Origin of the sequence: Marinobacter salexigens, assembly GCF_018860765.1 — a bacterium.
GTDB lineage: Bacteria > Pseudomonadota > Gammaproteobacteria > Pseudomonadales > Oleiphilaceae > Marinobacter > Marinobacter salexigens_A.
The window spans coordinates 1-57,536 of record NZ_JAHKPV010000008.1 but is presented as its reverse complement, the minus strand read 5'-3'; the positions used below and the strand labels follow the sequence as shown (position 1 = coordinate 57,536).

The window sequence follows — 57,536 nt, the reverse complement described above, 5'->3', positions numbered from 1 at the left end:
TGTAAATCCTGATCGACCAAGCCTTCCCGCGCATCGATAACCAGTATCACAACATGGGCATCATCGATTGCCTTCAGCGTTTTGATAATGGAAAATTTTTCCACCGCCTCATTGACGTTCTTGCGACGTCTGACACCGGCAGTATCAATGAGCGTGTACTGCTTATCATGACGCTCATAAGGGATATAAACACTGTCTCGGGTCGTGCCCGGCATGTCATAAACGACGACTCGCTCTTCACCCAGCATCCGGTTAACCAGCGTAGATTTCCCCACGTTGGGGCGTCCGACAATACCAATGCGAATGCCCGGGTAGCGATCCGCACGGTCGGCTGCTTCACGATCTTCTTCGGAGGGGAGCAGCAACTCCAACATCGACCGAACGCCACGGTTGTGGGATGCAGCTATCATAAAAGTTGACGCGAAACCGAGACTGTGGAAATCAGCCGCAGCGACGTCCGGGTCCTGACCATCAGTCTTGTTTACTACCAAATGCGCGTGTTTACCCGACCGGCGTAGGTGATCGGCAATGATTTCATCGCCGGCGGTCAGACCTGCGCGACCATCAACCAAAAACAGCACTATGTCCGCTTCATCAACGGCTTGCATAGACTGTCGGGCCATCTCAAGATCCAGCCCTTCCTCCGTGCCCGTCAGGCCGCCAGTATCAATAACGATAAAGCGCTGGTCTTCGTATGTGCCCTCACCATACTTACGATCGCGGGTCAGGCCGGGAAAATCCGCAACCAGAGCATCGCGGGTACGCGTCATCTGGTTAAACAATGTCGATTTACCAACATTTGGCCGGCCGACAAGGGCAATTACTGGGGTCATAATGGTTCGCTATACAGTCGTTTTAGGCTCTGCATGCGGCAGAGCGTTGGAAGCGCGGATCAGTTCCGCGCCTCCAGTTTAAATACAGACAGTTTGCCGCCGTTTCCAAAAACCATCAGGTTTCCGTTGGCCATGCGCTGCAATGGAACCCGCAGGCCATCTCCGTCATAATCTTTTTGGCCCATAAGGCTTCCGTCCTCTCTTGAGAGCACGTGCAAATAACCTTCATAGTCGCCCAAAACCAAATAGTCATCGTACATCGCTGGCTGAGTCGGCTGACGCCAGGACAAAGCATCCTGAAGCCATAATTCCCTGCGATCGGAGCCGCGGTATGCGATGACATCACCGTTTGCGGAAGCAAGATAAATATTACCGCCGCCCACCATTGGGGCGTGCAAGCTCGACGCCTTACGACTCCAAATTTCCTGACCGGTACGAATATCCACCAGTGCAAGTTTACCCTGATAACCGGTAACCATCACCGCAGTATCTAGAACTAGCGGCTGGCCAGCTATGTCTACAAGCCTTTCAAGCTCAGTGCGCCCTTGCGGCTGCCCAACTTCGTACTGCCACAAAGGTTGGCCTGAATCGGCCGATAACGCCATGAGTTTGCCATTGGAAAACGATGCTATCACCATATCGCCCCCCACCAACGGAGCTGCAGCGGCACGCAGAGACAGCACGGGTACCACACCATCATACTGCCAGCGTTTCTCGCCCTTAGCAGCATCAAACGCAAGAACCCGCCCATCTGTGGTTTGAGTGACCACCAACGCGCCGTTCGATTGCGGGGCTGCCAAAGCTTCTGTGGGCAAAGCACTGCGCCATAACTCTTGCCCGTCTTCACGGGAAAGAGCCACTAAATCTGCCTCACGGGTAACCAGATAAAGCCGCTCTAAATCCCCGCCAACACCTGCGAAGATGCGATCTTCCAGTTGTCGCTTCCATTTGCGCTTTCCTGTCTCGGCATCCACGGCAACCAACTCACCGTCAGCAGACGCCGCATAAACAATGTCGCCAGTGTTCAGCGGTGCCAGATAAAGAAAGTCACCATCGTGTCCCTCGCCTACCGACCGGCTCCAGACAGTTTTGAAATCAACCGTTTCGTCCACTTCTGGGACCGGCACAGGCTGCTCAAAGGTATCCGTTGAGCTGCAACCGCTTATGCCCAGCGCTGCGACTAAAGCCGAGAAAACTCCAGCCCGAAACAGCCTGTTGCCCGCTAATAGCATTAGGCTTCCTCTCCAACACCAAGATCAGACAGCTTGAGCTCCAGAATGCCACTGCGACCTTGCAGGCTTTGCTCGCGGGCGGCCAGATAAGCATCTCGAGCCCCTTTCTTGTCGCCCTGCACCAACAGAATGTCGCCACGTAATTCGGAGAAAATCGCGGCAAAAGCTCCGGTGTCACCTATGCTTCCGGCGCTATCTATGGTGGCCAGTGCATCGTCATAACGTTCTGCAGAGAACTGGGCGCGAGCAAGGCGATTTCGCACCACCAAAGACAATGCTTTGTGCTCACCTGCTTTCTCTAGTGCCCATTGCAATGAACCAATGGCCGCTTCCGCATCGCTGTCTTCAACCAATTGCTGGCGGGCCAGAATCAGGTTGCCGTAAACGGCGTAGGCGCTGTCGGTGTAATCCTCCCGCAGAGTATTCGCAACAAAAGCAACAGTCTCACCTGTAGTTTCATCTGCCTGATTACTAAAGGCATTCAATAGACTTGCAAACTGGTTAGCGGCTTCAGCACGCTGCTGATCCTGATGGTTTTGCCAAGCCTGCCAGCCGAATACAATCGCGAGAGCGGCACCGATACCAATGATCAGAGAACTACCATTTTTTTTCCACCAGTCTTTTATCGCCTGTACCTGTTCTTCTTCGGTGCGCAGTTCCGCCATGATGACTCCTGTAATAGTTTTTCACTTTTATAGTTGTGCGAATCAGTTCGCCAGAGCTTTCACAAGCACAGTTGCTAGGTCAGCCTGAGGCACACTGGTCTGTTCTTCATCTGAACGCAGCGGTTTAAGGCCTACTGTTGCGTTCTCTAATTCCTGATCGCCAAGAATGACTGCGTAACGGGCACCACTTTTGTCCGCCTTTTTCATCTGGCTTTTGAAACTGCCACCACCACAATGGCAGACAACGATTCGCCCTTGAAGCTGGTTACGCAAGTTTTCGGCAAGTGCCAACGCGGGTGCTACTGCCGTGTCACCCATAGCCGTCACATAAACATCGGCATTGCCGTTAGCTTCTTCAGGCACCAACCCTAAGGTATCCAGCAACAGAATAAGGCGCTCAAGCCCCATGGCAAAACCAACAGCCGTCGTCGGCTTCCCACCAAGTTGCTCTACCAAACCATCGTAACGACCACCTGCACAAATAGTGCCCTGAGCGCCAAGGCTGTCAGTTACCCATTCAAAAACCGTCTTGCCATAGTAATCGAGACCACGCACAAGGGCCGGGTTGACGGTATAGACAATGCCTGCCGCATCCAACAGGTCTTTCAACCGAGCAAAATGGTCCCGCGATTCGTCATCAAGATAGTCTTCCAGACGCGGCGCATCTGCTAACAACTTGCGAGTCCCGGGATCCTTGGTATCCAGAATACGGAGCGGATTGGTCTCCAACCGCCTCCGGCTGTCTTCATCAAGCTCCGCTTTGAAATGGCTCAAATAATCCACTAAAGCACTGCGAAACTCTTTGCGCGCAGCCGATGAACCAATAGAGTTAATCTCTAGGCGAGCATGATTGCCAAGCCCTAACTCTTGCCAAAGTCTAGCGGTAAGAATCAGTAGTTCCGCATCAATATCCGGGCCCTGAATACCAAAGCACTCAACGCCAATTTGATGGAACTGTCGATACCGCCCTTTTTGCGGACGCTCGTGCCGGAACATGGGCCCGGCATACCACAACCTGCGAGTCTGGTTGAATAATAAGCCGTGCTCTTCAGCCGCACGAACGCATCCGGCAGTGCCCTCGGGCCGTAGTGTTAAGCTGTCACCGTTGCGGTCCTCAAAGGTATACATCTCTTTTTCAACGATGTCTGTTACTTCACCTATGGAGCGCTTAAACAGATCGGTCTGCTCTACAACCGGCATTCGAATTTCTTGATAACCATATTGCCGCAACACTTTGCGCGCAGTGGACTCAACAAACTGCCAGACCGGTGTTTGCTCTGGCAGGATGTCGTTCATCCCACGTATTGCCTGAATCTTAGCCAATGTAAACCCTTTTTGCTTTCTGGATAGTCGTGCCTAACGGAGTTAACCGATCACTTGTCTGAGCGCGCGATAATGGACTCTTCCTGCTCTTTTTTACGGGCAATCTCTTCACGTATTAACCGCTCAAGATCATCCGTCAGGTTAGCATTATCAAGTTTTTGATTTGGCTTGCCGCCCCTGTAAAACAGGTTTTTAGGGCTCCCCCCGGTTAGGCCTATATCAGCTACTTTCGCTTCACCAGGACCATTCACAATGCAGCCGATGATCGCGACGTCCAGCGATTCGTTGACATCTTCCAAACGCACTTCAAGATCGTTCATGGTCTGAATAACATCGAAGTTCTGACGAGAGCAGCTCGGGCAGGCAATAAAGTTAATGCCTCGACTACGCAAACGTAGACTTTTGAGGATATCGAAGCCCACTTTGATTTCTTGAACCGGATCCGCTGCCAGAGACACTCGAATGGTGTCGCCGATGCCATCCATCAAAAGCATACCAAGGCCGATAGATGACTTAACTGTGCCTGATCGGAGCCCCCCGGCTTCGGTGATGCCAAGATGCAAGGGCTGATCAATTTGCGTCGCAATTTTGCGGTAGGCGTCCACTGTCATGAACACTTCGGACGCTTTCAGGCTAACTTTAAAGTTCTGAAAGTCATGCCGGTCAAGAATATCGATGTGGCGCATCGCTGATTCAACCAGCGCATCCGCTGTGGGTTCGCCATATTTTCGCTGCAGCTCTTTTTCAAGAGAACCGGCGTTTACCCCTATTCTCATAGGTATATTACCGTCGCGACAGGCGCTGATCACGGCACTTACGCGGTCTTCGCGGCCAATATTGCCGGGGTTGATACGTAGGCAGTCAACCCCAAGCTCCGCGACTCGTAACGCTATTTTATGATCGAAGTGAATGTCTGCAACCAACGGCAAGGACACCCGCTCTCTAATCTTCCCGAAGGCGTCGGCGGCCTCCATGGAAGGTACAGATACCCGGACAATATCGGCACCCGCATCTTGCAAAGCAGTGATCTGGCCCACCGTTGCATCAACATCACAGGTGTTGGTGTTGGTCATGCTCTGGACCGCAATTGGCGCATCGCCACCAACAGGTACGTTTCCGACCATGATTTGGCGGGATTTGCGTCTCTTGATCGGGGATTCGTGTTTCATGTGCTTACGACCGAAATAGGTGAGTGCAAAAAGTAATCAGATTGTCAGCGTGAACTCGGAGCGGTTGTTCACCACGGGAAAAACACCTATGTCCACAGGTTCGCCTTGAAAGCTAATGGTAGCGACCGTATCAACGGCACCGATGACCACTTTTAGCGGGGCTTCGCCTGAAACCTGAAGTTTGTCTCCTGCCCTTTGCAGCGAACTTGCAAGGCGATTTCCGCTTGCATCGCGCACCTGAATCCAACAATCCCCGGTAAACTCAATTTCCAACACTCCTGATGCCGGGCCTGCGGGTTCACTTACAGGCGGCTGCGCCAAAACAGGTTCAATGGCTTCAGCTACAACGGGCACCTGCTCGCCTACTTCGACTTCGGGTTGTGCAGGTTCAGAATCCGACACTGGTTGTTCATCGGCAGTGACATCAACCACAGGGTCAAGTTCAGGTGCAGGATCAACACTGGAATCGACGGTAGCTTCAGATACGCTGGCGTTTTGCTCGGGTTCCAGGATAGGCTCCGGCGCTTTTACTTCGGGTGCTGGGCCTGACATCGCAGACAGTTCCTCAGCCACATCTTCAGAGTTGAGCTTCGGCAAAACCACTCTGACAACTACGGCAGCGATAATCGCGACTACTAGGATCAGCAACAACAACTTAGCAATTCTACGCTTTCGGCGTCTGCGGCGTTCAATATTAACCAGCGGATTGGCTTCCAAGTCCCGTGCTTTTTGAAGGCGTGCAGGTTCCAACTCAATGTTGAGGTCTGCAATGATAGAATCGGCGTTGAGCCCCACCTGTTTGGCATAAGTACGGACATAGCCCTTGAGAAAGAGCTCACTATCTATTTGCTTGTAGTCGCCGCTTTCGATTGCTTGAATGACGCCGTTTCGTAAATGCTGTGCTTCAGCAATTTGGGAAACGCTCAAACCCTGCCTTTCCCTTGCCTTCTTCAGCTGCTTGCCAACGGATTCATTCTCTGGACTGTGTTGATTGTCATCACTTGTCATTAGAAATCAGCGCCTTGTATTGTTGGTACTCTACTGACTCCGGGTAATTGTTTTTCAGTTGCAGCCTCAGGCTGGCTTCCTGATTCCTGTCCCCTAAGTGCCGTGCAATACGAATACCTGTGAAGAGGCTCTCGGGCGAGTGCTTCAATTTCGGATTACGCTGCATGATTACTAGCAGGCGCTCGTAATAACGCGCAGCACCCGTTAAATCGCCTGACTCAACCATCACTCTGGAGAGCGAGAGCAAGGAACGTGGATCGCCACGGGTCAATTCCGAAGCTCGACGGTAGGAAGCAATTGCTTCTTTCTGTTGCCCGAGGCGCTCCTGCGTCATACCTAGATTGTAGAAAATGGAACCCCGATCTTTATAGTCTGTATCTTTGGAAGCCGCACTAAACTGGTCACGCGACTCCTCCAGCCGACCTTGAGCGTAAAGAAACGCACCATAATACACCCGCGCACGAGTGTATTCGGAGTCTTCGGAGATCGCTCTTTTAAAGTTCTTTTCGGCAAGCTCGGGTTCACCATCGCTATTGTAAATCAACCCTAAAGTTGCGAGCGCTTGGGGGCTGTCAGGCTCAAGCTCCAGCGCCCTGTCTAGATGGTGTCGCGCGCGCTCAATATTACCCTGACCAATATACGCAGAAGCGAGCTGAACGTAGTTTTCAACCGCTTTTTGGCGATCCGCCTCGCGTGAGAAACGGCTATCTGTTGTGGTAACACACCCAGTGACCAAAAGAGCGACCAGCAAGACTGTCAAGACAGCAAAGCGTTCATGTACCGATCTTATAATCACTGATTGCGTTCCTCGCTGGTTAAACGTGGCAGGTGCCCGTTCAGGTGTTCACCTGTTGAACATTAATGTACCGCTGGCTTCTGCGGGTTCGATCTTCCACCTGCCCCACCAGTTGGCCGCAAGCTGCATCTATATCATCACCACGGGTTGTTCTGATTGTAGCGACATAACCCGCTTCGTTAAGAACAGCCTGAAAGCGCCGGGTCGCATTCATGCTCGGTCGGCGGAAGTCGCTCTCGGGGAACGGGTTGAAGGGAATGAGATTGATCTTGCATGGAAGATCACGCAATAAACCCGCCAGCTCGTGAGCGTGCTCCGGCTTATCGTTCATTCCCTCGATAACCGTGTATTCTATCGTCGCTTTACGTTTCTCGGGAAGACGACTGAAATAACGTTTTGTAGCCGCCAGTAGCTCTGCGATCGGGTATTTTTTGTTGAGCGGTACCAGCTTGTTTCGTAGCTCATCATTGGGCGCATGTAGCGAAATGGCCAGTGAAACATCCGTAACTTCCGCAAGACGATCAATGCCCGGAACAACGCCGGAAGTACTGAGTGTTACCCGCCGTTTGGAGATGCCGTATGCGAGATCTTCCATCATCAGATTCATGGCATCTACCACGTTGTCAAAGTTCATTAGGGGCTCACCCATCCCCATCATCACAACGTTGGTAATTGGCCTATCCGGGCCTGGCTCAAACGGCATGAATGCTTTACGTGCAACCCATACCTGTCCAATGATTTCTGCAGCAGTCAGATTGCGGTTAAAACCGCGCTTACCTGTGGAACAAAACGTACAATCAAGGGTACAGCCAATTTGCGATGACACACACAAAGTGCCCCGCTCACCGTCTGGAATAAGCACGGTTTCAACACTGTTGCCGTTGTCCATACGCATGACCCACTTGCGGGTACCGTCTTTTGACGTTTCATCGTAAACAACTTCCGGGCCACGGATCACGGCGACTTGCTTGAGCTTATCCCGCAGAGATTTACTCACATTGGTCATTTGATCGAAGTCATCCACACCCCGCTGGTGCATCCATTGCAGCAACTGAGTAGCCCGAAAGCGTTTTTCCCCCAAGGTTTCAAAGAAAGCCTCAAGCTTGTCTCTCGGCATTCCCAAAAGGTTGGTTTTTTCAGCGGCCGCTGTCATTTTATAACCTCGATCAGATAACCAATGCGGGGCTGCCTTTGGCAGCCCCGACCAACAAAATCAACCGCGCGGGCAGATTTCGTTGTCATTGAAGAAATAGGCGATTTCACGCTCTGCAGACTCGGCAGAGTCAGAGCCATGTACCGCGTTAGCATCGATTGATGTAGCGAAATCGGCGCGAATGGTGCCAGCATCAGCTTCTTTCGGGTTGGTAGCACCCATCAAGTCACGGTTTTTAAGAATAGCGCCTTCGCCTTCCAAAACCTGAACAACAACCGGGCCAGATGTCATAAATGCAACCAGATCGTTAAAGAACGGACGCTCTTTGTGCTCTGCATAGAAGCCTTCAGCCTGTTCTTGAGTAAGGTGCATCATGCGCGATGCCACAATGCTCAGACCAGCCTTCTCGAAACGGCTGTAAATCTCACCGATTACATTTTTTGCAACTGCATCGGGCTTGATGATGGAAAGCGTACGTTCGTTAGCCATGGTATTTCTCCAGTAGGGTTGGGGTTAATGAGATTCAGGTAAATTTCAGGCCTGCGATTATACGCAGTCAAAGGCCCACTGCCTACCGCACTGCGCGAAGGCGGGTAACAACATCAACAATTTGCGCGCTAGCAAAAGCGATTTCGTCGGGTGTTGTGTAGCGACCGACAGAAAATCGCAGTGCCCTATGGGCCTGCTCATCGCTCAACCCAATCCCTCGAAGCACATAAGAGGGCTCAATAGTTGCTGAAGCACAGGCGGAGCCGGATGATACCGCCAAGTTTCGCAAGCCCAGCATGAGAGATTCCGCATCCACACCATCAAAGGACAGGTTAACAATACCGGGAACACGAGAGGCTTCAGATCCATTGAGCGTCACTCCCGAGAGCCCGCTCAACCCCTGCAAGAACAACGCGCGCAGGCTTTCCAACAGGCGGGCTTCATCGTCAAGGTTGTTCTGTGCGATAGCAAAGGCTTTACCCATTCCCACTATTTGATGCGTTGGTAAGGTGCCAGATCGCATACCACGCTCATGGCCTCCGCCGTGAATTTGCGCTTCTATGCGCACATCCGGAGAACGCCTTACATAAAGCGCCCCCACACCCTTGGGGCCGTATACTTTATGACCGGAAAGTGCCATTAGATCTACCGACAACTCCGTAACATCCACAGGAAGCTTGCCGGCAGCCTGAGCTGCATCTACATGGAACAGAACACCGCGATCGCGCAACTCTTTACCAATAGCGGCTATATCGTTCACAGACCCCAGCTCATTGTTTACAAGCATCAGGCTAACCAGCACGGTTTCCGGCCTGAGGGCTTCGAATACTTGCTCTGGCAATACCACGCCATCGCTCCCCGGCTCCAGCCAGGTAACCTCAACACCACGTGTTTCAAGCCATTGACAGGTATCAACAACCGCTTTGTGCTCGATTGCTGACGTGACAACGTGCGCTTTTTCGCGACCGATAACCGCACCTTTGATCGCAAGATTATCCGATTCGGTTGCGCCGGAGGTCCAAACAATTTCACGCGGATCTGCGTGGATGAGGCTTGCTACTTGACCTCTAGCTGCCTCAACGGCAGCTTCCGCTTGCCAGCCAAAGCCATGTGAACGCGAAGCTGGATTACCAAAAACACCATCCGGTGTGAGGTATTTAATCATTTCTTCTGCGACAGCGGGATCAACGGGCGTCGTTGCCGCGTAATCGAGGTATACGGGCTTTTTCATAAATTACAGGGACTTGATTCAGGCGGGCGCCTGATCTATCAGACGCTCGGTGTTAATCGTGTCGGAATCTCCATCGACCTGACGGCGATTCTGTCTGTCCGCTACTTGGCGGATTTCGTGTCTTTCCATCAAGTCTCCGAGACTAATCCCGCTGAGAAACTGATGAATCTGGTCGCTAAGATCAGACCACAAGTGGTGAGTCAGGCATTTTTCGCCATTCTGACAATCGCCTTTATTACCACATCTTGTGGTGTCGAGTGACTCACTAACTGCATCAACTACATCCGCAATGTAGATATCGGCCGCTCCACGACTCAAACGGTAACCACCGCCCGGCCCACGAATACTTGCCACCAACTGCTGGCGTCGAAGGCGTGAGAAGAGTTGCTCCAGATAGGAAAGCGAAATTTCCTGACGGGCCGAAATATCCGCTAGCGTTACCGGCCCCTGCCCTCCGTGGAGAGCAAGGTCCAACATAGCTGTAACAGCGTAGCGGCCTTTTGTAGTCAACTTCATGGCATCAGCCCCGTGATGGGATTGAATCTCAATATAGGAGCCTGAGTATGAATTGACCAAGTAATTCAGTCAAGTATTCAGCCCTGCCCTTCTTTCTCATCACGCACACAATCAAAATCGTCTTCGTCCAGAACGGGCAACTCTCCATTCTGGTACTCACTGTTCACTTTGCGCAGGGCTTTGCACATAATTTCGATGCGATCATCCACGGCATGCATATGGTCTAGCAAGGCCCGCATTGAGCGAGCCATTGGGTCCGGCATTTCTTCGGTTACGCCATAGGCGTCAAAGCCCATACGCTCTTCCATGATTTTGCGACGTGCGTCATCTTCGGATTTCTGCCTTACGATGACCCTGCCCGGAATGCCCACAACCGTCGCGCCTTCGGGAACACTTTTGGTAACAACGGAATTAGAACCAATCTTGGCTCCCGCTCCCACCTCAAAAGGCCCCAATATTTTCGCTCCTGCACCAACTACCACTCCGTCACCAATCGTCGGGTGGCGCTTGCCCTTATTCCAGCTAGTTCCGCCGAGAGTAACGCCCTGATACAGGGTTACGTCATCACCTATAACCGTGGTTTCACCTATTACCACGCCCATCCCATGATCGATGAAGAACCGTCGCCCGATTGTCGCACCCGGGTGAATCTCTATGCCCGTGAACCATCTAGCCAGCGTGGAAATAGTGCGTGCCAACCACTTCAGCCCAGCATTCCACAGCCAGTGGGAGAACCGGTGAATCAACAAGGCATGCAGGCCCGGATAGTTGGTGAGCACCTCAAAGGTATTTCTGGCGGCAGGATCCCGATGAAAAACGCTTTTTATATCTTCACGCAAATGCCTAAACATGGCCACTTTCCTGTCCGGTAGACGCTTTACCGGCCTGTGTTGATTTAGTGTTTCCGGAAACGCCTGCAGCTTTTTGCACCGCGCTCAGAATGCCCCGGAGAATATTGATTTCCATCTGATCAAGTTTTGCCCGCTGGAACAGTCTGCGCAGTCTGGACATTAACTGCCTTGGATTATCGCGGCGGTGAAAATCCACATCATGCAGGGTTTGTTCAAGGTGGGTAAAAAAGCCCTCAACATCGCCCACTTTAGCAAGAGGAACATCCCAGCCTGCATCGGCAGGAGACTCCATCGACTTTAAGTAAGGGCTACCCTCAGCTTCTTCAAGGCTGCGCAAATACAACATCCGCAACTCATAACACATGATTTGAACCGCCATAGAGAGGTTCAAGGAACTATAATCCGGGTTTGAGGGAATATGGATATGGTAATGGCAAAGATGCAGTTCATCATTGCTCAACCCATGATTTTCCCGCCCAAAAACCAAAGCGACGCAACCACGCTGACTATTCTCTGCAGCAATGGCAGCAGCTTCCGGCGGAGGCATAACCGGCCAAGGTATCTTTCGCCCTCTGGCACTGGTTCCCATAACCATCACGCAATCTTCCAGAGCCTTATCCAAAGTGGGCACTACCTGTGCCCTGTCGAGTATGTCGGAAGCTCCGGCCGCACGGGCGTAGGATGCTTCGTCCGGAAAAGAGTTCGGGTTAACCAGCCATAAATTGGCCAGCCCCATATTTTTCATTGCTCGGGCAACGGCCCCGATATTCCCCGAATGAGAGGTCTCGACAAGGACAATCCGGATTTTATCCTGAAACGCGTCCGGCCCTTCCAGAGGCGGAGATGGCTTATGCATTGGCGGCTGGCCCAAAGTTAAAATTTAAGGGCGTGCATGATACCAGAAAGCTCGCTCTTTCTGCGCCCCGGATATTCCCTGACTAGGTGTAATCCGTGCTTTTCCTAAGCCAAAAAACATACAAGGAGGGTGATCTTTTGCTATCATACCCGGCCTTCACACACCCGGATAACGAACACTCAGATGCAACCAGCTATCAAAATGGCCCTGCGCGTCGCGCGTCAGGGGTCGGATTACCTGAAAGCCCACTTCGAGCGCCAGGAGCCCATCGGTAAGGATGACGACGAACGTCGCCGCCAGTTGGACCGGGTCGAGCAATCCATTTATGACAACTTTGTAGAGCAACTCGAAAAGGCCTACAAAGATCATACCATCGCGCCTCTGAACGAATCAGATGCCGGTACAGCCGAACGAAGCTGGCATATTTTCCCAGTTTTGGGTCGCGAAAACTTCCTGCGAGGCATTCCCGAGTTCGCTCTGGCTTTGGCGCAGAAGAAGAACAACCGTACTGAGAATCTATTGATCGTAAACCCGGTTACCGGCGAAGAATACTCTGCCAGCCGTGGTCGCGGCGCTGCGCTCAACAGTCGCAGAGTAAGAGTTTCAGACGTTAAGCATGCTGAAAAGGCGGCCTTTGCAACCAACCTGCTTGATCAGGCCCGCCAAAGCGACAACCCGCTTCTTTGGGGTGAGATGGCCGCGGTGCTGGCGCAAAACTCAGCCATGTTCCGCACGTCTGGCTGCGTGGTACTGGATATTGCGCGAGTTTCAGCCGGCCTTCTGGATGCAGCGGTTATTTTCCGTCCAGACGCAGTGGATTTGGACTTGGGCGTAGTTCTGGCCATGGAATCAGGTGCACTGAGTGCGGACTTTTCAGGCAACCCATCAACAGACAAAGCACGTCAACTTGTGGTCGCCAACCCGAAGTTGTTCCGTGAAGTTCTGAAAGCTCTACACCCCTTCCGCGGCCGCATGCCCAGCTGAACTGAGTATTCGCGTTAACAGTCACAGGCCGATACCAGACACAAAAAAACCGCCAACTGAGTAAACCAGTGGCGGTTTTTTTGTGTCTGGACTTCAACATCAGTCCAGACGCAACATAACTACATGCGATTGAGCCATTCGGGTGGCTGCTCTTCCTCTTCGGAACCCTCGACACCTTCTTTGGCAGGAACCATGAGATCCTCACGGGACACACCCATAACCATCAACAGATTCGCGGAGACATAGATAGATGAGTAGGTACCCACTACAACACCGATTATCAACGCAAGAGCGAATTTATTAATCGCTTCGCCACCGAGAAAATACAGAGCCAACAGAACCACCAAAGTGGTACCGGATGTATTTATAGTCCGAGCAATGGTTTGGTGAATGGATTCATTGATAATATCCCAGGACTCCCCGACCCGCATCTTCCGAAAATTCTCCCGAATACGGTCCGCCACTACGATCGTATCGTTGAGTGAGTAACCAATAATAGCCAGCAACGCCGCGAGAACCGTTAGGTCGAAAGTCCATTGGAACAGCGCAAAGACGCCTAGGACGATAATAACGTCGTGAGCCAGAGGCACTACCGACGCAATTCCAAACTTGAACTGAAAGCGCATACCCACGTAGATGAGTACAACGACAAGCGCCAGTAAAAGCGCCAGCCCACTATCCTCTTTGAGCTCATCACCCACTTGAGACCCAACAAACTCCGAGCTTATCAGCTTCAGCTCGTTACCGGTCGCGGAAAGCGTATCCACAATCTCAGGCGCCAACTGGTCATTGCCGGATTCCGACAGGCGCACCAAAACAATTGTATCGGCGCCAAAATTCTGCACGACAAATTGATCATATCCAGCTTCTGTGAGTGTGGAACGAACCTCATCCAACTGCGGCGCTTGAGCATACTCCAGCTCAACCGAGGTGCCGCCGGTAAAGTCCATACCGAAGTTTAGGCCTCGCATTCCCAACAGCGCGATGGACGCAACTACCAAGATAATGGAGATCGCGGAAGCGATCTTCCGGAAACCCATAAAATCAAATGCTTGCTTTTGATCATCAGACATTGGCGAGCTTTCCTCCGATCGACAATTTCTCGACCCTGCGGCCGCCGTATACCATGTTAACGATGCTCCGGCTAACCATCAGCCCTGAGAACATGGACGTCAAAATCCCGATGCACAGCGTCACCGCAAACCCTTTTACCGGGCCAGAGCCCATCGCAAAGAGAATAACAGCAACCAGCAACGTAGTGATGTTGGCATCAAAAATAGACACGAAAGCGCGGGAATAGCCGGAATTAATAGCCAATTGTGGCGATATACCGGACTTGAGCTCCTCCTTTATTCGCTCAAATATCAACACGTTGGCGTCCACAGCCATACCTACGGTCAACACGATACCGGCGATACCTGGAAGCGTAAGTGTGGCAGAGAGAATAGACATACAAGCAATCAACAACATCAAGTTTACGGTGAGCGCGATATTCGCCACAACGCCAAACCCGCGATAGTAAACCAGCATGTAAAGTAGAACGAGAATAAACCCGAGCCCGACAGACATCATGCCAGCGTCGATATTTTTCTGTCCTAGGCTTGGCCCGATGGTGCGCTCCTGCACGAAGTACATGGGCGCTGCAAGAGCACCTGCTCGCAGGAGAAGCGCCAGCTCCGCGGCCTCGGGAATGGAATCCAGCCCCGTGATACGGAAACTGCTGCCTAGCGCAGACTGAACAGTCGCCAGACTGATAATCCCTTTTTCTACAACCCGCTTCTCAGATTCGACGGGCTCACCATTTACCATTTTGGTTTCGGTTTCCGTGCGGAATTCGATAAACAGAACCGCCATACGCCGACCGATAGCGTTGCGAGTAGCACGATTCATAAGGTCGCCACCCACAGAATCCATGGTAATACTCACCTGCGGCTGACCATTTTCATCAAAAGCCTGCTGCGCATTTGCAACGTTATTACCAGTAGCAATCACATCACGCTCTAGGCGAGCCGTACGCTGGCGCTCGTCCCGGAAACTGAATTGTTCAGTCTCGCTAGAAGCTGCGTCTTGCCGAGCCTCCATGCGAAACTCCAAATTTGCTGTCGCGCCCAAAACTCGCTTGGCTTGAGCTGTATCTTGAACACCCGGAAGCTCAACAATAATTCGGTTGGAACCCTGTTGTTGGACCAAAGGCTCTGCTACACCAAGCTCGTTCACCCGGTTACGGATGGTGGTCAGGTTCTGCTCAAGAGCATACTTACGAATAGCGCTCACCTCGGCTTCGGACAGGGTAAGCGCTATCTGCAACTCATCACCATCGGTTCTTTGGTCTAGCAAAAACTCATTATATTGACGCTTGATCAGATCAAATGCCTCAGTGCGAGTCGCTTCATCGCGAAAACTCAAGACAATGTCACGAGTACCTTGTACGTCCCCACCTCGGTAGCGGATACGCTCCTCTCGAAGTTCGCGTTTAATCTGACCAGAAACCGCTTCAAGTCTTTGACCAACAGCGGTATCCATATCGACCTCAAGCAGGAAGTGGACACCACCACGCAGGTCCAAGCCGAGCTTCATTGGCCCAGCCCCCATACTTTTCAGCCAGGAGGGCGTTGAAGGCGCCATGTTGAGGGCAACGAGATAATCTCTTCCCAGTGCAGCCTGAACTGCGGGGCGGGCACGCAACTGATCATCAGAACTGGTCAACCGGATAAGCGCATCTCGATCCTCAAGCGTGCTACTTTTAACCTCAATGCCATCCGATTCCAGTGCCTTTATGGCCCTGTCAAGCACATTGGAGTTCACTTCGGTGCTGCTACGGGCGCCGGTGATTTGCACAGCGTAGTCATCGGGAAATAAGTTGGGTAAGGCGTATATAAACCCGATCACGATCGCGACCAAGATAATAAGGTTTTTCCAAAGCGGGTACTTGTTCAGCATAGGATCCCTTGTAGCCAGCTTGGAAGCTGGCCGTGGTGTTTCAGCCAGAAAGGTTCTGGTCGGCAGGTATCAGGGCCGACCAGAGACTCCTTGCTCAGATATCTTTGAGCGTACCTTTGGGCAGCGCAGCGGCAACAGCCACTTTCTGTACCTTAACCTCAACGTTGTCGGAAATCTCAACAACGATAAAGTCGTCTGCTACCTTAGTGATCTTTCCGGCAATGCCGCCAGAGGTAACCACTTCATCACCTTTATTCAGGCCAGACATAAGCGACTTGTGCTCTTTAGCACGCTTGGACTGGGGGCGCCAGATCAGGAAATAGAAAATCAGAATAAAGCCGGCAAAGAAGATTACTTGCCCCATAACACCCATACCGCCAGGCTGGCCAGCCGCCTGAGCCATTGCCAGTGTGGGCATCATCGCCATGAGACCGATCAAAAACAACTTAACTGATTTCATTAAAACTCTCCGTTGATTAAGCAATAGATGTTACTCATTACCCATTGCGGGGACTGTCTCGCCGCGCAGAGCATAGAAGTCATTTATAAAGCCCGACAATGTACCTGCTTCAATGGCCCCACGCAATCCAGCCATCAGGTTCTGATAGTACCGCAGATTGTGAATGGTGTTCAGTTGCGAGCCCAGCATTTCTCCGCATTTATCAAGATGATATAGGTAGCTTCTCGAAAAATTCTTGCAGGTGTAACAGTCACACTGCTGATCCAGAGGTGCCGTGTCGTGGCGATGTCTAGCGTTTCGAATCTTGACGATCCCGGTAGATGTGAACAAGTAGCCATTGCGTGCATTTCTCGTAGGCATCACGCAATCGAACATATCCACGCCACGCCGCACCGCTTCCACGAGATCCTCTGGCCGGCCAACACCCATGAGATACCGGGGTTTGTCAGCAGGCATTTTGGTTGGAAGGTGGTCGAGTATGCGGATCATATCTTCTTTTGGCTCACCAACGGAAAGACCGCCAATAGCGTAGCCATCAAATCCGATGTCCGTAAGACCTTCCAGTGAACGGTCCCGAAGGGACTCGTACATGCCACCCTGAACAATACCAAACAGTGCCGAAGGGCTGTCTCCATGGGCGTCTTTACTCCGCTTAGCCCAGCGCAGAGAAAGCTCCATGGATTCTCTAGCCTGCTTCTCCGTTGCAGGATAAGGCGTGCACTCATCAAAAATCATCACAATGTCAGAGCCAAGATCCCGCTGAACCTGAATTGCAATTTCCGGTGATAACTCCACGGGCGATCCGTCTACCGGAGAGCGAAACGTTACCTTCTCTTCGGTAATCTTGCGCATTTCGCCCAAGCTGAATACCTGAAAGCCGCCGGAATCCGTAAGTATTGGCCCTTTCCACTGAGTAAAATCATGAAGGTCGCCGTGGGCTTTTATCACTTCTGTACCCGGGCGCAACATCAGGTGGAATGTATTCCCAAGAATAATCTCTGCGCCGATTTCATGGATATCGCGGGGAAGCATTCCCTTTACCGTGCCGTAGGTGCCTACAGGCATAAAGGCTGGCGTCTCAACCGTACCCCGGGGAAAAGTGAGTCTGCCGCGCCGGGCACGGCCATCTTCGCCCAACTTTTCAAAGGACATAAAACAAGACTGACTCACGGTATATCTCCGATGTTGGTTGTTTGCGTGCTGTCTGGCAATGCAGACTCGCCCGTTTCGCCAAGCAGCATACCCATACTAGGCTCGTTCGCGGTTATAAACATGGCATCGCCATAACTGAAAAACCGGTATTTCTCACGCACCGCTTCACGGTAAGCATGCATAACATGCTCATACCCCGCGAATGCGCTGACCAGCATAATGAGTGTGGACTCAGGCAAGTGAAAATTGGTCACCAATGCATCGACTGTTTGGAATTTGTAATCAGGGTGGATAAAAATGTCCGTTTCGCCCCGAAAGGCCTTCAACTGCCCACCCCGACTTGCAGACTCAAGAGATCGTACAGAGGTTGTTCCCACGGCAACCACACGCCCACCCCGGGCGCGGGTGCGATTGACCGCCTCGACCGCCTCCTCGGGAACGTGCACTATTTCACTGTGCATCACATGCTCGTCTAATCGGTCGACGCGAACCGGCTGAAAGGTCCCAGCCCCTACGTGCAGAGTAACGTAGGTGCTTTCGACACCTCGCGCCTTCAAGGTTTCCAACACAGCCTCATCAAAATGCAGGCCGGCGGTCGGCGCTGCTACGGCTCCAGCTTCTTTCGCGTAGACAGTTTGGTAACGCTCGCGATCTTCTGACTCATCAGGGCGATCAACATAAGGCGGCAACGGCATGTGCCCGATGCGCTCCAGCAGATCCAAAACCGGCTCACCGGCCTTACTTTCGAGATGAAACAAGGCGTCGCTTCGCCCCATCATGCACAGCGCACTGCCATCCTCAAGAATGACCTTCTGCCCTTCCTTCAATGCTTTGGAAGCACGGACATGAGCAACAAGCTGGTGTTCTCCGGTTACCCTTTCAACTAACACTTCAACATGGCCGCCGGTTTCTTTTTTGCCGAAAAGGCGCGCGGGAATAACACGGGTATTGTTGAATACAAGGAGGTCGCCGGGCTGCAGGAGATCCGGTAAGTCAGTAAAATAACGGTGTGCAATATCGCCGGATATGCCGTCAAGACACAGTAGACGGGAAGCGCTGCGCTCCCTTAGAGGGTAACGGGCGATGAGCTCGTCCGGGAGATCAAAATGAAAATCGGAGACGTTCATGGACTGGGCTGTTCACGACGCCGCATCATGCGACTTTGATATGGTAGCGGCGGGCGGACTCGAACCGCCACACTATTTCTAGCAACGGATTTTGAATCCGTCGTGTCTACCAATTTCACCACGCCGCCAACGAAGAGTGGGGGAATTATACTTAGCTTGATCGTGAAAGCAATACACAGATCGCGCTAGTTTTTAAAAAAATTCCCTGTAATTACAATCGATCGAATAGTGATAGTTGAGAAACCTGCGCGAAAGACTGTTGTGCAGCCTGCAGCACAAAGCTCTGGAAGCTAAGATTGCTAATCGCTTCTGCGTAATCTACATCTTGCAGTTGCGAGCGAATTTCATTGGAGTACACCGAAGAGTCTGCAAGGAAGCTCTTAGTGGATTCCACCGCATTCATGCGCCCTCCAAGTTCAGTCTGTTTCAGAATGAAGCTCTCTTGGGCATTGTCGAGATTAACGAGAGACTGAGCGACCATATCATCGTATTGAGCCCGCCCTTCAGGAGTCCCCTTGTCCAACGATTCGAGGCCAGCAATCAGTTTTTCGACAGTGCCAAATGCCGACTGCTTTTCATTGACTTTCAGCGTGAAAACGTCGGTCGAGCCCAGTGCCATCCCTGAAATAGTTGCCTCTATACCAGCGACCACGAAAGGCTCACCACTTTCATAGGTAGCTGGGGTAACGGTAAGCGTATTGCCTAAACTGTCTTGCGCCTGGATATTGTTGGCGGCATCGACAGTGATCGTAATGTCATCTGGAAACGAGCCACTGTAAGCCGCGTTGAGTGCAGCCTCATTGACAAGAGTTACGCCAGAAATAAACCCGCCTGACGCATTGGTGGTGTACTCTCCGGTGATAGCAGCGGGCACATTCATAAAAATGTCCTTGCCATTATCGCTAATTGGTACCGTCACACCATCATCAATTTCCAGAACTCGCTGGCCTTCGTCGCCATTGTATTCATACATACCGGCAGCATTCTTCTGGAATGCCTGAACTGACCCCTGAAATCCACTGAAAATGTACTCTCCGGAAGCATCTCGTGTATTCCCGATATTCGCAAGCTGCCCTAAACGCTCCTTCAGTTCAGAAGAAATCGACCGGCGGTCATTGGGCGACAGAGCCCCGTTGCCAGCTTGCACGGTAAGCTCACGGATACGCTGAATAATATCGACCGCACTTGTTAGAGCATTCTCTTCCTGACTGAGTCGGTTATCCGCAAGATTCGCATTACGCTCATAGGTTTTTACCCGAGAAAGCTCCTGATCGAGCTTCAAAATGCGTGCGGCCGCTACAGGATCATCAGAGGGTTTATTCACCCGCTTACCTGTGGATATCTGTTGTTGCGTGTTATTCAGGTTGCTGTTCAACTCCTGCATCCGGTTGATACCGTTTGAAAACACCTGTTGTGATGAAATTCTGATCATGTCACATCACCTCGTCTTTTACCGGAATGTCTGCAGCAACGTGTTGAACAAATCCTGGGCTACCGAAATGACCTGTGCCGAGGCGTTATAGGCAGCCTGATACTGAATAAGCCTGCCCGCTTCTTCATCAAGGTTAACCCCTGAAACTGACTCCCTTTGAGCCGTCGATTGCTCCAACAGGGTCTTTCCGGCCTCCAAATCAAACTGACTCTGGCGGGTCTTTACGCCGATATCTTCTACCAAGCCGGCGTAGCCTTCGGTAAAGTTCTGACTCTTACCGTTCAGCGTATTGGCGGTGCCAAGTGCAGCCAATAATTCGGCATTGCGATTGTCCGAAACACCATTGGTGTTGTAATCAATCTCAAAGGTATCTCCGGCTGCAGGCTTACCTGTCAGCTTGAACTGAAACCCCTGATAATCGTCTCCGTCTGCCGGATCTCCACTAAACACAGTATTTATTATTTCAGGGTCATAAGCCTGATCGGGTGTGCCAATAACTGTGTTGGCTGGTGGCGGGCCGGTAACCGTAAATACCAAAGCCGTAGGGTCGCCGGGGTCCGGAGCAAAAGTAATGGTCAAAGGCCCATTCGCCAACTCCCCTGCCGTCTGAAAACCCGGTAACAGCGAGCCGGTAAACGGGTTGCGCACGTTCAGCATAGTGCCCTGATCGATTTGACCGGTTCCAATATTCTGATCGCCGGTAGTGGCCCGTATCGGACTCGCAAATGCCAAGTCCTCTTCCCGGCTCACTTGCAAGCCAATGGACTCTGCCGCATTGCGGCTGGGCTGAATTAGGTACTTATCGCCAGCATTGAAGGTGCCTCCCTCAACACGAATATTAAAGCCGGGCATCGTGATTTCAGACTGTACAGGGTCCGGCAACCGCCCCTGATTAACCACGTTTCCGGACGCCGTATCTATAAGCTCAAAATTGCGCCCGTCGCCGCTGAACTGCAGGGTCCAGCTTCCAGCAGGCAACTTACTGCTATCGGTAATCTCAACCGCCAACTGCCCGTTATTTGGCGCCAGATTGTTAGCGTTGGCTACAACGCGGCTTCTTTGGGTGGCAAGAGCATTAACATCATTGAAAAACAGCCCTCCAAGGTCACCCTCAAGATCCATTCCAATTTCATGTTGATGATTTAAGCTGGACGCGAGCCCTATGGCGATCCGGCCCAACTCATCAAAAGCAGGTTTCAGTGCTTCGCTGTCAAACCGCCTCAAGCCACCTAATTTTCCGCCAGTGATTTGCTCGTCAATGTTGAGTGTGCGACCGCCACTGGTAAGAGTGAACTCCAATCGTGTTGGATCTTCTGCGCTGCGCTGGGAATCGAGCTTCGCGGCGTTGTTTCCAATTACAAGAGAAAGTCCGTTGGAGAGCGAAACGTTTACCTGACTCCCCTCGCTATCCGTTACCCGAATATTGACCAACTCAGAGAGCTGGCGTAATTTTTCATCCCGTTGATCCAATAGTTCATTGGGCATTCTACCTTGCGCCAAACCCGGGGATTCCGAAATCGCCAGATTGAGATCAGCGATACCGTCTAGCAAGGCGTTAACGTCCTTAACGCCTTGCTGCATTTGCGTCTTCACCGATTCCCGCTGCTGGATAAACTCCTGACTCAACGCCTGAAAGCGATTGACCACTTGCTGAGCTTCGCTCAATACTAATTGGCGCTGCGGCAGTGAGGTTGGATCTTCTGCAGCGTTCTGCAGGCTTGCGAAGAAATTATTCAGGGCATTGTTTAGGCCGGTGGTCTCGCCACCGAGCAAGTTGTCAAGTCGGCTTAGCTCAGAGTTTAACGCTTGCTGTTCACCGGTCAGCGTGCTGTCTTCACGAACCTGCTGCACCAAAAACTCATTTGCCAGCCGACGAATATCTACAACACTGACACCCTTGCCAATTGTACCGGCACCTGTGCGTTGTCCCTGCTGGGTTTCAAATATCACCTCCTGACGGCTGTAGCCAGGCGTATTAGCGTTCGTGATATTGTTGCCCGTCGTGTTCAACGCACTCTGATGGCCAAGGATACCGGTCAGGCCAATACCAATCAGTCCCGCCATAATTATTGCTCCTCTGCCCCGCCATTCGTGGCTTTATTGCCCATAGAACCGCTACCCATGGAAAGTGTCATCAGCGAATCACGATTCATAATTCTGTTGATCTTGTCTCCATATTGCGGGTCGGTGGCATAGCCAGCTTCCTGCAGTTTTCTGGCAAATACATCGGGTTGATCCGCACTAGCCAATACATCCCGATAGCGAGGGTTAGATTCCAGAAATGCCACATAGTCCCGAAAGCTGGACTCGTAATCCGGGTAAGCCCGAAAATTCGCCCGCTCTTTCATGGGTACCCCCTCACGGAATTCCGTGGTGGTTATAGTGACCGAATCACCCTGCCATCGGCTGTCGGCTTTAATGCCGAATAGGTTATAGCTCGGCTCACGGGCATCGCCCTTTATCATATGGCGCCCCCAGCCTGTCTCCAGTGCCGCCTGCGCAACCATCAGCTTCGGATTGATTCCCGTATCTGCAGCGATTTTTTCAGCAACCGGCAGGAGTGCGCTAACAAACTGCTCAGGCGACTCGAACTGCTCGGGTAGCTCAGGAATGTCAGTCGTAGGCGCTACTGTGTTATTCGCCACCACCTCAACGACCTCATCAACTCTTTCCGGCAAGCGCTGCGAAATAGGCGGTAAGCTGCGCTCATAATCCGTAAGGGCCTTTTTATGGGAAGCCAAGGGGTTACCGTCCTGGTCTATGCTCGGAATATTTTTACCCAATTGACGTACCAGAGCATCGGCAAGACCTGTGCCCTGCCCGCCTGCCATAGTAAGGCTCAGTTGGCTATCAAACATGTCGCGATACATCTCGGATTGATTGCTGTTCATATAATTACCTTCAGCAAACACGTCTCCGGCTTTACGCATGGACTTCAGCATTTCAGACAGAAAAATACTCTCAAACTGGCGTGCTACTTCCTCCAGAGCTGCCTGTTTGTCATCTCCAGCGCTGTGTTTCAGCGCATTTAACCCGCTAAAATCGGTGTAGACTCTGGCTTGTTGAAGCTGATAGTCCTGCATCACATCACCTAGATAACAATAAGCTCAGCGCGAAGTGCGCCAGCCTGTTTGAGAGCTTCCAACACAGCCATAACATCACCCGGTGCAGCGCCTACTTGGTTCACGGCCTGAACGATCTCATTCAGGGTAACTGCCGGTCCAAACTTGAACATGCGCGCCGGGTCCTCGGTAATCGCAATCTGGGTATCTTGTTCGATCGCGGTTGTGCCTGCGGCAAAGGGGTTGGGCTGCTGAACTTCTGGGTTTTCCTGAATGGTGACGGTGAGATTGCCATGGGTAACTGCCGCAGGGTTTACTCTCACGTTCTGCCCTACAACAATCGTTCCGGTACGGCTGTTAATGACAACTTTTGCGGCATCCTCTGCGGGATCTACTTCCAGATTTTCCAAGATGGAAAGAAAGCTAACTCGCTGAGAGGGATCCCGAGGCGCGCGCACGGAGATCGACGTCGCATCGTGGGCATAGGCCATATCCGGGCCCAAACTCTCATTAACGACTTCTACAACTCGACGTGCCGTAGTGAAATCCGGGCGCATCAGGTGAAACGTAATCGTGTCGCCCTGAGTAAAGGGAGACACGATTTCGCGCTCAATGGTTGCACCGTTTGGAATACGTCCAACGCTGGGCACGTTCACGGTTATGCGCGAGCCGTCTTGGCCCTCGGCACCGAATCCACCCACCACAAGGCTGCCTTGCGCCATTGCGTAAACGTTGCCATCGGCCCCTTTAAGTGGCGACATCAGTAATGTGCCGCCTCTTAGGCTGTCTGAGTTGCCAATGGACGATACGGTAATATCTATTTCCTGACCGGCCTTGGCAAATGGCGGCAGATTCGCGCTCACAGTTACCGCCGCTACGTTGGCCAGATTTGGATTAACGCCCTCTGGCAGAGTGATGCCGAACTGGTTCATCATGTTGCGGAAGGTCTGGTTGGTGAACGGGGCTTTATCGCCGGTTCCATCTAGGCCAACCACCAAGCCATAACCCACAAGCTGGTTATTACGCACGCCTTTGATCCGCGCCAGATCCTTTAAACGGTCTGCCATTACAGGTGCTGCTATTACAGCAAGCATCAGCGAGAGAACTACGCACCGGCGTATAGTCATAGGGGCCACCACTCGCTATTAAAGAAGCGGGCCAACCAGCCCATCTGATTCGCCTGATCAAAATCACCTGTGCCGCCGTAGGCTATGCGCGCATCTGCTATGCGACTGGAAGCGACAACATTGCCCGGGTCGATATCCTGAGGGCGCACAAGGCCGCTCAGGCGTACGTACTCATCACCGTTAGTTAGAGAAATCCATTTCTCGCCGCGCACCCGAAGAACACCATTGGGCAACACCTCTATAACCGTCACTGTGATACTACCCGCCAGACTATTGCTCTGGTCGGCTTCGGCTTTGCCGCCAAAATCCCGCTCCTGACTCAGGGATGTCGCGATGCCGATATTGTTCTTGCCCAGAATGTTGGGTTCCGGCAAGGAAATTTCATTGTCCTTGGTAACGCTGGTTTCTGCGTTTTTACTAGCACGAGTTGACTCGTCAAGAGTGACCGTCAGCACATCACCAATATTCAAAGCGACGGTATCGCCGTAAAAATTGTAGTTTCGCGAACTTTGGTAAATAGCGCCAGATTCCGGATCACGCTGCATCATTGCCTGAGCGCGAACGGGGGCGTATGCGGGATCGTTAGGCTCGGCCCGAGGCCGGCTCATGGCCGTACATCCCTGTAACAGGACCAGCAACCAAACCAACAGAAGGGTTCCTGTCGATCTGGTTAACCACGTTGATGTAGTCGGTTTCATGAGTTCTCCCCTCACATTCTTACTCTCACGCACAATTACAAACCCGAGATTTCATGGGGTTAGCCGATGTTCTGCGTAATAAACTGGAGCATTTGGTCGGTGGTAGAAACCACTTTCGAGTTCATCTCGTAAGCGCGCTGGGTGGTAATCATGTTCACTAGCTCTTCAACAACTTCCACGTTGGATGATTCGATCATGCCTTGCTCCAAAGAACCCAATCCGGCCAACCCGGGCTCCCCCTCAGCTGGATCACCGCTTGCATTGGTTTCTTTGAACAGGTTATTACCGATGGCCTGCAAACCTTGAGGGTTAACAAAATTCACCAATGTAATTTGGCCAAGATTGATAGGGGCCGCTTGATCGTCTGTAATGGCCGAAACTGTGCCATCCTTGCCAATAGTTACTGTTGTAGCGTTATCAGGAATATTAATATTTGGCTGAAGCGCATAACCGTCCGGTGTAACAACGTCGCCATCAGCGTTGAGTTGGAATTGACCATCCCGGGTGTAGGCTGTTTGTCCGTCTGGAAGCTCAATTTGCAGAAAACCGCGCCCACTTACCGCCAAATCAAGAGGCTGCTCGGTAATCTGAAGGTTGCCTTGACCAAACTGCTTCGCCGTACCAACCACACGTACGCCGGTACCTAACTGCAAACCGGAAGGTAGTTCGGAATTTTGTGTGTTCAAACCACCAGGCTGTCGGTTGATTTGGTACAGCAGATCCTGAAACACCGCCCGGTCCCGTTTAAAGCCTGTGGTGTTCACATTGGCCAAGTTGTTGGAGATGGTGGACATATTGGTGTCCTGAGCGCTAAGCCCTGTCTTACTTACCCAAAGAGCCGGATGCATCGTTATTACTCCTTGCCGTTACCTTGCGAGCGGCGAATGTTTGCCGCTTCTAGCCGGGTCGGCTTTGTTTTCAATAGTTATCAGAGGTTCTGCAACAGCCGTGCCGCCGCCTCGGAATTCTCGTTTGCCGTGCGCATAACCTTCACTTGCATCTCGTACTGGCGGGACAACTGGAGGTTAGACACCATCTCTTCCACAGCATTTACGTTCGAGCTTTCAAGGAAGCCGGAAGCCACGCGCAAGGCAGCATCTACTGGTTCTTCGCCGTCGATAGCCTGATCGGGCTTGCGGCGAATAAAGCCATCCAAACCTTTCTCAAGCGCTTCCGGCGGCGGGTTCACCAGCTTTAGTCGATCCACTTCCACTAACTGGTCTGGCGGACCGCCAGCTGGAACAATTGAAACAGTGCCATCGGCACCAATCTGGAGATTATCAAAGGGGGGAAGCGCAACCGGGCCGCCATTACCCAGCACCATCTCGCCGCTGGCAAGGCGCATCAAACCATTCACATCAATTTGCATACTTCCGGAGCGGGTAAATACTTCTTCGCCAAGGTTGTTCTGAATAGCCAGCCAGCCGTCGCCCTCTATTGCGACATCCATCTTCCGGTCGGTTTGCATCAACGCCCCTGCGGAGAGATCAGTACCGGGGCGCTCTGCCATGGCGTAAGCACGGGTAGGATGGTGCTCGCCGAACACAGGCATGCTGCGGGCTTGGGCAAAGTCCTTTTTGAAGCCTGTGGTGTTTACGTTAGCCAGATTGTTGGCGTGGGCGCGCTGCGACAGCATATTCTGCTTGGCGCCCGACATACCTATATAAAGTGCTTTGTCCATGGGAAAACTCCTGCCGGAATTTTGACTGTTTCCAGTGCTCTTCCATAGTTCAAGCAGGAGTCATGCCACAGTTACATTAAAGTCGTTTAGCGGAGGTTAATGATGGTTTGGGTGACCGCATCGGACGTTTCGATAGTTTTCGCGTTAGCCTGATAGTTGCGCTGGGCAATGATCAGGTTTACCAGCTGGGCGGAAAGATCCACGTTGGACTCCTCCACCGAACTTGACTTGATACTACCAAGAGTTCCGGTGTCCGGCTGACCAATAATAGGCTGCCCGGATTCAAAGGTTTCTACCCAACTGGTATCTCCCACAGGCGACAATCCGTTTGTGTTGTTAAACGCAGCCAAGGCTACCTGCCCCAAGGCTTTAGACTGGCCATTCGTGTACCGGGCAAACAGTATCCCTTCATTCGACACATCAAGACCCGACAATCGCCCGGTGGTATAGCCATTCTGGCGCTGGTCATTCACCCCGAAGGTTGCGCCATATTGGGTAGTGTCCCCAAGGTTCAACACAAAAGCTGACGTAGTGGGTGGCTCTGGTATAGGTGTGACAACGGTCTCACCAGGAAGCGGCGGGCCGTCTGCACCGTTAGGCTCGCCATCTGCATCTCTCGGAACCCAGTCTGTTACCAGAATTTCCCCGTTCGCATCGCCGTCGACGGATTGCAAAACACCATCTTGGTCAAACCTCGCAGTATAGGGAGTGACATCGGTGCCTGCGACCAGTTCACCGTCGATTTGCAAATACACAGACCACTCGCTCACGCCAACGCCATCTCCCGGGGAAGGCGCTTTAACGAAAAACTGAGTCAGCTCATGGGAATTACCTAAGCTGTCAAAAATCGAAGTGGACGTGGCGTGGTTGTAGGTTCGTTGATCAAGCGGGTTAAATGCGTTAGTGATTCGTACAGGCGAAACCGCGAACTCATCCGCCAGATTGGTACCCGGCCCACCCGTTCCGTTGATTCCGGTAACAGTTCGGTCAGCAGTCACTTCAATGGAGCCTTCTGCAGTTATTGGGGCGCCACCGTTAACGACAACGCTGAGATTTTCACCTTGATTGTGAATAATCCGCAGTTCGTCTGTGCCTGTACCATCATCGACAATCGCAGCCGATATCGACGTGTTATCAGAGCGGTTGATTGCATCACTCAGATCTTGAATAGTAGAGAGGTTGGTGGGGTCAACGTTTAGTGGGCTGCCGTTGATCTCAATAGAAAACGTAAAACCGGGCGCTGCGACCACGGCATCGGTGATAGGCACCGATGCCGTGGTCGTCGCCGAAGCACTCAAACCCGATATAGCATCGATTCTATTCACGATTTGACTAGCACGAGTAAACGGAACCTGAGCCCCTAAGTTGTCTACGTCGTATAGCTGTACAGGAGTTGCAGGGTCTCCGTTGGCGTACTCAACCTCAAATTCTTCACCATTAATAGTTGAGAACCCCAAAGACGCGAAATCGCGCACTCGAGATTCCAGCACGAACTCGCGCGAATCTAGGTTCAAGTCAGAGCTTAAGTTCGTGGTGCGGCGCGGTGCCAAATTATCGGTAGCAATTTCAAGATCCCCACGAACACCAGAAAGGTTGCCGTCATCATCTGCAGTGTAACCCTGCACACGCATAGACTGGTTATTTATCACAAAGCCGTCTTTATCAATAGTGAACTGGCCCGCCCGTGAATATCGGGTTTCGCCGCCGTTGTTCAAAATAAAAAAACCATCGCCTTGTATGGCCATATCCAAGCCATTATCGGTAAAACTGACATTTCCCTGGCTGAACGACTGCTCTATGTTCTGAACATTTACCCCGTCGCCAATCGGATTGGAACCTCCACTCAAAAACCCGCTTGCGTACAAGTCACCGAACTGTACTCGGCTGCCCTTGAACCCAACCGTGCTGGCGTTGGCAATATTGTTGCCGGTTACGTCCAGATCTACCGCTGCCGCCCTTAAGCCACTAAGCCCCGTATTAAAAGCCATAAATCACCTCTGGTATGACACCGGTATTAATTAATTTGTTTAACATCCGACAGCGCAATGGAGCCCATGCCTGCCAAGTTCAGCGTTACGGATCCGCCATTGCCCAATGACACACTGTCTACATTGGCGCTGACGAGAGTGGGCAACTGCACGCTACCGTCGGGATAGGAACCCTCAGCCACAATTCGGTAGGGCCCAGCCGGCAAGCTATTGCCGTTACCATCTTTTCCGTCCCAACTGAACGACTTAACACCAGCAGAACTGCTGCCTAGATCGATCTGCCGCACCAGCTCACCACCAGAACTCATTACAGACAAGCGCACTCCGCCAGTGGACGCAGGCACTTCAATATTGCCGGATATTTCGCCCTCGGCACCGAGAATGCCAACTTCAGAAGGCGCAAGAACCGTCTTACCCACCATGGCCGAGGCCTGAAGTGCTTGCGTGGAGCGAAACTGCCCTACCACGTCATCCACAGTCCCCGAAAGCTTCTGCATTTCTTCCAGAGAACTGAACTGCGCCAGCTGGGAGATAAACTCGCCGTTGTCCTGAGGCTCCAGAGGATTCTGATTTTTCAGCTGTGCCAGCATCAGCTCCATGAACTCGTTCTTGCCAAGCTCACTTTGGCCGCTAGCGCCATCCTGTTGCTGGGCTCGGTATTGCCCCAGTACGTCAGAGGCTTCTGTTGCGTTAATTGCACTCATGGTTCAGTCCCCGCCCCGTTACTGCTGACCAAGTGTCAGGATGCGCTGCATCATGGATTTAGCCGTGTTCATAATATCCACGTTCATCTGAAAACTTCTTGAGGAAGACATCATGTCAGCCATCTCTTCCACTACATTTACATTGGGGTAATAAACATAGCCGTCTTCATTAGCCGCTGGATGATCGGGTTCGTAGCGCATCTGCAGCTCTGCATCGCTTTCAACAATGCCCTCTACACGAACCCCCGCGCTGGCATTGTCCGACATTTCTGTGCCGAAGCCTTGTTGTGCCGGGTTCATCATGGATTGCTGGATTGCTGAGAAAACGGGCTTGCGTGCGCGGTATGTAGTGTCCGTGCTAGAGCTCGCCGTTTCAGCGTTTGCAATGTTAGAGGCGGTAGTATTCAGCCGCAGCGATTGCGCTGTCATGCCGGAACCGGCGATATCAAAAATGCTGCCAAGTGACATGATGTCTCTCCTTCGCTAATCGGGAAACGGCGGCTTACTCGCCTTTCAGGGCTTTAGACAGCCCAGTAAACTTGCCATTTAGAAACTGAAAACTGGCCTGGTAATCCATCGCATTACGCATGAACCGGGTCTGCTCTGCTTGAGCATCGACCGTATTACCATCCACGGAAGGCTGGTTCGGGACTCGGTACAGCAAATCTGAATCTGCGGCACCGCCGGAGGCATCCATGTGGGCGGAGTGGGTTTTCTCCATGCCAAAACCACTCATGTTGTCCTGCGCCTTTTGCATCATGGCCTGAAAGTCCAGATCCCGGGCTTTAAAACCCGGCGTGTCGGCGTTGGCCAAATTGTTCGCCAGAACTTCAGCGCGCTTTACTCTGGCTTCCAGTGCATGCTGGTGAATACCAAGAGCATTATCAAAAGTGATCGCCATACAACCTCCGAAATCCTGTTACCAGCGGTAAAGACCTTGCCGGTTTCGTTCTATGGCAGAACTAAAGCAATGCTAATGCCAGAATTCGAAAGCCCTTTAACTTAGGGCGTTGTAGAGGGTTTCGAGAAGGAAAAGGTAGAAAAGGCAGAAGGGTAACGGCAAATTTCGGTGAAAGCGGCAAGCTGTTTCCCCCACCCGATTAGTGAGGGAAACACCCGGGATCATTTTATCGGCCAATGCGCAACAAATTCCGAAAGTTCGGGTCTGGGAACCGCAGGTTTAGCAGAGGACACCGTGCCTGTGTAAAGAAAGCCGATGATGGATTCGCCTTTTTCAAGGCCAAAGCCCTGAAGAACCACCGGATTATATGCCATGCCTCCCGTACGCCACATAACGCCATAACCCGCGTCTTGCAGCGCCAATGCCAAGAAACTCAGGCTTGCCCCGGCAGAAAGCACCTGCTCAACTTCCGGCACCTTGGGATGTTTTTTGGGAGAGGCGATACCAACAATGACCATTGGTGCACGCATGGCCTTTTTATGCATTTTCTCCCGCTTTGCATCATCAATATTGTCAGAATAGGCAGCGGCAAACAGATCGCCGAGCGCTTTCAGGTCGTCCCCCGCGATAACCAGATAACGCCAAGGCCGCAATAGCGCATGGTCTGGGGCGCGCGCGGCACAGGCAAAAGCCCTATCAAGCGCTGAAATAGAGGGGGCTGGCGCCTCCAGCCGTGGCTCAGATGCCCTATTGAGCAAAAAGTCAGTGACTGAACTCATAAACATTCATTTCCGGTAACCGAATACTGGTCAGATATCATCAAAACCAGATCTGTGAATTGTGGGTTATACGTAATACTGGTAACCTTTAGTCGTACTATCACGCAGTAGTTTTTAACATACTTTCTTTATGACCTATAAACGATACGGTTTCAGCGCCATGAGTGATCAGCGTACATGATGGGTGCTCCGGCAGATCTTCGCAATGCTAGCAATGGTCTGGGGAAGTCTCTGGCATCCGACGCCCCGAACAGGCCTGTCGCCATTCCCCCAATGCCCGACTACAGCGGGCGTATTCTCGCGTATGCGGCTTCCGCCGCCACTATTACGGCAGGTGTTTGGCAGGGTGTTTTCCAGCAATGGAATATTTGGCTGGTTGCTGCGGCACTTATTTGGCCGCACATCGCACACATGCTCACCCGACGCACTTTTCTAAGAAATTCTCCCCGTATCCGCCAGAAGATGTTAACAACTGACTGCATTATCGGGGGCGGCTTCATCGGCTGCATCGGTCTAGTGGCGATTCCTTCTTCCATGGTCGCGCTCATGCTCACCTTTACCAGCCTGATCATCGGCGGGGTGCGTCAATGGTTGATCGGCTGTGGCTTCATGGCCGTTTCCATTTTGGCCTTCTACTCCATTTTTGGCCCGGCGGAGTCGTATCAATCACCGCTGCTAACCAGCATGCTTTCGATATTATTCACCAGTGTTTTCATCTGTGTAACGGCATTTTATTCGCACCAGCAGGCCCGTGCCCTTATGCTGGCAAAAACCCAAATTCAGAACCAGCGCGAGCAGTCCATAGCGCTATCTCATAAGCTTTCGAAATACCTCTCCCCCCAAGTGTGGCAATCCATTTTTACCGGGGAGCGAGACGTGCGCCTTGAAACGCAGCGCAAAAAGCTCGCGGTCTTTTTCTCGGATATAAAAGGCTTTACCGAACTCTCGGAAGAAATGGAGCCGGAAGCACTGACCGAGTTGCTAAACCACTACTTCAACGGAATGTCTGAAGTAGCGCTAAAATACGGCGGCACCATCGATAAGTTTGTCGGCGACTCCATTATGGTGTTCTTTGGTGACCCCACCAGCCGTGGCCAGCGCGAAGACGCCTTCGCCTGCGTGTCTATGGCCATCGATATGCGCAAACACATGAAAATCATGCGGCAGAAGTGGCGCAGCCAAGGTATAAAGTCGCCGCTGGAAATCCGCATGGGCATCAGCACCGGCTACACCACCGTGGGCAACTTTGGCGCTGAAAACCGCATGGATTACACCATCATCGGCAAAGAAGTAAACCTTGCCAGCCGGCTAGAATCCCTAGCGGAGCCGGGTGAAATTCTCGTTTCCTACGAGACCTTCTCACTGATCAAAGATCGGATCATGTGTCGTGACAAAGGTGAAATTACGGTAAAAGGCTTCGGTAAACCCGTGCCAATCTATGAAGTTGTGGATTTCCGTAGGGATATGGGGCCCAACCACAGCTTTATGGAGCACGAGCACAGCGGCTTTGCCATGTATCTGGATTCTGAAAAAATTACAGATAAGGAGCGACAGAGCATTCTCACCGCATTGGAAGGTGCCGCAGAACGTCTGCGGCACGAAGAAGACAGCGTGCGCGAGTAATTACTGACGAACCAATCTTGGCCCAGCTTGCTCTTCTGGCTCCGTGCTACGCCAAGGGTTGATATCCAAACCACCTCGGCGGGTGTAACGGGCGCATACAGTCAGACTCTCAGGCTTACAGCGGCTCAGCAAATCGGTAAACAAGGTCTCTACACAATGCTCGTGAAAATCCTGCTTCTGCCGAAAGCTCACGATATAGCGTAATAAGCCTGCGCGGTTAATGGCTGACCCGGTATAACTAATCAGCACCGTACCCCAATCGGGCTGCCCGGTTACCGGGCAATTACTCTTCAAAAGATGCGAGCACAACTTCTCGCTAACCACTTCTCCTGAAGCGGAGAGCGACTCCGGTGCATACTCATACACCACATCATCAACCGCTTCGTTATCAATCAACTCGTAGCCTGTCGGACGCCCGGTCGCCGGTGCAGAATCATCCACACTGAGAAAACGCACATCCACGACGGCTCCACAAGCGCTGGACAAGTCACCGGTCACGGTTTCAACAACCTGATCAGCCGATGAGAACACCGCCTGATTCAGGGAGTTGAGATAGAGCTTCAAAGATTTGGATTCAATAATCGAGGGCGATGCTGCCGGAAACCGGATTTCCGCCCAAGCAAGATCCGGAACGCCGTCTGGGCGTAACCAGGAAATTTCCCATGCTTGCCATAAGTCTCCACCAAACCAAGGCCAGCGCCCATCTTCAAGACCAATACGCCTACGATTCTCATCGCGGGCCACAGGGAACAGTAAAGAGGGATCATAGCGATCCGGGTAATCACTGGTTTTGCCTAAAGGCGCATTATCAAGGGCCATAAAGCTTCCTAAAAATAACTATTAATGAATAACTGTTACCACATTAATGCCGTATGCCCTTGCCACGCGCCAACAACTTAAGCGCTATATAGGTAAGCACAGCAATAAACGCCAGAATCATGCCAAGGGATACGAAGGGGTTTACATCAGAAACGCCGAGTATGCCGAACCGGAACCCGTTCACCATATATAGAATCGGGTTCGCCATAGAAACACCCTGCCAAAAGCCCGGCAACAGATCGATGCTGTAAAACACCCCCCCAAGGTACGTTAGCGGCGTAAGCACGAAGGTTGGCACGATGGAAACGTCATCAAACTTGGTTGCCAATAGCGCGTTAATAAAACCACCCACGGAAAACAGCGCCGAAGTCAGAAATACAGTCACCACAACCATTGGCAGGCTGTGGATCTTTAACTGGGTAAACGCCAACGACAGCAGAGTGACGATTACTCCTATACCCAGCCCACGCGCCATGCCACCCGTCACATAGCCAGCCAATATGACCCAGTTAGGTACGGGAGATACCAGCAGTTCTTCAACACTACGCTGAAACTTCATGGAGAAAAACGACGACACCACATTGGCGTAGGAATTCGTTATGACTGCCATCATAATCAGCCCGGGCACTATGAATGACATATAATCGAAACCGCCCATTTCACCGATTCGAGAGCCGATCAGGTTGCCGAAAATTATGAAATAAAGTGTCATGGTAACGGCGGGCGGCAACAGAGTCTGTGGCCAGATTCGAGTGAAGCGGCGAATTTCACGCAACACAATCGTCGTGTAAGCGGTAAACAAAGCCTGAGCATTCATGCCCTACCCTCCGTCTTTGTTTCGCCTTCGGGCGCACTGTGTTCCACCATACGGATAAACAATTCTTCCAGCCGGTTTGCCTTGGTGCGCATACTGACAACTTTTACTCTCTGCTGCTCCAATTGTATAAACACATCATTGAGAGCCTGCCCTTTATGCACGTCCACCTCTAACACACCTTCGTCATCCAACCGGCACGAAAAGCCCTCCAGCTCTGGTGCTGCATCCAAAGCCAACTCAGTATCCAGCAAAAATGTCTCAAGGCTTAGTTGCTGCAGAAGCTCCCGCTTGCTGGTATTCCTTACAATACGGCCATGATCAATAATGGCGATATTGCGGCATAGAGCCTCTGCCTCTTCGAGATAGTGGGTGGTGAGAATAATGGTGGTCCCCTGGCGGTTCATTTCTTCAAGGAAAGACCACATGGAGCGCCTGAGTTCTATATCTACGCCGGCAGTTGGCTCATCCAAAATCAACAGCTTTGGCTCGTGCACCAGAGCGCGAGCAATCATCAGCCTACGCTTCATACCCCCTGACAACATACGTGCTGGCGTATTGCGCTTATCCCAGAGCCCAAGCTTTTTCAGATACTTTTCTGCGGAAACAGCGGCCTCTTTTAACGGAATCCCATAGTAACCCGCCTGAATGGTGACAATATCAAACACCTTTTCAAACTGATTAAAATTGAATTCCTGAGGAACGACACCTAGATTAAGCTTGGCATCGGACAAGTTGGTATCAATGTCGCAACCAAACACGCTCACCTTGCCAGCACTCTTGGTTACAAGAGAACAGACAATGCCTAGTGTGGTTGATTTGCCCGCGCCGTTTGGCCCTAGCAGCGCAAAAAAATCACCTTGCGCCACCTTAAGGTCAATTCCCTTGAGTGCTTCAAACCCGCTGCCATATGTTTTGGTAAGCCCCTCGATTTCCAGAGCATTGGTCATAAAAAGTTCCGATTGAGAATTAGCAATATTCAGGGAACATTAATTAATTGAGGCTTATCAAATTATTTCAAGGCTGGTGCGCTCCTGCTCGGATAATGCAAAATCCACAAACTGCGACAGATATCCCGATATACCCCGATTTGCCTCCCTATAATGCGGTTACAACAATTTACAGAAGGCCGTCCACCGCTGCCCAGCTGGCGTGCCCCAAACTCAGGGAATGTACAACGAACCATGGCTGCCGTTCACCTAGCTCGCCCATTAATTACCCTGCCCCGCGTGTTTTTTGCCGCTTTGCTTATCGGCCCGTTACTGGCCGGGTGCTCAAGCAGCGATGGCAACAACAGCAGCGATACCAAAACCGGAAAAATAAACGATCAGGGAATCAGCGGATTAACCTACGAGACTGCAAGCCAATCCGGTACAACAAATGCCGAAGGACAGTTTCAGTACTATCCGGGAGAGACTCTCAGCCTGAGTGTTGGCGACCTGCCAATAGCGGAAGGCGTGCCAGTACAAGAGTGGATCACACCGCTTGAGTTCTTCCCCGAAACCCGTACCCAACTGATGTCACCCTCCGTTGACGAGGAAGGTCTCAGCACCCACGTAGAAACAGAGCAGCTCATTCTTAGAAACGTACCACTGACCAATCTCACCCGTTTCCTGATGCTGTTAAACTGGACAGCTAATATCGAGGAAGGTGAGAGCATTGAAATACGTGGCCGCGTTGTCGAACAGCTAAACGCAGCGCTGCCCAGTCTCACTGCGCCGATTGATTTTTACGTTAGTGAAGCCGAGTTCAACGCAGCTGGCAACGCACCGTCTCCTGCAAACCAATTGCTGGCTGCCATATGCTTTTATCCAGAAGACGATGAATTATGTACAGCGCCCCCAACTGAAGACGATATTGAGACTGCACCGATACGGCCGGAAAACGAGGACGACTGGGACCCTGACGTGGAATACCAACAAGATTTGCGCGCCAAAAGGCAACGCATTCTTGACTCGGTACGCTCCATGGAAGACATAGATGCCGAAGATGCCAGAGCCTATTTGACGCAAGAGCTAGACAGCATAAAAACTGAAATTGGAAAGCGATACTATCTCGATAAAGATACCGCGGAATCCCCGGCCAGCGACACCGCCATCAAACAAATTAAGATTCGCCGCATTGGCGGCACTGCTGAGCTTTCAGACATAGAAGCCATAACAACACGCCCTCAAGACGTCGTTCTGCACTCTTATAACTGGCAAACGGCAGAGGTAGAGTACTTTGTGGCCGGCCCCGCCGGTGGCGAATCCGAGATCGTGATTAGCTTTTTGCCCGAGGATACCTACAGGTGGGTGCGAAAGACCCTTAGGATTGTTATCACCGAATGATATAGCGTGGGATTAGCGGCTGATAAACCGACTGATATTCCAACGAGATTCTGCGCCGCTTACATCGTAACCGGCCGGGTTTAACCCTTCAGTTCCATGAGCAAGGCATTCCTTGATAGCCAACACTTCGGCGACTGAACGGCTCTTGTTGAACTTTGCCAAATCAATAACTTTAGCGGTCTTTAGCGGCGTGTGATGGCTATCCGTCATAACCATAACTCTCGGCCATAGCCGGCGCTCTGGGGAGTGCGAAACCACAACGCCACGCTGGCCATCTGTTAATTCCACCAGACTTCCAGACGGATATATCCCGATCGCCTGAATAAAATTCTCTACAAGCTCATCTTGAAACTCAATATTCCGCATATCGTAAAGCAAAGTTACAGCTCGAGCTGGAGTCATGGGCTCTGCTACGCTTTCGCGAGGCTCAATCAGCGTTTCGAAGAACTCAGCAAGCCCGGCAACTTTTGCCAGCAGCGGAATTCTGTCGCCGCGAATACCTTCAGGAAAACCTGAGCCGTTATGGCGCTCGCGATGCCCCTGAACAACGCTCATTACGGCTCGCGAGAGCCCGCAGTCCTCCAGCATTACAACGCCTTTCTCAACATAAGTCCGGTACACGGCATATTCTTCAGCATCGTGCTGGCCTTCCCGGCTGAGCAAGTCTTTCGACAACTGGACTTTACCCACCTGCGACAATAGACAACCCAAGCCAAGATGGTTCAACAGACCTTCGTTCAGCCCTAACTGTCGTCCGCAAACCAACGCCCAAACGGAGGTGTTGAGAGCATGTTTATAAACGTGGTTGTCATGCCGGTGAACACGACTAAGCCAAAGCAAAGCATCCGGATGGCGAACAACACTTCGAACCATCTTACTGATAATCGCAGCAACCGGGCGCAGATCACGCATTTCTGGAGTATTTGCCGAAGCATATAAGCGTTCAAGCGCAACTCCGGCATCCTCGAGTAAATGCTTCGAGGTTTTGATCTCACGCTTTAGCGTGGTGACCGTCTGATATTTTACAGGTTCACGAATGCTTAACGGCGGAAGGTGGAGCTTTTCACGGCCGGCATTCCTGCGCTGGCCTTTGGCACCAAAGGCCGGACGCGCAATCCTTGAGAGCTCAACGGACCCGCGGGTTTCTGCAACATCAATAGAAACCCATTTGCAGTAAGAAACCAAAGCACGGATATCGTCCTCGGAACGAATATGGAAGCCCTGAATAGGAAACGGCGTTTGGTGCCACGGCCGATCGAGATCGGACACAAACATGCCAACCTCAAGATCATGTACAGAAATTTTATGCTGACCAACGCCCACCGCTTCGCTCCTGAAGAGATACTTTTTGATTGGTACTATATTTAAACGATTGCACGGAATAGTCCATTACAATTTCGTAGCCGAAAGTAACAGCATCACCACACAATGTAACGACTACTTTCGGCCGGTAACCGCTTGTATTAATGTGACGGAGTTCACAAAATTAATTAGGTTGGGTCACACGCCACATTATCAAACTTTGGGGGTCGCGCATTGAGAGACCCCCTGAGCGTTTTGCGAGTATAAATGGTGTAGGGAACCGTAGATGCGCGAATATAATCAATATTTACTGCGTCCTTCCCTTCACCCTTTGTCACAGATGCCGGTTCGCACGCCACCAACAACTCAAGCCGACCAGACACCGCGGCTATTCTCGCTTGAGGGTCGCTTACATTTACGGCCATACACTGGTCGTTCGAGCTTGCTAGCCGCCCCCCAGATGCTAAGCGGTCAAGTTTGCTGCCTCCGCAGGCGCGGATACCTCCGCCACAACTCCCGACTTCTGCATGGCTATCGTCAAACAACCGCCACACCCGCTCGCTGCACTGAGTTTCAAGCGTTATCGGCGTAGCCCGGTCGGACAAAAACCACCAATCGGGATATTCAGCACTCTGCCAGGACACCCTGACGGTTCGCGGCTCGCCCTGAGAGTTCTCGGCCGGGAACATGGCGTAATGGGAGTAATACGTTGCACAACCAGACTGCATAACCAACAACCCCAGCAGAGCCAAAAGGCGCGATAGGCCATTGGTGGACTTATGAAATCGGGAAGTGGTCATGAGTCGTACGTTATTCCTTAACGACAATCTCACGGTTGGACACCTATCTAATCGTGGAGACATGCATAATTATGGATACGGTTTGTACCAAGATCCGCCAGTTACTTCAAACACAGTTCGCAGTTTCAATCGGCACTTTCGTCAAATTGTAACCCATAACCATCGACGGTTTTGCGAACGACCATCATCTTTAACACTGGGGCCGGCACGGGAAGGCCTTGTACCTGAACATCCACCTTGTCACCCATTTGAGGAGCGAACGGCTCATCATCAACCACGATGAACACGCCACCATCTGAAATGTCACGAGTAGAGAAAGTAAACTCCCCCAACGATTCATGGGTTACTTTCACCTTGGCACTCATCGCGGTGCGACAGTGAATTCTGCGGTCATCTACAGCCATCGGAAAGGTTCCACTGCTTCACTTAAGGTACGTTGTAGATTTTTGTGTTATTGCAAATCATATCTTTTATATATTAATCAGAAGAATAACACTATTTTGACAGATTACACCAAAGGGAATATTGACTTCTAGAGAAATACAAATGAGAATGGTTGGCGTTTCTTGGCAACCATGATGCCCAAACATGGCTGCGAACCCAACATTCTCTTTTAAGGATGACCTTATGCGCCTGAAACTCGCTGCAACTGCAGCAATCGCCCTTACCGCTTTACCTATTGCCGCCTCAGCAAGCGACGAAGTGAATATCTACTCTTACCGCCAGGCCTATCTTCTTGAGCCGCTACTGAACGCGTTCGAGAAAGAAACCGGCATCAAGAGCAACGTTGTGTTTGCAAAGCAGGGTTTGGCCGAACGTCTTGAGCGCGAAGGCCGCAACAGCCCTGCAGATATCGTAATGACCGTAGATATTTCGCGTCTCAACGATCTGGTAGAGCGTGATCTTGTTCAAGAGCTCGACAACGACGTATTGGAAAAGAACGTTCCCGAGAACCTACGCCATCCGGATGGCAAATGGTTTGGTCTCACTACTCGCGCCCGGTTGATTTACACGTCCAAAGAGCGCGTTGAAGAAGGCGAAATCACAACCTACGAGCAGCTTGCGGATGATAAATGGGAAAACCGTATCTGCACCCGCAGCGGCAAGCACCCGTACAACATCGCCCTGATTTCATCAATGATCTCGCATCACGGCGAAGCCGAAACCGAAACTTGGCTCAAAGGTCTAAAAGATAATCTGGCACGCAAGCCCCAAGGCGGTGACCGTGACCAGATCAAAGCGATCGCAGAAGGCGTGTGCGACCTTTCCATCGGAAACAGCTACTACTACGGCAATATGCTGCAGGACGAAAGCCAGCGCCCGGCTGCAGAAGCTGTTCGTTTGGTGTTCCCTAACGCCGACGGCCGCGGCACCCACATCAACATCAGCGGTGTTGCTCTAACCAAGAGCGCCCCTAATCGTGACAGCGCAATTAAGCTTATGGAGTTCCTCTCATCTCCGGAAGCTCAAGGCATCTATGCAACAGCAAATACCGAGTACCCGGCAAACCCGAATGTGCAGCCGACAGGACTAGTTGCAGAGTGGGGCAAAATCAACCCAGACAGTTTGTCTCTGCAAGAGATTGCAGACAAGCGTAATGCCGCAGTAAAACTTGTCGACCGCGTAGACTACGACGGCGAATAAGTGTTTTTATGAAGGCGGCACTGCCGCCTTCATTTTCACTTCCAGCAGTTCTCAATCACTATCAATCACAGGAACAAATGATTCTGATCATTGCAGCGGCAATTTGAGCTGACTACAATCGTCAACCTTCGGTCTGGCTTACCTCTTTACCAAATAACCAGAGCCGTAGTTTTACCTCTTCCATTGCCAATTACAGGAACCCTATGAGCGAGGCCGCGACCAGCGTTAACCCCGGGCTTACCCAGCCCTTGCTGGCAAAGCGTACCTCCCGCCGCTGGCTGTTCAGTGCGCTATTAACCACGGCCATTGTTGCCTTGCCGGTACTCTCCGTTATATTTCTGGCCTTCTTCCCGGAAGAGAATATCTGGCCACATTTACTGGACACCACCCTACCCCGCTATCTGGTCACAACCATCAAGCTGATGGCAGGCGTTGGCGCAATTACTCTGGTCATCGGCCTTTCAACTGCCTGGGCGGTTACCATGTGCGATTTCCCGGGGCGCAAGTTTTTCGAATGGGCCATGCTACTGCCTTTCGCCGTACCGGCCTATGTTATCGCTTATGTTTACACGAGTCTTTTGGATTACGCAGGCCCTGTTCAGGGTGCCTTGAGGGACTTGTTTGGCTGGACCAGCGCGGCCGACTACTGGTTTCCAGAGATCCGCAGTCTGGAAGGCGCCACGCTAATGATAGGCCTGGTGCTCTACCCTTACGTTTACCTTCTTGCCCGCGCTGCTTTTTTGGAACAGTCGCCGTCTTTGTTTGCGGTCAGCCGCAGCCTTGGCCATTCAGCGCTGAGCACCTTTTTTAAAGTGGTCTTACCCATCGCACGCCCGGCTGTTGCGGTCGGCCTCTCGTTAGTGTTGATGGAAACGCTGAACGATTTCGGCACTGTGGATTTCTTTGCGGTACAAACACTCACCGCCGGTCTATTCGATACCTGGATGAACCTCGGGAACCTAGGTGGTGGTGCCCAAATAGCTACAACCATGCTTATCTTCGTTGTCATTCTCGTTACGCTTGAGCGCTATTCCCGGCGGCGCCAGCAACAGTTCGCAGCGAGGGATAACCGCGACCCTATACACAGATTTACCATGTCATTTCCCCGGCAACTCATCTGCGTTGCTGTTTGCGCCGTACCCGTGGTGCTAGGCTTTGTAATTCCGGGGGCTACACTTGGCGTGTATGCCTGGGAGTATTTTGGTGAAAGCTGGAACCCGGATTTCATCCGCAACACCTTCAACAGCCTTTTTCTTTCAGGCACCGCAGCACTAACCACGCTTTTGATCGGTATTACCCTCGCATACAGCCGCAGGCTTCATAACACCCGCGGCATGCAGGTGCTCATGCGTCTCTCAAGTTTAGGGTATGCAATGCCGGGCGCCGTGCTGGCCGTTGGGGTGATCGTGCCTTTGGCTGGTTTTGATAACTGGCTGGACAGCCTAATGCGGGACTACTTTGGCGTAAGTACCGGCCTGCTGCTCAGCGGCTCCGCCTTCGCCATTGTGTTTGCCTACACTGTGCGGTTTCTGGCGGTATCAGCAGGTAGCGTGGAAAGCGCTCTGCAGAAAATCACCCCGAGCATGGATATGGCCTCCCGGTCTCTGGGGAACAGCCCTGGCAAAACATTGGTAAAGGTACACCTCCCAATGCTGCGCGGCACATTGATAACCGCTGCATTGGTGGTTTTTGTTGACTGTATGAAGGAATTACCGGCTACGCTGATACTTCGGCCATTTAACTTTGAAACTCTGGCGACCTATGTGTACCAATTTGCGTCTGACGAGCGCCTGTATCACAGCGCCTTGCCCGCACTTATCATTGTATTGGCAGGCATCATTCCAATCATCCTGATGAGCCGTTCGATCTCCAACACCCGCTCTATGGCGTGATGCGTCGTCACCTCAAAGCTGGGGCGCCAGTTTTGAGCGAGCATCTTGGACCACAAACCGGCCTTGAAACACGGCCACAGGATCACCTTGGGGCAAGTTGTTCGGCGTTCCGCAGAACACCTCAGTGGTCAAATCCAAACGTCCTTTGCCGTGTCTAGCCAGACTCTTTCTGAAACGTTCCGGTATCTCATCGCCCGGCAGGCGGCAAATCGCGTAGAAATCCGAGGTCACCGGGTCCAGATAATCAATACTGCCCGTCTGTACCACCACGCTGCCCTTTAAACCGAGATCGGCCAGTGCAAGCTCCGTAAGCCCCCAAGCCGCGGTTACAGCCACCGAGTAAACGCTCCCACCAAAACCGGTGCCTTGGTGGTTGGTATTAGGCGCTAGCGGCGCACTGATAAGCAGAGAACTGCCATCCCAAGAATGCAATTCGATACCAAGCGCACGGGAAAGCGGAATTTCCTCATGAATACGCTTTTGGAATGCAGAAAGCTGAGCCATAAACCCCTCCTAATATGAGTTAATTCTATGCCCGTCATCCGCGTTTCCCTATGCGACCAATGTCGGCTCTAAAACGAATCAGGCCCGGCTTAGCCGGGCCTGATCTGAACGAACTACAGCTTACACATTACTGCCAAACAACCTTCTTACGCTGCGCATACCATTCGTTTACCTGATTTTCATAGGTATTTTCAACCACGTTCCGCTTGAGTTTCAACGTTGGCGTCAGGAAGCTGTTCTCAATCGTCCACTCGTCGCTAACAATGATCACAAAGGCCAACTGCTCGTGAGGATCCACGGTTTTATTCACCTTTTCGACCAGTTCTGTCAATTCCGCTTCAAGCTCCTTACGCACATTCGGATCACCAAGCGTCGGCCTAATGCCCTCTGCCAACTGAATCATGGCAAAAGGCTGGGTCTGATTAGCACCAGACACACAGACCAATTCAATCGACTGGTTTGCCATCAGTTTGTTTTCAATCGGCGCAGGCGCAATGTACTTACCTTTGCTGGTTTTGAAAATCTCCTTCATCCGACCGGTGATTTTCAGGCGACCCATCTCGTCGATTTCGCCCTTATCGCCGGTTTTCAAATAGCCGTCTTCCGTAAAGGTAGATTTGGTGTTTTCCTCATCCTTGTAGTAGCCCATCATCGTCGTCGGGCTCTTGATCAGGATTTCACCCTCAGGGCTTATTTTGGTGTCCACGCCCGGCATGGATTCGCCAACATACCCCGTACGGGAGCGCCCCGGCTTATTGATATGCGAGTAGGCAAAGTTCTCGGACATCCCGTAGCCTTCAAGCAACTCCAAACCAAGATTCCGGTACCAATCCAGCACATCTCCAGCCAGAGGAGCAGAGCCACTACCGGCCAGCTTCACTTTATCCAGCCCCAGCCCCTTGAGGACTTTTTTCTTGATCAGCTTGCTGACTACCGGAATCTTCAACAGCTTGTTGAGTTTCTTCTGGGGCAGCTTTTGCAACACACCCTGCTGGAACCTAACCCACAGCCGCGGTACCGATAGGAACAGCGTTGGTTGGGCGCGCTTCATATCGTCAACAAACGTGTCGAGAGATTCTGCAAAAAACAGATGAAAACCCGCATACAAAGATGCCAGCTCAACGAACGTGCGTTCAAACACGTGCGCCAACGGGAGGTAAGACAACATGCGCTCTTCAGGGCCTACTTGCAGAACTTCCATGCCACCCTCGGCGGCAAACGCCATATTGCGGAAACTCAGCATCACGCCTTTGGGCTTTCCTGTACTGCCTGAGGTGTAAACGATGGTTGCAAGCTCATCCGCATCACGCTGAACGTTTTCTTCCAGAGGCGGGTACTTGGCAACTATGTCGTCCCAGGTTTCAAAATCGTTAGGTGGGCTCAAAGGGTAAGAAATGCAGCGAACAGAGTCCGGCACACCCGGCTTCATCATGTCCCAATCATCCAGCTTGCCGACAAACAGAACGTCACACTCTGCGTGGTTCAGTACGTAGTTCACTGTGTCAGCATTCAGCGTTGGGTACAAAGGCACAGAAATGTGTCCGGCCATCCAGATGGCCCAGTCAGTCATGATCCAATGCGCGCAGTTCTTGGAAATCAAGCCAACACGGCTCTTCTCTGGCAAGTTCAGAGATTTTAGGTAAGACGCCATACGGCGAGCTTCATCAACCGCCCTTCCCCAGGTGTAGTCCACCACCTTGCCGTTGCCAATAGGCTGAGTCATATACAACGAGTTCGCCTTGGCAGACTCCCAGTGATAGACCATATCCAGCGGAAGTTTGTTTTTTGTTTGCATGAACGTTCCTTGCATTCGTTATTTGATTTATTGAGGTCATTATTTAGACTTTAGTAGTGTATTTCAACACATTATGGCCCATTAAAGCGTGACTCAGGCCAACAGATGAGAAACTCACCTAGAGAATGTCAGATCAGGCCACAACCACGCTAACATGCCCTATCTCCAAGTTGCCGGGGCTGTGATAAACTCTCGCACCTTAACTACCGCAAACACCGTAACAAACCTCGGAGATAGGCATATGGCCAAGAAAACACTGCGCACGCTGCTGGGCGCGTCACTAATGGCGCTGACGAGTCTTTCAATGGCTGCAGAGCCTCGGGTTGTCGCAATTACACAGATTGTTGAGCACCCAGCGCTCGATGCTGTTCATCAAGGCGTTAAAGATGAGCTGGCCGAACGAGGTTATAAAGAAGGTGAAAACCTGAAACTCATGCATGAAAGTGCGCAGGGCAATTCCGCCATCGCCTCCCAGATTGCGCGCAAATTCGTGGGTGAAGGTGTGGATGTGATTGTGGCCATCGCAACCCCGTCCGCTCAAACCGTTGCTGCGGCCGCCCGTAACATCCCTGTTGTGTTTGCTGCCGTAACCGACCCAGTTGGCGCGAAACTGGTAAAGAATGCTGAAGCACCGGGTGCGAACATTACCGGCGTAAGCGACATGCTGCCTATCGACAAACATCTGGACATGCTCCTGCGCATGGTTCCGGATGCCAAACGCATTGGCACGGTATACAACCCCGGTGAAGCCAACGCAGTGTCTTTGATTGAACTGCTCGAAGAGCGCTTGGAAGCCCGCGGCCTGCCTTTGGTTAAAGGTGCCGCAACTAAAACGTCTGAAGTACTAGGCGCAGCCCGCTCATTGGTGGGTAAAGCCGACGCCATTTATCTCACTACTGATAACACCGTTATCAGCGCGGCCGAAGCCGTCATCTCTGTAGGCGAACGCGCTAAAATCCCAGTATTTGCAGCCGACACAGCTACCGTTGCCCGTGGCGCCGTTGCAGCACTGGGTTTTGATTACTACGACCACGGCCGCCAAGCGGGCGTAATGGTTGCGCGCATTCTTGAGGGTGAAAAGCCGGGTGATATGGCGGTAGAAACCATGGAAAAACTCAACCTGTTTGTTAACCCGGAAGCTGGCGAGCGCATGGGCATTACCTTGTCTGATGACATCATCGCCGAAGCTGCAGAAATCGTTAAGAGCGACAAGTAACGCCTGACTTACACGGGCGGGTTCTGTATAAAGGGCCCGCCCGTTTTTCTACCACAGCGAATCTTTCCCATGCTCAGTGAAATTGCATTTTACGGCGCAGTCGAGACTGGCCTTATCTACGGTCTGGTTGCGTTCGGTATTTACCTCTCTTTTCGTGTACTCGATTTCCCGGATCTGACCGTAGACGGCAGCTTCCCCCTCGGCGCAGCTGTTGCAGCCGTGCTTATTATGGAAGGCTGGAACCCCTGGTTGGCAACCGGCTCAGCGGTACTGGCAGGCATGGCCGCCGGTGCAGTAACCGCCATTCTTAACGTAAAGCTGAACATCCTGAACCTGCTGGCATCCATTCTCACGATGATTGCCCTATATTCCGTCAACCTTCGGGTGATGGGGCGGCCGAACATCGCGTTACTTGGCGAAGAAACCGTACTCACGCCTTGGTACTCGCTAGACCTCGCTTACCATCAGGTACCGGTGCTTCTGTTTTCGATTGTGATCCTTATCTCCCTGATATTGCTCTGGCGATTCATGAAGTCAGAAACCGGTCTCGCCATGCGCGCCACCGGTGCTAATCCCAGAATGGCACGCGCTCAGGGGATAGCCACTGGCACCATGATCATCCTTGGTGTTGCTGTCTCAAACGGCATGGTCGGCCTCGCCGGTGCGCTGTTTGCACAGAGCCAGGGCGCGGCAGACGTAACCATGGGGGTTGGTGTTATTGTTATCGGCCTAGCATCACTGATTGGTGGCGAAGCGGTTATAACGCCGTCTACCGTTGTGCGAGCTTTGATTGCATGCGTGGTTGGCGCCATCATTTACCGACTGGCCATTGCCTTTGCCCTGAACGCCGACTTCCTCGGTTTGCAGGCTCAGGACCTCAACCTTATAACGGCTGTCCTGGTTACTTTGGCCATTGTATTGCCCGGCGTGCGCAGCTCTCTAGTTAGCAAACTCACCCGTAAAAAAGCCTAAGGAGGCAATATGATCACTGCAACCGACCTCCGGCTTACCTTTGGCAAAGGCACCCCACTGGAAAACCCCGCTCTGCGAGGTATGAGCCTCACCGTGAATCAGGGTGAGTTTGTGACCGTGATTGGTAGTAACGGAGCTGGCAAATCTACCTTTCTGAATGCTTTGGCGGGTGAAACTCTGGTCGATAGCGGCACCATTGTTGTCGACAACGTAAACGTAACCAAATTGCCAACCCACAAACGGGCGGGCCGTGTGGCACGGGTATTTCAAGACCCATTAGCCGGTACCTGCGAAGGCTTGAGCATTGAGGAAAATCTCGCGCTCGCCATCAAACGCGGCCAACGCCGTGGGCTAAGCACAGCGGTAAAAAAGCAGTATATGGAGCAGTTTAAGGAAAGCCTGTCTTCCCTAAACTTAGGGCTGGAGAACCGCCTGGGCGACAAGATGGGCCTACTCTCGGGTGGCCAGCGTCAAGCAGTCAGCCTGTTGATGGCAAGCCTTACGCCCTCTGCCATTCTTCTGCTGGATGAGCACACCGCCGCGCTGGACCCTAAAACGGCAGCCTTCGTGTTGGAACTCACCACCAAAATTATCGAAGACCAAAAACTAACCGCATTGATGGTTACCCACAGCATGAAGCAGGCGCTGGAAGTGGGCACCCGCACGGTAATGCTGCACCAAGGGCAAGTGGTGTTTGATATTGAAGGCAAAGACCGGGAAGGTCTGGAAGTAAAAGATCTGCTGGAGTTGTTTGAAAAACAACGCGGGCTTTCAGTGGATGACGACAGCCTACTGCTGGGCTAACAAAAAGCGGGAGCCTCGTGAGCTCCCGCTCTATTTACTGCATTAACCTCTAGTGACCATAGATACGCATGGCCGTATCTGTGATCGCCAAATCATCGATAAAAATACTACCAATCGACTGTTGGCCGATAATTACACCATCTATACCAACGTCTGCCCGAAACGAGGGCATATCAATAGCCAGAGACGACCAGCCGTTGGAGAACCGTGCGCCTTCATAGATATAGAGATCCACTTCGGCAAACAGGTCCAGCGGGCTTGGGAAACTGCGGTCGTAATCAGCACCGGTTATTTGCATGCCGCGAACGCCAATGCCCAGAAACGGCACATCAAACTGCATGTTCTCTATCGCAAAAGCCGTTCTGAAGCGCATTATATCTGAGGCCGTATCAATACGAATCGAGCCCCGCGCCATCAAGCCTTCCGCTAGAAAGTTATCAATCAGATCGGTGTACTCATTGCTTCCATCAGTCGCCGCCAAATACCAAGCCCCTGTGGTAACCCGGAAATCAACGGCACCAAAGTTGGTAGGCACAATATTAATGGCAGCATCGCCATCGGCGAGTACATCAATATCAATACGAATGTTGTCCAGACGGTCATTGGCAGTAGGCCCGCCAATCCCGTTAAACCCGAAAAAATCCGTACGCTCCGCACCGCCAATACTGATGTTCTCGATGGCCAAGGCACCCTCATCAAAATAAAGGAAACGGCCGATATCAATCTTTGTTTCAAGTTCAATGCTCACGCCTGCCTGCCCCGTGATGTCACCCATCATAGAATCATCCAAGCGTTGTATTTCAGCCATGACTGCAGGCGGAGCCCCTGCAATACACAGCGCTAGCAATGTAGGTTTCAGGCCTTTCATTGTTCTTTTCCTTTTTATGGTCGTTATCACGTCCTGTGGGCCACTGCGATGTTCGACTCCACATCGCTACTTTAACGACACGTTTATTCTGAGTACGTGCAGAAGTCACAGATTGTGTGGGCTTGCTAACAAAATCAGCCTGGCGCGTACATTTTTTAATCACAACATATAGTAATCCTTAGCTTTTCCACTCAAGCGCCGGATTTCCCAGAGTTTTCCTTCTTGCAAGCCATTTTCCATTGATTTTCTTTGCTGGAAGTCACTTATCAATAGTCCCGCTTAAATTCACAAACCACTATATCCTGTTATACTCCCTTCAAAATGAAACTACATATAGGGCTAACAGCTGTATAGCAAACATACGCCCACACGCGCTTTCCCACGGCCAAAGCCCCACAGGCTGCCGCAATCGGTGCGTGTTTATTGAGTGCTAGAGCGTTACCTCAGAGTATCGCAAGCACCACATATAGTGTTTTTTCGGCGAAAAATTGAAAACAGCATAGAAAGCAAGAGCGTCAGCCCAGATTTTGCGGCGCTCTACAGGGACAGCGCCAACAATCGGTGCCTTCGACAACAGACATACTTGAAGATTTAGGGGTGGCAATGAACGCTAAGGCAGAGGCAGTGGTTACAACGATTCCGATGCAGGAAACTTCGCTCGACATCTGGAACAGCAAGTACCAGCTTAAAACCAAGACAGGCGAACCTGTAGACAAAGACATCAACGCCACATACCACCGTGTTGCTACGGCCTTGGCACAAGTCGAAAACAAAGGCGTGCGCACAGAGCAGATGAAAAACTTTGCGTGGGCCCTCAAAAACGGCGCCATTCCCGCAGGCCGGATTACCTCCAACGCCGGTGCCGAAGCGCACAAGCCTGCAACCTCCACCATCAACTGCACCGTATCTGGCTCCGTTCAGGATTCCATGAACGACATTCTGGAGAAAAACCACGAAGCAGGCCTAACTCTAAAAGCGGGCTGTGGTATTGGTTACGAATTCTCTACTCTGCGTCCGAAAGGCGCCTACGTAGCCGGTGCTGGCGCAACCACATCTGGCCCGCTGTCGTTCATGGATATATTCGACCGCATGTGCTTTACCGTGTCTTCTGCCGGTGGCCGCCGCGGTGCCCAGATGGCCACCTTTGATGTTCACCACCCGGATGTTATCGACTTCATTCAGGCCAAGCGTGAAGACGGCCGCCTGCGCCAGTTCAACCTGTCTCTGCTGATCACCGAAGATTTTATTGAAGCCGTTCGTAACGACAGCGACTGGCATCTCTCCTTCCCGGTTACCGAGAAAGAAGTAGCGGAAGAAGGCCTGGACCTCACCGACCCAAATCAATTCGTATATCGTGACTTCCCGATATTAGACGGCTATGTGGTTAACGATGAAGGCAAGGTAGCGTGCCGCATTTACCGCACCCTGAAAGCCCAGTTCATCTGGGACACCATCATGACCTCCACCTACGATTATGCAGAACCCGGCTTCATCCTGATCGACAAGGTCAATCAGATGAACAACAACTGGTTCTGCGAAGACATCCGCGCCACCAACCCATGCGGCGAACAGCCCCTGCCCCCTTATGGCAGCTGCCTGCTGGGTTCTGTGAACCTGACCAAGTTTGTGGACTACCCGTTCACCGAAAAGGCCAGCTTCAACTATGAAAAGTACCGCAAGGTTGTGGGCATTTTCACCCGCATGCTGGACAACGTAGTAGAGATCAACGGCCTGCCACTGGCCGAGCAGCGCCACGAAATCACCTACAAGCGCCGTCACGGCATGGGCATTCTGGGCTTGGGCTCAACTCTTGCCATGCTGCGTATGCCATACGGGTCTGATGAATCCGTACAGTTCACCGAAGACGTAGTGCGTGAAATGGCCGTGGAAGGCTGGCGCCAGTCGCTGGCACTGGCCGAAGAGAAAGGCGTTGCGCCCATCATGGACGACGAGTTTGAAATTACCCCGAAAATGATGGGTAAAAACCCTCAACTGGCCAAAGATGGCCATAAGATCGGCGATAAACTGCCAGGCCGCGTACTGCACGCCAAATACAGCCGTTACATGCAGGAAATTGCCAAAGTTGAGCCAGAGCTGGTTGAAAAACTGGCTGAGAAAGGTGGCCGTTTTACCCACCACACCTCCATTGCACCCACTGGCACCATCAGCCTGTCGCTTGCCAACAACGCCAGTAACGGCATAGAGCCAAGCTTCTCGCACCATTACGCCCGTAACGTCATCCGCGAAGGCCGTAAAACCAAAGAAAAAGTCGACGTATTCTCCTTCGAGCTGCTGGCCTATCGCCACCTGGTAAACCCCGGTGCCATGCCCTTCTCAGACGAAGAAGACAAAAAACTACCCAGCTACTTCACCACCGCAGATGATGTAAGCCCGGCACAGCACGTAGATATTCAGGCTGCCGCCCAGAAATGGGTAGACTCCTCAATCTCAAAAACAGCGAACGTACCCACCGATTTCGCGTATCAGGACTTCAAAAACATTTACCTCTACGCCTACGACATGGGCCTAAAAGGCTGCACCACCTTCCGCTTTAACCCGGAAGCCTTTCAGGGCGTACTGGTAAAAGAGAAAGACCTTGAAAACACCCTCTACGAGTTCACCCTCGACGACGGCAGCAAAGTAGAGCTGAAAGGCAACGAACAGGTAGAGTACGATGGCGAAATGCACACCGCCGCCAACCTGTTTGACGCGCTCAAAGAAGGCACCTACGGAAAGTATTGATCCGGAACACCGACACGGGACATTTAGAAATGACAGTTAAAATCAGCAATAAAATCGTCGGCTACCGGGTAAAGAAAGCCGACACAGACGCACCGACTGAACAGCAGGCACCGGCGCAGCAGGAGCCAAAGCTGCAGAAGATGAATGAATACATCGAACGGCCAGATTTTCTCGTGGGCACCACCTACAAAATCAAGCCGCCCGTGGCCGAACACGCGATGTACATCACCATCAACGACATCTTGCTCAACGAAGACACAGACCACGAAAGCCGTCAGCCGTACGAAGTGTTCATCAACTCCAAATCCATGGAGCACTTCCAGTGGGTAATCGCCCTCACCCGCGTAATCTCTGCGGTATTTCGCAAAGGCGGCGACCTGACCTTCCTAGTGGAAGAGCTGCGCTCCGTATACGACCCCAACGGCGGCTACTTTAAAAAAGGCGGCGTATTCATGCCCTCCTTGGTGGCTGAAATTGGCGCGGTCATTGAGAAGCACCTGAAAGCAGTAGGCCTGATGGAAAGCGAAGAAATGAGCGAAACCACCAAACGCATCCTCGCCGAAAAGCGCGCGGAGTTTGAAGCCAACAACGCCAAGGCAACCAACGACGACAAGGCTGGCGACTTCCCACCCAACGCCACCATGTGCGGCAAATGCAACACTAAGGCGGTAATCGTGATGGATGGTTGTGCGACTTGCTTGTCTTGCGGGGATAGTAAGTGCGGTTGAAGTACGTGATTGGTAGGTAAAACAGAAAGGCCTTTAGCTTGCGCTTCGGGCCTTTTTTGTTTGTGCCCGCACCCACTGCGACCGTGTAATCGCGTGACCGCTTCGTTATTGCGTAGTGATATTACATAATTTGATAATTTTACGCTGGTAATTGCTTGGTTTTAGGCTACTTTTTTGAAAAGGCTCCTCAGATTCAGAGTAATAACGAAGCGTACTTTTGTGGATGTCAAAGATGTCTAATCATGAAGTGGTCGGTCTAACAAGCTGTTATATTTCAGAGGAATAAATGCGCACAATTACTACAAATGCATACTTTGAAGATATAGACTATCAAATTGTGCAAGAGCTTATGAAGGCTAAAGAGTCAGTGAAAATCTGTGTCGCATGGATTAGCTGGCCAAAATATGCCCCTATTTTTGATCAGATCACGAGCAAGGGTATTTGTGTTGAAGTTATATATAACGACGATCATCTAAATGTGAAAAATTTTCAGGCGCCGCTTCATTCGACAACTCTATATCCTGTAAAAGCTAGAGCTGGCGCTTTAATGCATAATAAGTTTTGCATCATTGATGACTCGCGAATACTTACAGGTAGCTTCAACTGGTCAAAAAACGCACGGAGGCATTTTGAGAACTTAGTTATAATCGAGAACGACTTTAGACTTGTAAAAAGTTTTCTTACTGAGTTTCAGGATTTAAAGAACTACTTTAGTGACTTTGCACAAAATACTAAAATCCAATGCCTGTTTCACAATGGCGATAGGCAGTGCAGGGCTGCCTCGTATAACTTAGGCATACTAGGACAGGAAAGTGGGAAGTATGATGATTCTTTGATCGAAGTATGGAATTTTTGCTTGAGCCATGAGCATGGTACTTTTTTAGGCGAGCACTATGAGAACCATCTACATACTTACTTAGGGTTGAAATACGAGCCTGATTATGATCAGAACCTCATATACGACAAGGAAACAATGCTTTTAGAAGTTGATCAAGAATTTAAAAAAACTGCCCAGATTCAAAATCATTTTACTTCTAGAAGCAAGCAGCCAATTCATGCCATCGGATCCGTCTCATTGTTGAATGAAAATGAGCATCTTGAGTGGGGTGAAGAGCAAGAGTTTGGAATAAATATATTTTGGCGAGATATGTATTACCGAAAAGTTATTCCAGACGTCATTTATGATGATGGCTACGGCTTTATAGCCTCGATAATTAGCAAGCATTGCTAATGAAATATAACAATAAAATGCAGTTGACGTTGGACTTCCCCCACTTCAGTGGACACGCATCGATAACTCCGCCACAGGAGAAGTACGATGCCGAAAATGATCACGGGGAAGAAGACCCAACGCTATAGCGTCGAGTTCAAAGTCAAAGCGGTGGAATGGAGCTACCAGACACACCGGAGCGTAAAAGGCGTAGCGGAAGCGCTGGATATTCACCCATTCATGCTGTCACGCTGGCGAAAGGAATACCGAGAGGGAAAGTTCGCCATGAAACGGGTCAAGAAAGCACCAGCGGGTGCCAAAGAGCTGATGAAGGAACGGGATGAGATCAATCGCCTGAAACGCCGAGTATCGGAGCTTCAGGAGGAAAACGACATCCTAAAAAAGTTTCAACGTTTTCAGGCCGAGGAACGACGGAAGCGTTCCGATTCGTCTGGAAACACCGGGGAGAACACGGGGTAAAAGCTCTGTGTCGCCACCTGAGCATCTCCCGCTCTGGTTACTACGCTTGGGCAAGCCGGAAGCCCAGCCAGAGAGCTGCCGAGAATGCGGAATTGCTGTTGAAGGTCCGCAGAGTCTACAACGACAGTAAGGGGCGCTACGGCAGTCCCAGGGTGTATCAAGCGCTGCGCCGTGAAGGCGAAGTGGTTGGCGAGAATCGGGTTGCCCGGTTAATGCGGGAATGGGGCATGAAAGCTCGAGTCGTGCGCGTATACCGCCGTATGACAAAGCTCAGGGAGGATCTAAAAGCCCTTCCAAATCATCGACTGGGTGCCGATAAGCCGATTGCTGTCAATCAGCACTGGAGCAGCGATGTCACCTACATCAAGTTGGGAAAGAAGTATGTGTTCCTGGCGGTTGTGCTGGACCTCTACTCACGACGCATCATCAGTTGGCGATTGGGCGAAAACCTGAGTGCAGACTTTGCTAAGGCAACCCTTAGGGAAGCTTTTATATCCCGAAAGCCAGCTCCCGATCTGTTGTTCCACACGGATCGAGGCATCGAATATCGCGCTCACAAGACCCAGGCACTGTTGAATCAGCATCGGGTACGACACAGCATGAACCGACCTGGACAGTGCACGGATAATGCGGAGGTGGAGTCCTTCTTCAAGACGTTGAAGGGAGAATTGCTGCATGCCACCAGCTTCGTGACAATGCGGCAGTTACGGAAACATATAAGTAACTATATTGAACGCTTTTATAACAGCCTGCGGCTGCACAGTAGCCTTGGTTACCGGACTCCGATAGAGTTCGAGGGAATTAACTGATGGGGCGTGTCCATTTTATTGGGGGAAGTCCACGCCTACGGCGCACCTGATTTAGGCGTTAGGCAAGAATATGGAATCCACAGAGAAGACTAGAGACTACAGCAGCTTTTCTTCTGCTGCGAAATCAAGATTTCGTCCGATGGCAAAGTCGCTGGGGTATGAACAAACCACAGCCACGGTCTACATGAAAGATCGGGGTGACTGGTATGAAACATTCAACCTCCAAGCTTCATCGTATGGAAACCCATTTTTTTATATTAATTATGGCGTATGTGTCCCAGACCAGTGGCCAAGTGAAAAACAGGAACTCAAGAATGCCGGATGGATCCTTGGTAGCCGGCTTTCGTATGACGGAAGCGGCGCTTTCCCCTGTAAAACAAAAGCCGAAATAGAAGAAAGCGCAGAATACGCTTTAGGGGAATACAACCGTGAAGCCGTCCCTTGGTTTAAGAATCTCAATTTAAAGGAAATTTGCGATCTTTACTTCGAAACCACCAACCTAGACAAAGATCGTCTCGGACGTCACGAGTGGGGGCTCCAGCTTAGCGCTGCCAACTATGGCTTCCTCCTATTGAAGGCGGGCAAGAAAACTGATGCTATGGCATGGCTTCGGGAGGCAGAGAGGCTCATGGCGCTTCCTGTCTTTATCACGAGGGAAGGAAATGTAGTGCACGAGCGAGAGAAGTATTCCCGCATCGAAAAACCGGAGCGCGATGAATTGGAACGCCTCGAAATCGTACAACGCACAATCAAAGAGTTGAGTTTTGCCTAATCGGGTAGCCGAGGGTATCTAACCCTCAGCCCCCACAACACCCTGCATGCGGGTCCGCACAGGGCGTTTCCCGAAAACGCTCAAAGCAAGTCGGCCGATTAGCTCCGCTTACCCCAATGATGGTTTCTGATTTTGCGCCAGCAGTCCTTAATCCGGTCGGATATGGAATCGCTGAGCTGCACAGGCTCCTCATTGGTTTTCGGGTTCAGGCCTTCACCTTGTCCCACCCATTACGATGGGCATTTGGCTAATATGCCGTCTGCTGACTTCTGCTCAATCACCGGCAGGGTTACTCCTGTCGGCGCTATCGGTGTCCATCTCGTTCGCTCGCAACCGCCGATGGCAACGGCTGCGCCCAGGCTTGATCGACCAGTGGCCTGACTGGTAATTGACCGATCGCTCGTTGAGCAGACCCCGATGCGTCGGACCGCCCCAGATAAGAACATAAACTTTCACTGCACAACTGCATCATTTACGGTGGCCGTTAGATCACGCGGCTTCGTTGTCTTGTGCCAACTCGCCTCCGGCCTACGCCTCATATGATGTTCTTGTTCATCAGCTCGCAGTTTTGCTAGCGGCTTCCTCCAGACCGCCCCTCACGGGTTGGCCCTTGCCATTCGCTAGTGGTTAGCGTTCAATCGGGTAAAACCGGCTGAACGGTGATCTTCCCACAGGGGACTTTCACCCCATTAGTTCATGCCCATGCTGGGCGTACACAAAGCGCTGCTGTCGGACAAATTTTCCGCTGCGCTTCAAATTTGCCGCAGAGCGCGGCGTTATGTCATTTTGAGACGATTATGCTGAGGAACCATAAGTCAATTCGAAGAAAACATCCCGATACGGTAACTTATCGTGCGGTATCGAAGAAGCTTAGAAGAAGAAACCGAAAATCCAGAGAAAGAACCGTGGCAGAGCCCAAAGAGAACAAATCTGCATTAATCTACTTTGATGAATCTGGGTTCACCGGAAATAATCTTTTGAATAAGAGTCAAAAGATTTTTTGCTATGCGTCTGTTGAATTTACTCATGAAAAATCAGAAAATCTCGTAAATCATATAATAAATAAATACAACATACAGAATGGAGAGGTTAAAGGCGCAAACTTAATAAAAAAATCAAAAGGCAAAAGAGCTATAGATGAAATAGTTCAAAGTCTAAGAGGACGAACAAAAGTTTCCCTATCAGACAAGAAGTTCGCATTAGCTGGAAAATTTTTTGAGTATATATTTGAGCCAGCGATATCTAAGGTGAACTCAGTATTTTATGGGATAAATTTCCATAGATTCATTGCGAACATACTTCATGTTGAGTTTACAGCAAAGGGTGTAATGGCTGAAGAAATATTCGAGGATTTTGAAAACCTCATGCGAACAGGCGACTTTGAAGGCCTCAAATCATTATTTTCTTCACCGAAAAACGAATCGATCTCTCCTGTATTAGAGCTGATATGCGAATTTGCTTTCTATAATAAAGAGTCAGTGATTGAGGAGCTGGATGGATACATTGATACGGGCTCGGGAAAGTGGGTTTTAGATCTAACCAACACCTCGTTATTTAGCCTGCTAGCTGATTGGGGACAAAAGTTTGATGAACTGACAGCATACTGTGATCAGTCCAAGCCTCTCAGTGAAGATCAGTCTATATTTAATGCAATGCTTAACAGAAAAGAAAAACTTTACACGACAATAGGCGGATTCAGATCGCCAATTACATTCAACTTGAAGGAACCTCTGAAACTAGTGGACTCCAAAGAAATACATGGAGTTCAGTTAGCAGATGCCTTGGCGGCTGCGTTTGCTTATGCTTTCGACTCTGAAAACGATGACGAATATGCGATCAAGTGGAGAGGGTTATTTGAAGAAGTTGTAACTGAAGGAAGTATTTTTCCTGACTATGACTACGTCGACCTCAATAAAATTGAAGTGCAGCGAAATGCCATATTGTTGAAAGAACTAGTCGAAAGGAGTAAGAAGGGAATTAGTCTCACTGATAATATTGGTGAGTATTTACGGTTCATTACTGCGATGCTACATGTGAGTCCACTTGAAATTGAGACATAACCAGTGCAGGCACGGCGACACCCACTACATTGCGCCTGCAGCTCCATTCCCTGGGCGCACATGCTGCAAGCGTTGAGGCTGTATAAAAACCCCAAAACGGATGGTTTTTGGTAGCATTGAGCAAACAGACAAGGAGCCGTCGGCATGCCTCGTTTCAAGCACTACAACTACGACCAGGATGCCATGGTCGTGATC

53 protein-coding genes and 1 tRNA gene (1 of these 54 running past the window's edge) are annotated in these 57,536 nt (G+C 51.4%); 14 read left to right on the top strand and 40 right to left on the bottom strand.

Features of this window, described 5'->3' with window-relative positions; genetic code table 11:
- The 13 genes from der to trmJ all read right to left on the bottom strand — a co-directional run.
- Positions 1-833: the 5' portion of a ribosome biogenesis GTPase Der gene (gene der / locus KO508_RS07695; protein WP_216007773.1), read on the bottom strand. Its footprint begins 589 nt before the window's first position; only the first 833 of its 1,422 coding nucleotides appear in the window; the start codon lies at positions 831-833; its stop codon lies off the left edge, out of view.
- A gap of 59 nt (positions 834-892) precedes the next feature.
- Positions 893-2,065, bottom strand: coding sequence for an outer membrane protein assembly factor BamB (bamB, locus tag KO508_RS07690; protein ID WP_216007772.1), 1,173 nt, complete (start codon positions 2,063-2,065; stop codon positions 893-895).
- Positions 2,065-2,730 (bottom strand): YfgM family protein, encoded by a 666-nt coding sequence (locus KO508_RS07685; protein WP_216007771.1) that lies wholly within the window; start codon positions 2,728-2,730, stop codon positions 2,065-2,067. The genes bamB and KO508_RS07685 overlap by 1 nt, the downstream gene beginning before the upstream one ends.
- A 42-nt stretch (positions 2,731-2,772) precedes the next feature.
- Positions 2,773-4,053, bottom strand: coding sequence for a histidine--tRNA ligase (hisS, locus tag KO508_RS07680; RefSeq protein ID WP_252737989.1), 1,281 nt, complete (start codon positions 4,051-4,053; stop codon positions 2,773-2,775).
- Positions 4,054-4,103: 50 nt separating this feature from the next.
- Positions 4,104-5,222, bottom strand: a complete 1,119-nt coding sequence (ispG, locus tag KO508_RS07675) for a flavodoxin-dependent (E)-4-hydroxy-3-methylbut-2-enyl-diphosphate synthase (protein WP_200364116.1) — start codon at positions 5,220-5,222, stop codon at positions 4,104-4,106.
- A 36-nt stretch (positions 5,223-5,258) separates the two neighbouring features.
- Positions 5,259-6,230, bottom strand: a complete 972-nt coding sequence (locus KO508_RS07670; RefSeq protein WP_216007769.1) for a RodZ domain-containing protein — start codon at positions 6,228-6,230, stop codon at positions 5,259-5,261.
- Positions 6,220-7,026: a type IV pilus biogenesis/stability protein PilW gene (gene pilW / locus KO508_RS07665; RefSeq protein ID WP_216007768.1), complete on the bottom strand. Its 807-nt coding sequence runs from the start codon at positions 7,024-7,026 to the stop codon at positions 6,220-6,222. Before pilW ends, KO508_RS07670 begins: the two co-directional genes overlap by 11 nt.
- A 40-nt stretch (positions 7,027-7,066) precedes the next feature.
- Positions 7,067-8,179 (bottom strand): 23S rRNA (adenine(2503)-C(2))-methyltransferase RlmN, encoded by a 1,113-nt coding sequence (gene rlmN, locus KO508_RS07660; protein ID WP_216007767.1) that lies wholly within the window; start codon positions 8,177-8,179, stop codon positions 7,067-7,069.
- A 60-nt stretch (positions 8,180-8,239) separates the two neighbouring features.
- Positions 8,240-8,668, bottom strand: a complete 429-nt coding sequence (gene ndk / locus KO508_RS07655; protein WP_200364107.1) for a nucleoside-diphosphate kinase — start codon at positions 8,666-8,668, stop codon at positions 8,240-8,242.
- Positions 8,669-8,750: 82 nt separating this feature from the next.
- Positions 8,751-9,899 carry an IscS subfamily cysteine desulfurase gene (locus KO508_RS07650; protein ID WP_216007766.1) on the bottom strand — a complete coding sequence of 383 codons (1,149 nt, stop codon included), beginning with the start codon at positions 9,897-9,899 and terminating at the stop codon, positions 8,751-8,753.
- A gap of 18 nt (positions 9,900-9,917) precedes the next feature.
- Complete coding sequence (gene iscR, locus KO508_RS07645) at positions 9,918-10,415, bottom strand: Fe-S cluster assembly transcriptional regulator IscR (RefSeq protein ID WP_216007765.1); 498 nt, start codon at positions 10,413-10,415, stop codon at positions 9,918-9,920.
- A 77-nt stretch (positions 10,416-10,492) separates the two neighbouring features.
- Positions 10,493-11,266 (bottom strand): serine O-acetyltransferase, encoded by a 774-nt coding sequence (gene cysE, locus KO508_RS07640; RefSeq protein WP_216007764.1) that lies wholly within the window; start codon positions 11,264-11,266, stop codon positions 10,493-10,495.
- On the bottom strand, positions 11,259-12,122 hold the full coding sequence (trmJ, locus tag KO508_RS07635) for a tRNA (cytosine(32)/uridine(32)-2'-O)-methyltransferase TrmJ (RefSeq protein WP_216007763.1): 864 nt from the start codon (positions 12,120-12,122) through the stop codon (positions 11,259-11,261). Before trmJ ends, cysE begins: the two co-directional genes overlap by 8 nt.
- 183 nt (positions 12,123-12,305) lie before the next feature.
- Here trmJ and KO508_RS07630 point away from each other — a divergent pair, with 183 nt between their 5' ends.
- Positions 12,306-13,106, top strand: a complete 801-nt coding sequence (locus KO508_RS07630) for an inositol monophosphatase family protein (RefSeq protein WP_216007762.1) — start codon at positions 12,306-12,308, stop codon at positions 13,104-13,106.
- A 119-nt stretch (positions 13,107-13,225) separates the two neighbouring features.
- Here the strand turns inward: KO508_RS07630 and secF are convergent, their stop codons facing one another.
- The 18 genes from secF to KO508_RS07540 form a co-directional block, all read right to left on the bottom strand.
- Positions 13,226-14,179 (bottom strand): protein translocase subunit SecF, encoded by a 954-nt coding sequence (secF, locus tag KO508_RS07625; protein WP_216007761.1) that lies wholly within the window; start codon positions 14,177-14,179, stop codon positions 13,226-13,228.
- On the bottom strand, positions 14,172-16,046 hold the full coding sequence (gene secD, locus KO508_RS07620; RefSeq protein WP_216007760.1) for a protein translocase subunit SecD: 1,875 nt from the start codon (positions 16,044-16,046) through the stop codon (positions 14,172-14,174). Before secD ends, secF begins: the two co-directional genes overlap by 8 nt.
- 94 nt (positions 16,047-16,140) lie before the next feature.
- On the bottom strand, positions 16,141-16,473 hold the full coding sequence (gene yajC, locus KO508_RS07615) for a preprotein translocase subunit YajC (RefSeq protein WP_216007849.1): 333 nt from the start codon (positions 16,471-16,473) through the stop codon (positions 16,141-16,143).
- A gap of 63 nt (positions 16,474-16,536) precedes the next feature.
- On the bottom strand, positions 16,537-17,658 hold the full coding sequence (tgt, locus tag KO508_RS07610; RefSeq protein WP_216007848.1) for a tRNA guanosine(34) transglycosylase Tgt: 1,122 nt from the start codon (positions 17,656-17,658) through the stop codon (positions 16,537-16,539).
- Between the two features lie 14 nt (positions 17,659-17,672).
- Complete coding sequence (queA, locus tag KO508_RS07605) at positions 17,673-18,785, bottom strand: tRNA preQ1(34) S-adenosylmethionine ribosyltransferase-isomerase QueA (RefSeq protein ID WP_216007759.1); 1,113 nt, start codon at positions 18,783-18,785, stop codon at positions 17,673-17,675.
- A 41-nt stretch (positions 18,786-18,826) separates the two neighbouring features.
- Positions 18,827-18,913, bottom strand: a tRNA-Leu gene (locus KO508_RS07600).
- Between the two features lie 83 nt (positions 18,914-18,996).
- Positions 18,997-20,217: a flagellar hook-associated protein FlgL gene (flgL, locus tag KO508_RS07595; protein WP_216007758.1), complete on the bottom strand. Its 1,221-nt coding sequence runs from the start codon at positions 20,215-20,217 to the stop codon at positions 18,997-18,999.
- A gap of 18 nt (positions 20,218-20,235) precedes the next feature.
- Positions 20,236-22,281, bottom strand: a complete 2,046-nt coding sequence (gene flgK, locus KO508_RS07590) for a flagellar hook-associated protein FlgK (protein WP_216007757.1) — start codon at positions 22,279-22,281, stop codon at positions 20,236-20,238.
- Between the two features lie 2 nt (positions 22,282-22,283).
- Positions 22,284-23,300 carry a flagellar assembly peptidoglycan hydrolase FlgJ gene (gene flgJ / locus KO508_RS07585; protein WP_216007756.1) on the bottom strand — a complete coding sequence of 339 codons (1,017 nt, stop codon included), beginning with the start codon at positions 23,298-23,300 and terminating at the stop codon, positions 22,284-22,286.
- An 8-nt stretch (positions 23,301-23,308) separates the two neighbouring features.
- The gene (locus tag KO508_RS07580) at positions 23,309-24,406 is read right to left on the bottom strand and encodes a flagellar basal body P-ring protein FlgI (protein ID WP_216007755.1); all 1,098 of its coding nucleotides are present in this window, start codon (positions 24,404-24,406) and stop codon (positions 23,309-23,311) included.
- Positions 24,403-25,104: a flagellar basal body L-ring protein FlgH gene (gene flgH, locus KO508_RS07575; RefSeq protein WP_216007754.1), complete on the bottom strand. Its 702-nt coding sequence runs from the start codon at positions 25,102-25,104 to the stop codon at positions 24,403-24,405. The genes KO508_RS07580 and flgH overlap by 4 nt, the downstream gene beginning before the upstream one ends.
- Before the next feature lie 59 nt (positions 25,105-25,163).
- A complete protein-coding gene (flgG, locus tag KO508_RS07570) occupies positions 25,164-25,952 on the bottom strand; it encodes a flagellar basal-body rod protein FlgG (RefSeq protein WP_216007753.1) in 789 nt (262 codons plus the stop codon).
- A gap of 80 nt (positions 25,953-26,032) precedes the next feature.
- Positions 26,033-26,785 carry a flagellar basal body rod protein FlgF gene (locus KO508_RS07565; protein WP_216007752.1) on the bottom strand — a complete coding sequence of 251 codons (753 nt, stop codon included), beginning with the start codon at positions 26,783-26,785 and terminating at the stop codon, positions 26,033-26,035.
- 86 nt (positions 26,786-26,871) lie between these two features.
- Positions 26,872-28,773, bottom strand: coding sequence for a flagellar hook protein FlgE (locus KO508_RS07560; RefSeq protein ID WP_216007751.1), 1,902 nt, complete (start codon positions 28,771-28,773; stop codon positions 26,872-26,874).
- A gap of 26 nt (positions 28,774-28,799) precedes the next feature.
- The gene (locus KO508_RS07555) at positions 28,800-29,477 is read right to left on the bottom strand and encodes a flagellar hook assembly protein FlgD (RefSeq protein WP_216007750.1); all 678 of its coding nucleotides are present in this window, start codon (positions 29,475-29,477) and stop codon (positions 28,800-28,802) included.
- 18 nt (positions 29,478-29,495) lie between these two features.
- Complete coding sequence (gene flgC, locus KO508_RS07550) at positions 29,496-29,945, bottom strand: flagellar basal body rod protein FlgC (protein WP_216007749.1); 450 nt, start codon at positions 29,943-29,945, stop codon at positions 29,496-29,498.
- A gap of 34 nt (positions 29,946-29,979) precedes the next feature.
- The gene (flgB, locus tag KO508_RS07545; RefSeq protein WP_216007748.1) at positions 29,980-30,378 is read right to left on the bottom strand and encodes a flagellar basal body rod protein FlgB; all 399 of its coding nucleotides are present in this window, start codon (positions 30,376-30,378) and stop codon (positions 29,980-29,982) included.
- Between the two features lie 221 nt (positions 30,379-30,599).
- The gene (locus tag KO508_RS07540) at positions 30,600-31,157 is read right to left on the bottom strand and encodes a nitroreductase family protein (RefSeq protein ID WP_216007747.1); all 558 of its coding nucleotides are present in this window, start codon (positions 31,155-31,157) and stop codon (positions 30,600-30,602) included.
- Positions 31,158-31,334: 177 nt separating this feature from the next.
- Here KO508_RS07540 and KO508_RS07535 point away from each other — a divergent pair, with 177 nt between their 5' ends.
- Positions 31,335-32,780 (top strand): adenylate/guanylate cyclase domain-containing protein, encoded by a 1,446-nt coding sequence (locus KO508_RS07535; protein WP_216007746.1) that lies wholly within the window; start codon positions 31,335-31,337, stop codon positions 32,778-32,780.
- Here KO508_RS07535 and queF read toward each other — a convergent pair whose 3' ends face one another.
- From queF to KO508_RS07520, 3 genes are read right to left on the bottom strand one after another with little or no spacing between them, the layout of a single operon-like run.
- A complete protein-coding gene (gene queF / locus KO508_RS07530) occupies positions 32,781-33,599 on the bottom strand; it encodes an NADPH-dependent 7-cyano-7-deazaguanine reductase QueF (protein ID WP_216007745.1) in 819 nt (272 codons plus the stop codon).
- A 43-nt stretch (positions 33,600-33,642) separates the two neighbouring features.
- Positions 33,643-34,416: an ABC transporter permease gene (locus tag KO508_RS07525; protein WP_216007744.1), complete on the bottom strand. Its 774-nt coding sequence runs from the start codon at positions 34,414-34,416 to the stop codon at positions 33,643-33,645.
- Complete coding sequence (locus KO508_RS07520) at positions 34,413-35,363, bottom strand: ABC transporter ATP-binding protein (protein ID WP_216007743.1); 951 nt, start codon at positions 35,361-35,363, stop codon at positions 34,413-34,415. The genes KO508_RS07525 and KO508_RS07520 overlap by 4 nt, the downstream gene beginning before the upstream one ends.
- A gap of 234 nt (positions 35,364-35,597) precedes the next feature.
- On the opposite strand from KO508_RS07520, the gene KO508_RS07515 reads away from it, so the two are divergent.
- A complete protein-coding gene (locus KO508_RS07515; protein ID WP_252737988.1) occupies positions 35,598-36,743 on the top strand; it encodes an organic solvent ABC transporter permease in 1,146 nt (381 codons plus the stop codon).
- Between the two features lie 12 nt (positions 36,744-36,755).
- Here KO508_RS07515 and KO508_RS07510 read toward each other — a convergent pair whose 3' ends face one another.
- From KO508_RS07510 to KO508_RS07500, 3 genes are all read right to left on the bottom strand, one after another.
- On the bottom strand, positions 36,756-38,066 hold the full coding sequence (locus KO508_RS07510) for an HD-GYP domain-containing protein (RefSeq protein ID WP_216007742.1): 1,311 nt from the start codon (positions 38,064-38,066) through the stop codon (positions 36,756-36,758).
- A 167-nt stretch (positions 38,067-38,233) separates the two neighbouring features.
- Positions 38,234-38,845: a hypothetical protein gene (locus KO508_RS07505; protein ID WP_216007741.1), complete on the bottom strand. Its 612-nt coding sequence runs from the start codon at positions 38,843-38,845 to the stop codon at positions 38,234-38,236.
- A 125-nt stretch (positions 38,846-38,970) separates the two neighbouring features.
- On the bottom strand, positions 38,971-39,249 hold the full coding sequence (locus tag KO508_RS07500) for a PilZ domain-containing protein (RefSeq protein ID WP_216007740.1): 279 nt from the start codon (positions 39,247-39,249) through the stop codon (positions 38,971-38,973).
- Between the two features lie 223 nt (positions 39,250-39,472).
- On the opposite strand from KO508_RS07500, the gene KO508_RS07495 reads away from it, so the two are divergent.
- Both KO508_RS07495 and KO508_RS07490 read left to right on the top strand, forming a co-directional pair.
- Positions 39,473-40,489 carry a Fe(3+) ABC transporter substrate-binding protein gene (locus KO508_RS07495; protein WP_216007739.1) on the top strand — a complete coding sequence of 339 codons (1,017 nt, stop codon included), beginning with the start codon at positions 39,473-39,475 and terminating at the stop codon, positions 40,487-40,489.
- A gap of 203 nt (positions 40,490-40,692) precedes the next feature.
- A complete protein-coding gene (locus tag KO508_RS07490) occupies positions 40,693-42,381 on the top strand; it encodes an ABC transporter permease (RefSeq protein ID WP_216007738.1) in 1,689 nt (562 codons plus the stop codon).
- Positions 42,382-42,393: 12 nt separating this feature from the next.
- Here KO508_RS07490 and KO508_RS07485 read toward each other — a convergent pair whose 3' ends face one another.
- Complete coding sequence (locus tag KO508_RS07485) at positions 42,394-42,885, bottom strand: thioesterase domain-containing protein (protein ID WP_216007737.1); 492 nt, start codon at positions 42,883-42,885, stop codon at positions 42,394-42,396.
- A 127-nt stretch (positions 42,886-43,012) separates the two neighbouring features.
- A complete protein-coding gene (locus KO508_RS07480; protein WP_216007736.1) occupies positions 43,013-44,680 on the bottom strand; it encodes an AMP-binding protein in 1,668 nt (555 codons plus the stop codon).
- Positions 44,681-44,921: 241 nt separating this feature from the next.
- Between KO508_RS07480 and KO508_RS07475 the strand changes: the two genes are divergently transcribed.
- The 3 genes from KO508_RS07475 to KO508_RS07465 all read left to right on the top strand — a co-directional run bounded on the left by KO508_RS07475 (position 44,922) and on the right by KO508_RS07465 (position 47,672).
- The gene (locus KO508_RS07475; RefSeq protein WP_200364038.1) at positions 44,922-45,896 is read left to right on the top strand and encodes an ABC transporter substrate-binding protein; all 975 of its coding nucleotides are present in this window, start codon (positions 44,922-44,924) and stop codon (positions 45,894-45,896) included.
- Between the two features lie 69 nt (positions 45,897-45,965).
- Complete coding sequence (locus KO508_RS07470) at positions 45,966-46,868, top strand: ABC transporter permease (protein WP_200364036.1); 903 nt, start codon at positions 45,966-45,968, stop codon at positions 46,866-46,868.
- 9 nt (positions 46,869-46,877) lie between these two features.
- Entirely contained in the window at positions 46,878-47,672 is a 795-nt protein-coding gene (locus KO508_RS07465) for an ABC transporter ATP-binding protein (protein WP_216007735.1), read from the top strand.
- Between the two features lie 49 nt (positions 47,673-47,721).
- Here KO508_RS07465 and KO508_RS07460 read toward each other — a convergent pair whose 3' ends face one another.
- Positions 47,722-48,540 (bottom strand): DUF6160 family protein, encoded by an 819-nt coding sequence (locus KO508_RS07460; RefSeq protein ID WP_200364032.1) that lies wholly within the window; start codon positions 48,538-48,540, stop codon positions 47,722-47,724.
- Positions 48,541-49,143: 603 nt separating this feature from the next.
- Between KO508_RS07460 and KO508_RS07455 the strand changes: the two genes are divergently transcribed.
- The 6 genes from KO508_RS07455 (at position 49,144) to KO508_RS07430 (ending at position 57,341) form a co-directional block, all read left to right on the top strand.
- The gene (locus KO508_RS07455; protein WP_216007734.1) at positions 49,144-51,282 is read left to right on the top strand and encodes an adenosylcobalamin-dependent ribonucleoside-diphosphate reductase; all 2,139 of its coding nucleotides are present in this window, start codon (positions 49,144-49,146) and stop codon (positions 51,280-51,282) included.
- A gap of 29 nt (positions 51,283-51,311) precedes the next feature.
- Entirely contained in the window at positions 51,312-52,010 is a 699-nt protein-coding gene (locus KO508_RS07450; protein ID WP_200364028.1) for a TSCPD domain-containing protein, read from the top strand.
- A gap of 286 nt (positions 52,011-52,296) precedes the next feature.
- Positions 52,297-53,241: a phospholipase D-like domain-containing protein gene (locus KO508_RS07445; protein ID WP_216007733.1), complete on the top strand. Its 945-nt coding sequence runs from the start codon at positions 52,297-52,299 to the stop codon at positions 53,239-53,241.
- Positions 53,242-53,328: 87 nt separating this feature from the next.
- Positions 53,329-54,509, top strand: a protein-coding gene (locus tag KO508_RS07440; RefSeq protein ID WP_216007732.1) for an IS3 family transposase whose coding sequence is annotated in 2 segments (ribosomal slippage) — positions 53,329-53,625 and positions 53,628-54,509 — 1,179 coding nt in all. Because the reading frame shifts where the segments join, the coding sequence is not laid out codon by codon here.
- A 70-nt stretch (positions 54,510-54,579) separates the two neighbouring features.
- Entirely contained in the window at positions 54,580-55,281 is a 702-nt protein-coding gene (locus tag KO508_RS07435) for a DUF4304 domain-containing protein (RefSeq protein ID WP_216007731.1), read from the top strand.
- A gap of 797 nt (positions 55,282-56,078) precedes the next feature.
- On the top strand, positions 56,079-57,341 hold the full coding sequence (locus tag KO508_RS07430) for a DUF3800 domain-containing protein (RefSeq protein WP_216007730.1): 1,263 nt from the start codon (positions 56,079-56,081) through the stop codon (positions 57,339-57,341).
- Positions 57,342-57,536: the final 195 nt, after the last annotated feature.

Excerpts from the sequence above, each read along its gene's own strand:
- bamB (WP_216007772.1), bottom strand. The coding sequence starts at position 2,065 with ATGCTATTAGCGGGCAACAGGCTGTTTCGGGCTGGAGTTTTCTCGGCT.
- KO508_RS07685 (WP_216007771.1), bottom strand. The coding sequence starts at position 2,730 with ATGGCGGAACTGCGCACCGAAGAAGAACAGGTACAGGCGATAAAAGAC.
- ispG (WP_200364116.1), bottom strand. The coding sequence starts at position 5,222 with ATGAAACACGAATCCCCGATCAAGAGACGCAAATCCCGCCAAATCATG.
- KO508_RS07670 (WP_216007769.1), bottom strand. The coding sequence starts at position 6,230 with ATGACAAGTGATGACAATCAACACAGTCCAGAGAATGAATCCGTTGGC.
- rlmN (WP_216007767.1), bottom strand. The coding sequence starts at position 8,179 with ATGACAGCGGCCGCTGAAAAAACCAACCTTTTGGGAATGCCGAGAGAC.
- ndk (WP_200364107.1), bottom strand. The coding sequence starts at position 8,668 with ATGGCTAACGAACGTACGCTTTCCATCATCAAGCCCGATGCAGTTGCA.
- KO508_RS07650 (WP_216007766.1), bottom strand. The coding sequence starts at position 9,899 with ATGAAAAAGCCCGTATACCTCGATTACGCGGCAACGACGCCCGTTGAT.
- iscR (WP_216007765.1), bottom strand. The coding sequence starts at position 10,415 with ATGAAGTTGACTACAAAAGGCCGCTACGCTGTTACAGCTATGTTGGAC.
- cysE (WP_216007764.1), bottom strand. The coding sequence starts at position 11,266 with ATGTTTAGGCATTTGCGTGAAGATATAAAAAGCGTTTTTCATCGGGAT.
- trmJ (WP_216007763.1), bottom strand. The coding sequence starts at position 12,122 with ATGCATAAGCCATCTCCGCCTCTGGAAGGGCCGGACGCGTTTCAGGAT.
- KO508_RS07630 (WP_216007762.1), top strand. The coding sequence starts at position 12,306 with ATGCAACCAGCTATCAAAATGGCCCTGCGCGTCGCGCGTCAGGGGTCG.
- secF (WP_216007761.1), bottom strand. The coding sequence starts at position 14,179 with ATGTCTGATGATCAAAAGCAAGCATTTGATTTTATGGGTTTCCGGAAG.
- secD (WP_216007760.1), bottom strand. The coding sequence starts at position 16,046 with ATGCTGAACAAGTACCCGCTTTGGAAAAACCTTATTATCTTGGTCGCG.
- yajC (WP_216007849.1), bottom strand. The coding sequence starts at position 16,473 with ATGGCGATGATGCCCACACTGGCAATGGCTCAGGCGGCTGGCCAGCCT.
- tgt (WP_216007848.1), bottom strand. The coding sequence starts at position 17,658 with ATGTCCTTTGAAAAGTTGGGCGAAGATGGCCGTGCCCGGCGCGGCAGA.
- queA (WP_216007759.1), bottom strand. The coding sequence starts at position 18,785 with ATGAACGTCTCCGATTTTCATTTTGATCTCCCGGACGAGCTCATCGCC.
- flgL (WP_216007758.1), bottom strand. The coding sequence starts at position 20,217 with ATGATCAGAATTTCATCACAACAGGTGTTTTCAAACGGTATCAACCGG.
- flgK (WP_216007757.1), bottom strand. The coding sequence starts at position 22,281 with ATGGCGGGACTGATTGGTATTGGCCTGACCGGTATCCTTGGCCATCAG.
- flgJ (WP_216007756.1), bottom strand. The coding sequence starts at position 23,300 with ATGCAGGACTATCAGCTTCAACAAGCCAGAGTCTACACCGATTTTAGC.
- KO508_RS07580 (WP_216007755.1), bottom strand. The coding sequence starts at position 24,406 with ATGACTATACGCCGGTGCGTAGTTCTCTCGCTGATGCTTGCTGTAATA.
- flgH (WP_216007754.1), bottom strand. The coding sequence starts at position 25,104 with ATGAAACCGACTACATCAACGTGGTTAACCAGATCGACAGGAACCCTT.
- flgG (WP_216007753.1), bottom strand. The coding sequence starts at position 25,952 with ATGCATCCGGCTCTTTGGGTAAGTAAGACAGGGCTTAGCGCTCAGGAC.
- KO508_RS07565 (WP_216007752.1), bottom strand. The coding sequence starts at position 26,785 with ATGGACAAAGCACTTTATATAGGTATGTCGGGCGCCAAGCAGAATATG.
- KO508_RS07560 (WP_216007751.1), bottom strand. The coding sequence starts at position 28,773 with ATGGCTTTTAATACGGGGCTTAGTGGCTTAAGGGCGGCAGCGGTAGAT.
- KO508_RS07555 (WP_216007750.1), bottom strand. The coding sequence starts at position 29,477 with ATGAGTGCAATTAACGCAACAGAAGCCTCTGACGTACTGGGGCAATAC.
- flgC (WP_216007749.1), bottom strand. The coding sequence starts at position 29,945 with ATGTCACTTGGCAGCATTTTTGATATCGCCGGTTCCGGCATGACAGCG.
- flgB (WP_216007748.1), bottom strand. The coding sequence starts at position 30,378 with ATGGCGATCACTTTTGATAATGCTCTTGGTATTCACCAGCATGCACTG.
- KO508_RS07540 (WP_216007747.1), bottom strand. The coding sequence starts at position 31,157 with ATGAGTTCAGTCACTGACTTTTTGCTCAATAGGGCATCTGAGCCACGG.
- KO508_RS07535 (WP_216007746.1), top strand. The coding sequence starts at position 31,335 with ATGATGGGTGCTCCGGCAGATCTTCGCAATGCTAGCAATGGTCTGGGG.
- queF (WP_216007745.1), bottom strand. The coding sequence starts at position 33,599 with ATGGCCCTTGATAATGCGCCTTTAGGCAAAACCAGTGATTACCCGGAT.
- KO508_RS07525 (WP_216007744.1), bottom strand. The coding sequence starts at position 34,416 with ATGAATGCTCAGGCTTTGTTTACCGCTTACACGACGATTGTGTTGCGT.
- KO508_RS07520 (WP_216007743.1), bottom strand. The coding sequence starts at position 35,363 with ATGACCAATGCTCTGGAAATCGAGGGGCTTACCAAAACATATGGCAGC.
- KO508_RS07515 (WP_252737988.1), top strand. The coding sequence starts at position 35,598 with ATGGCTGCCGTTCACCTAGCTCGCCCATTAATTACCCTGCCCCGCGTG.
- KO508_RS07505 (WP_216007741.1), bottom strand. The coding sequence starts at position 38,845 with ATGACCACTTCCCGATTTCATAAGTCCACCAATGGCCTATCGCGCCTT.
- KO508_RS07500 (WP_216007740.1), bottom strand. The coding sequence starts at position 39,249 with ATGGCTGTAGATGACCGCAGAATTCACTGTCGCACCGCGATGAGTGCC.
- KO508_RS07495 (WP_216007739.1), top strand. The coding sequence starts at position 39,473 with ATGCGCCTGAAACTCGCTGCAACTGCAGCAATCGCCCTTACCGCTTTA.
- KO508_RS07490 (WP_216007738.1), top strand. The coding sequence starts at position 40,693 with ATGAGCGAGGCCGCGACCAGCGTTAACCCCGGGCTTACCCAGCCCTTG.
- KO508_RS07485 (WP_216007737.1), bottom strand. The coding sequence starts at position 42,885 with ATGGCTCAGCTTTCTGCATTCCAAAAGCGTATTCATGAGGAAATTCCG.
- KO508_RS07480 (WP_216007736.1), bottom strand. The coding sequence starts at position 44,680 with ATGCAAACAAAAAACAAACTTCCGCTGGATATGGTCTATCACTGGGAG.
- KO508_RS07475 (WP_200364038.1), top strand. The coding sequence starts at position 44,922 with ATGGCCAAGAAAACACTGCGCACGCTGCTGGGCGCGTCACTAATGGCG.
- KO508_RS07470 (WP_200364036.1), top strand. The coding sequence starts at position 45,966 with ATGCTCAGTGAAATTGCATTTTACGGCGCAGTCGAGACTGGCCTTATC.
- KO508_RS07465 (WP_216007735.1), top strand. The coding sequence starts at position 46,878 with ATGATCACTGCAACCGACCTCCGGCTTACCTTTGGCAAAGGCACCCCA.
- KO508_RS07460 (WP_200364032.1), bottom strand. The coding sequence starts at position 48,540 with ATGAAAGGCCTGAAACCTACATTGCTAGCGCTGTGTATTGCAGGGGCT.
- KO508_RS07455 (WP_216007734.1), top strand. The coding sequence starts at position 49,144 with ATGAACGCTAAGGCAGAGGCAGTGGTTACAACGATTCCGATGCAGGAA.
- KO508_RS07450 (WP_200364028.1), top strand. The coding sequence starts at position 51,312 with ATGACAGTTAAAATCAGCAATAAAATCGTCGGCTACCGGGTAAAGAAA.
- KO508_RS07445 (WP_216007733.1), top strand. The coding sequence starts at position 52,297 with ATGCGCACAATTACTACAAATGCATACTTTGAAGATATAGACTATCAA.
- KO508_RS07435 (WP_216007731.1), top strand. The coding sequence starts at position 54,580 with ATGGAATCCACAGAGAAGACTAGAGACTACAGCAGCTTTTCTTCTGCT.
- KO508_RS07430 (WP_216007730.1), top strand. The coding sequence starts at position 56,079 with ATGCTGAGGAACCATAAGTCAATTCGAAGAAAACATCCCGATACGGTA.